Annotated in this window: 59 protein-coding genes and 1 tRNA gene (2 of these 60 cut by a window edge); 32 read left to right on the forward strand and 28 right to left on the reverse strand. The window is 65.2% G+C overall.

The genetic code is table 11. The annotated features are described in order from the left end of the window. Both CK218_RS07645 and CK218_RS07650 read right to left on the reverse strand, forming a co-directional pair. A protein-coding gene (locus CK218_RS07645; RefSeq protein WP_095827340.1) for a DMT family transporter crosses the window boundary here: on the reverse strand, window positions 1-185 show its 5' end (the start). It extends 745 nt beyond the left edge of the window; only the first 185 of its 930 coding nucleotides appear in the window; the start codon lies at window positions 183-185; the stop codon falls past the left edge of the window. Window positions 186-291: 106 nt separating this feature from the next. Beyond that, window positions 292-1,152: an ATP/GTP-binding protein gene (locus CK218_RS07650; RefSeq protein WP_095827341.1), complete on the reverse strand. Its 861-nt coding sequence runs from the start codon at window positions 1,150-1,152 to the stop codon at window positions 292-294. Window positions 1,153-1,262: 110 nt separating this feature from the next. Between CK218_RS07650 and CK218_RS07655 the strand changes: the two genes are divergently transcribed. Continuing rightward, on the forward strand, window positions 1,263-2,057 hold the full coding sequence (locus tag CK218_RS07655; protein WP_067003152.1) for a helix-turn-helix transcriptional regulator: 795 nt from the start codon (window positions 1,263-1,265) through the stop codon (window positions 2,055-2,057). Between the two features lie 3 nt (window positions 2,058-2,060). On the opposite strand, the gene CK218_RS07660 is transcribed toward CK218_RS07655, so the two are convergent. Together CK218_RS07660 and CK218_RS07665 are read right to left on the reverse strand one after the other, a co-directional pair. Then, window positions 2,061-2,999 (reverse strand): CHAD domain-containing protein, encoded by a 939-nt coding sequence (locus CK218_RS07660; RefSeq protein ID WP_095827342.1) that lies wholly within the window; start codon window positions 2,997-2,999, stop codon window positions 2,061-2,063. Then, a complete protein-coding gene (locus CK218_RS07665) occupies window positions 2,996-3,469 on the reverse strand; it encodes a CYTH domain-containing protein (protein ID WP_067323434.1) in 474 nt (157 codons plus the stop codon). The genes CK218_RS07660 and CK218_RS07665 overlap by 4 nt, the downstream gene beginning before the upstream one ends. Before the next feature lie 90 nt (window positions 3,470-3,559). Between CK218_RS07665 and CK218_RS07670 the strand changes: the two genes are divergently transcribed. The 4 genes from CK218_RS07670 to CK218_RS07685 are packed head-to-tail and all read left to right on the forward strand — an operon-like array spanning window position 3,560 to window position 7,276. Continuing rightward, the gene (locus CK218_RS07670) at window positions 3,560-4,264 is read left to right on the forward strand and encodes a DUF1956 domain-containing protein (RefSeq protein ID WP_067323437.1); all 705 of its coding nucleotides are present in this window, start codon (window positions 3,560-3,562) and stop codon (window positions 4,262-4,264) included. Continuing rightward, the gene (locus CK218_RS07675) at window positions 4,261-5,214 is read left to right on the forward strand and encodes an HlyD family efflux transporter periplasmic adaptor subunit (RefSeq protein ID WP_095827343.1); all 954 of its coding nucleotides are present in this window, start codon (window positions 4,261-4,263) and stop codon (window positions 5,212-5,214) included. The genes CK218_RS07670 and CK218_RS07675 overlap by 4 nt, the downstream gene beginning before the upstream one ends. Next, entirely contained in the window at window positions 5,211-6,131 is a 921-nt protein-coding gene (locus CK218_RS07680; protein WP_095827344.1) for an ABC transporter ATP-binding protein, read from the forward strand. The genes CK218_RS07675 and CK218_RS07680 overlap by 4 nt, the downstream gene beginning before the upstream one ends. Window positions 6,132-6,139: 8 nt before the next feature. Continuing rightward, complete coding sequence (locus tag CK218_RS07685; protein WP_095777075.1) at window positions 6,140-7,276, forward strand: ABC transporter permease; 1,137 nt, start codon at window positions 6,140-6,142, stop codon at window positions 7,274-7,276. Window positions 7,277-7,291: 15 nt separating this feature from the next. On the opposite strand, the gene CK218_RS07690 is transcribed toward CK218_RS07685, so the two are convergent. Further along, entirely contained in the window at window positions 7,292-8,269 is a 978-nt protein-coding gene (locus tag CK218_RS07690) for a threonine/serine dehydratase (RefSeq protein WP_095827552.1), read from the reverse strand. A 315-nt stretch (window positions 8,270-8,584) separates the two neighbouring features. Then, the gene (locus CK218_RS07695; protein WP_095827345.1) at window positions 8,585-8,908 is read right to left on the reverse strand and encodes a hypothetical protein; all 324 of its coding nucleotides are present in this window, start codon (window positions 8,906-8,908) and stop codon (window positions 8,585-8,587) included. A gap of 176 nt (window positions 8,909-9,084) precedes the next feature. Between CK218_RS07695 and mbfA the strand changes: the two genes are divergently transcribed. Then, window positions 9,085-10,068, forward strand: a complete 984-nt coding sequence (mbfA, locus tag CK218_RS07700; protein WP_067003167.1) for an iron exporter MbfA — start codon at window positions 9,085-9,087, stop codon at window positions 10,066-10,068. 70 nt (window positions 10,069-10,138) lie between these two features. On the opposite strand, the gene CK218_RS07705 is transcribed toward mbfA, so the two are convergent. Together CK218_RS07705 and CK218_RS07710 are read right to left on the reverse strand one after the other, a co-directional pair. After that, a complete protein-coding gene (locus CK218_RS07705) occupies window positions 10,139-10,483 on the reverse strand; it encodes an antibiotic biosynthesis monooxygenase (protein WP_067003170.1) in 345 nt (114 codons plus the stop codon). Further along, complete coding sequence (locus CK218_RS07710) at window positions 10,480-10,848, reverse strand: NIPSNAP family protein (RefSeq protein WP_067003171.1); 369 nt, start codon at window positions 10,846-10,848, stop codon at window positions 10,480-10,482. Before CK218_RS07710 ends, CK218_RS07705 begins: the two co-directional genes overlap by 4 nt. Window positions 10,849-11,034: 186 nt before the next feature. Between CK218_RS07710 and CK218_RS07715 the strand changes: the two genes are divergently transcribed. Further along, window positions 11,035-11,709 carry a winged helix-turn-helix domain-containing protein gene (locus CK218_RS07715; protein WP_067323441.1) on the forward strand — a complete coding sequence of 225 codons (675 nt, stop codon included), beginning with the start codon at window positions 11,035-11,037 and terminating at the stop codon, window positions 11,707-11,709. A 24-nt stretch (window positions 11,710-11,733) separates the two neighbouring features. Here the strand turns inward: CK218_RS07715 and ligD are convergent, their stop codons facing one another. Next, window positions 11,734-14,247 (reverse strand): DNA ligase D, encoded by a 2,514-nt coding sequence (ligD, locus tag CK218_RS07720; RefSeq protein ID WP_095782046.1) that lies wholly within the window; start codon window positions 14,245-14,247, stop codon window positions 11,734-11,736. Between the two features lie 154 nt (window positions 14,248-14,401). Continuing rightward, window positions 14,402-14,908, reverse strand: coding sequence for a ferritin-like domain-containing protein (locus tag CK218_RS07725; protein ID WP_067003177.1), 507 nt, complete (start codon window positions 14,906-14,908; stop codon window positions 14,402-14,404). Window positions 14,909-15,304: 396 nt separating this feature from the next. Here CK218_RS07725 and CK218_RS07730 point away from each other — a divergent pair, with 396 nt between their 5' ends. Continuing rightward, window positions 15,305-15,451 carry a hypothetical protein gene (locus tag CK218_RS07730; protein WP_082980733.1) on the forward strand — a complete coding sequence of 49 codons (147 nt, stop codon included), beginning with the start codon at window positions 15,305-15,307 and terminating at the stop codon, window positions 15,449-15,451. A gap of 195 nt (window positions 15,452-15,646) precedes the next feature. After that, a complete protein-coding gene (locus CK218_RS07735) occupies window positions 15,647-16,099 on the forward strand; it encodes a DCC1-like thiol-disulfide oxidoreductase family protein (protein WP_067003179.1) in 453 nt (150 codons plus the stop codon). 191 nt (window positions 16,100-16,290) lie between these two features. Here the strand turns inward: CK218_RS07735 and CK218_RS07740 are convergent, their stop codons facing one another. Genes CK218_RS07740 through CK218_RS07750 form a run of 3 tightly spaced genes read right to left on the reverse strand, consistent with a single transcriptional unit; the run spans window position 16,291 to window position 19,789 of the window. Further along, window positions 16,291-16,668: a DUF1850 domain-containing protein gene (locus CK218_RS07740; RefSeq protein WP_095827346.1), complete on the reverse strand. Its 378-nt coding sequence runs from the start codon at window positions 16,666-16,668 to the stop codon at window positions 16,291-16,293. Further along, window positions 16,665-18,791, reverse strand: coding sequence for a TRAP transporter permease (locus tag CK218_RS07745; RefSeq protein ID WP_095827347.1), 2,127 nt, complete (start codon window positions 18,789-18,791; stop codon window positions 16,665-16,667). The genes CK218_RS07740 and CK218_RS07745 overlap by 4 nt, the downstream gene beginning before the upstream one ends. Before the next feature lie 38 nt (window positions 18,792-18,829). Continuing rightward, window positions 18,830-19,789 (reverse strand): TAXI family TRAP transporter solute-binding subunit, encoded by a 960-nt coding sequence (locus tag CK218_RS07750; protein WP_067003186.1) that lies wholly within the window; start codon window positions 19,787-19,789, stop codon window positions 18,830-18,832. 252 nt (window positions 19,790-20,041) lie between these two features. On the opposite strand from CK218_RS07750, the gene CK218_RS07755 reads away from it, so the two are divergent. Together CK218_RS07755 and CK218_RS07760 are read left to right on the forward strand one after the other, a co-directional pair. Further along, window positions 20,042-20,404, forward strand: a complete 363-nt coding sequence (locus CK218_RS07755) for a YciI family protein (RefSeq protein ID WP_067003312.1) — start codon at window positions 20,042-20,044, stop codon at window positions 20,402-20,404. A 4-nt stretch (window positions 20,405-20,408) separates the two neighbouring features. After that, window positions 20,409-21,656 (forward strand): DUF6596 domain-containing protein, encoded by a 1,248-nt coding sequence (locus CK218_RS07760; RefSeq protein ID WP_095827348.1) that lies wholly within the window; start codon window positions 20,409-20,411, stop codon window positions 21,654-21,656. A 22-nt stretch (window positions 21,657-21,678) separates the two neighbouring features. On the opposite strand, the gene CK218_RS07765 is transcribed toward CK218_RS07760, so the two are convergent. The 6 genes from CK218_RS07765 to hrcA form a co-directional block, all read right to left on the reverse strand. After that, window positions 21,679-22,308: a glutathione S-transferase family protein gene (locus CK218_RS07765; protein ID WP_095827349.1), complete on the reverse strand. Its 630-nt coding sequence runs from the start codon at window positions 22,306-22,308 to the stop codon at window positions 21,679-21,681. Between the two features lie 447 nt (window positions 22,309-22,755). Next, window positions 22,756-23,736: a cysteine synthase A gene (cysK, locus tag CK218_RS07770; RefSeq protein ID WP_095776783.1), complete on the reverse strand. Its 981-nt coding sequence runs from the start codon at window positions 23,734-23,736 to the stop codon at window positions 22,756-22,758. A gap of 187 nt (window positions 23,737-23,923) precedes the next feature. Further along, a complete protein-coding gene (locus tag CK218_RS07775; protein WP_095776782.1) occupies window positions 23,924-24,541 on the reverse strand; it encodes a LysE family translocator in 618 nt (205 codons plus the stop codon). Window positions 24,542-24,653: 112 nt separating this feature from the next. Next, window positions 24,654-26,003 carry a sorbosone dehydrogenase family protein gene (locus CK218_RS07780; RefSeq protein WP_095827350.1) on the reverse strand — a complete coding sequence of 450 codons (1,350 nt, stop codon included), beginning with the start codon at window positions 26,001-26,003 and terminating at the stop codon, window positions 24,654-24,656. A 110-nt stretch (window positions 26,004-26,113) separates the two neighbouring features. After that, window positions 26,114-26,311, reverse strand: coding sequence for a hypothetical protein (locus CK218_RS07785; protein ID WP_067003314.1), 198 nt, complete (start codon window positions 26,309-26,311; stop codon window positions 26,114-26,116). Window positions 26,312-26,342: 31 nt separating this feature from the next. Then, window positions 26,343-27,425, reverse strand: coding sequence for a heat-inducible transcriptional repressor HrcA (hrcA, locus tag CK218_RS07790; RefSeq protein ID WP_095827351.1), 1,083 nt, complete (start codon window positions 27,423-27,425; stop codon window positions 26,343-26,345). Window positions 27,426-27,588: 163 nt separating this feature from the next. Here hrcA and rph point away from each other — a divergent pair, with 163 nt between their 5' ends. The 5 genes from rph (at window position 27,589) to CK218_RS07815 (ending at window position 30,964) form a co-directional block, all read left to right on the forward strand. After that, window positions 27,589-28,305 (forward strand): ribonuclease PH, encoded by a 717-nt coding sequence (gene rph, locus CK218_RS07795; protein ID WP_067003199.1) that lies wholly within the window; start codon window positions 27,589-27,591, stop codon window positions 28,303-28,305. Window positions 28,306-28,381: 76 nt separating this feature from the next. Then, window positions 28,382-28,792, forward strand: a complete 411-nt coding sequence (locus CK218_RS07800; protein ID WP_095827352.1) for a VOC family protein — start codon at window positions 28,382-28,384, stop codon at window positions 28,790-28,792. Beyond that, entirely contained in the window at window positions 28,792-29,469 is a 678-nt protein-coding gene (gene rdgB, locus CK218_RS07805; protein ID WP_095827353.1) for an RdgB/HAM1 family non-canonical purine NTP pyrophosphatase, read from the forward strand. The genes CK218_RS07800 and rdgB overlap by 1 nt, the downstream gene beginning before the upstream one ends. Then, the gene (gene hemW, locus CK218_RS07810; protein ID WP_067003205.1) at window positions 29,466-30,644 is read left to right on the forward strand and encodes a radical SAM family heme chaperone HemW; all 1,179 of its coding nucleotides are present in this window, start codon (window positions 29,466-29,468) and stop codon (window positions 30,642-30,644) included. Before rdgB ends, hemW begins: the two co-directional genes overlap by 4 nt. Next, entirely contained in the window at window positions 30,641-30,964 is a 324-nt protein-coding gene (locus tag CK218_RS07815) for a low molecular weight protein tyrosine phosphatase family protein (protein ID WP_067003207.1), read from the forward strand. The genes hemW and CK218_RS07815 overlap by 4 nt, the downstream gene beginning before the upstream one ends. A gap of 82 nt (window positions 30,965-31,046) precedes the next feature. Here CK218_RS07815 and CK218_RS07820 read toward each other — a convergent pair whose 3' ends face one another. Next, window positions 31,047-31,235 (reverse strand): hypothetical protein, encoded by a 189-nt coding sequence (locus CK218_RS07820; RefSeq protein WP_067003209.1) that lies wholly within the window; start codon window positions 31,233-31,235, stop codon window positions 31,047-31,049. 7 nt (window positions 31,236-31,242) lie between these two features. Further along, window positions 31,243-31,440 carry a hypothetical protein gene (locus CK218_RS07825; protein ID WP_095776777.1) on the reverse strand — a complete coding sequence of 66 codons (198 nt, stop codon included), beginning with the start codon at window positions 31,438-31,440 and terminating at the stop codon, window positions 31,243-31,245. A 153-nt stretch (window positions 31,441-31,593) separates the two neighbouring features. Here CK218_RS07825 and rsmI point away from each other — a divergent pair, with 153 nt between their 5' ends. Next, a complete protein-coding gene (gene rsmI, locus CK218_RS07830) occupies window positions 31,594-32,490 on the forward strand; it encodes a 16S rRNA (cytidine(1402)-2'-O)-methyltransferase (protein WP_095827354.1) in 897 nt (298 codons plus the stop codon). Beyond that, a complete protein-coding gene (locus CK218_RS07835; RefSeq protein ID WP_067003215.1) occupies window positions 32,483-32,860 on the forward strand; it encodes a YraN family protein in 378 nt (125 codons plus the stop codon). Before rsmI ends, CK218_RS07835 begins: the two co-directional genes overlap by 8 nt. Window positions 32,861-32,894: 34 nt before the next feature. Here the strand turns inward: CK218_RS07835 and CK218_RS07840 are convergent, their stop codons facing one another. Continuing rightward, window positions 32,895-33,701, reverse strand: coding sequence for an undecaprenyl-diphosphate phosphatase (locus CK218_RS07840; RefSeq protein WP_095827355.1), 807 nt, complete (start codon window positions 33,699-33,701; stop codon window positions 32,895-32,897). Between the two features lie 160 nt (window positions 33,702-33,861). Between CK218_RS07840 and CK218_RS07845 the strand changes: the two genes are divergently transcribed. From CK218_RS07845 to CK218_RS07905, 12 genes are all read left to right on the forward strand, one after another. Continuing rightward, a complete protein-coding gene (locus CK218_RS07845; RefSeq protein WP_067003220.1) occupies window positions 33,862-34,554 on the forward strand; it encodes a glutathione S-transferase family protein in 693 nt (230 codons plus the stop codon). Further along, window positions 34,535-35,692: a tRNA epoxyqueuosine(34) reductase QueG gene (queG, locus tag CK218_RS07850; protein ID WP_095827356.1), complete on the forward strand. Its 1,158-nt coding sequence runs from the start codon at window positions 34,535-34,537 to the stop codon at window positions 35,690-35,692. The genes CK218_RS07845 and queG overlap by 20 nt, the downstream gene beginning before the upstream one ends. Window positions 35,693-35,709: 17 nt before the next feature. Further along, window positions 35,710-36,615 (forward strand): SDR family oxidoreductase, encoded by a 906-nt coding sequence (locus CK218_RS07855; protein ID WP_095827357.1) that lies wholly within the window; start codon window positions 35,710-35,712, stop codon window positions 36,613-36,615. Window positions 36,616-36,778: 163 nt separating this feature from the next. Next, entirely contained in the window at window positions 36,779-37,861 is a 1,083-nt protein-coding gene (mepA, locus tag CK218_RS07860; protein WP_179294451.1) for a penicillin-insensitive murein endopeptidase, read from the forward strand. A 262-nt stretch (window positions 37,862-38,123) separates the two neighbouring features. Continuing rightward, complete coding sequence (locus CK218_RS07865; RefSeq protein ID WP_095827358.1) at window positions 38,124-39,143, forward strand: glucokinase; 1,020 nt, start codon at window positions 38,124-38,126, stop codon at window positions 39,141-39,143. Between the two features lie 131 nt (window positions 39,144-39,274). Further along, entirely contained in the window at window positions 39,275-41,134 is a 1,860-nt protein-coding gene (locus CK218_RS07870; protein WP_095776771.1) for an ABC transporter ATP-binding protein, read from the forward strand. Next, the gene (dapB, locus tag CK218_RS07875) at window positions 41,131-41,952 is read left to right on the forward strand and encodes a 4-hydroxy-tetrahydrodipicolinate reductase (RefSeq protein WP_067003228.1); all 822 of its coding nucleotides are present in this window, start codon (window positions 41,131-41,133) and stop codon (window positions 41,950-41,952) included. Before CK218_RS07870 ends, dapB begins: the two co-directional genes overlap by 4 nt. A 98-nt stretch (window positions 41,953-42,050) precedes the next feature. Beyond that, window positions 42,051-42,671 (forward strand): 2,3-bisphosphoglycerate-dependent phosphoglycerate mutase, encoded by a 621-nt coding sequence (locus tag CK218_RS07880; protein WP_067003230.1) that lies wholly within the window; start codon window positions 42,051-42,053, stop codon window positions 42,669-42,671. Between the two features lie 392 nt (window positions 42,672-43,063). Next, window positions 43,064-43,148, forward strand: a tRNA-Leu gene (locus CK218_RS07890). Window positions 43,149-43,271: 123 nt separating this feature from the next. Continuing rightward, on the forward strand, window positions 43,272-43,991 hold the full coding sequence (locus CK218_RS07895; RefSeq protein ID WP_067003231.1) for a hypothetical protein: 720 nt from the start codon (window positions 43,272-43,274) through the stop codon (window positions 43,989-43,991). Window positions 43,992-44,077: 86 nt separating this feature from the next. Beyond that, complete coding sequence (locus CK218_RS07900; RefSeq protein WP_095827359.1) at window positions 44,078-45,763, forward strand: cyclic nucleotide-binding domain-containing thioredoxin-disulfide reductase; 1,686 nt, start codon at window positions 44,078-44,080, stop codon at window positions 45,761-45,763. Further along, on the forward strand, window positions 45,763-46,068 hold the full coding sequence (locus CK218_RS07905; protein ID WP_067003235.1) for a UBP-type zinc finger domain-containing protein: 306 nt from the start codon (window positions 45,763-45,765) through the stop codon (window positions 46,066-46,068). Before CK218_RS07900 ends, CK218_RS07905 begins: the two co-directional genes overlap by 1 nt. Before the next feature lie 36 nt (window positions 46,069-46,104). Here CK218_RS07905 and CK218_RS07910 read toward each other — a convergent pair whose 3' ends face one another. The 6 genes from CK218_RS07910 to CK218_RS07940 form a co-directional block, all read right to left on the reverse strand. Beyond that, window positions 46,105-46,287, reverse strand: coding sequence for a hypothetical protein (locus tag CK218_RS07910; protein ID WP_143749609.1), 183 nt, complete (start codon window positions 46,285-46,287; stop codon window positions 46,105-46,107). Between the two features lie 103 nt (window positions 46,288-46,390). Next, window positions 46,391-47,227 (reverse strand): aspartate/glutamate racemase family protein, encoded by an 837-nt coding sequence (locus CK218_RS07915; protein ID WP_095827360.1) that lies wholly within the window; start codon window positions 47,225-47,227, stop codon window positions 46,391-46,393. A gap of 39 nt (window positions 47,228-47,266) precedes the next feature. Next, window positions 47,267-48,508, reverse strand: coding sequence for a D-amino acid dehydrogenase (locus tag CK218_RS07920; protein WP_095827361.1), 1,242 nt, complete (start codon window positions 48,506-48,508; stop codon window positions 47,267-47,269). Window positions 48,509-48,639: 131 nt separating this feature from the next. After that, a complete protein-coding gene (locus tag CK218_RS07925; RefSeq protein ID WP_095827362.1) occupies window positions 48,640-49,809 on the reverse strand; it encodes a PLP-dependent aspartate aminotransferase family protein in 1,170 nt (389 codons plus the stop codon). Beyond that, window positions 49,806-51,242, reverse strand: coding sequence for a pyridoxal-phosphate dependent enzyme (locus CK218_RS07930; RefSeq protein ID WP_095827554.1), 1,437 nt, complete (start codon window positions 51,240-51,242; stop codon window positions 49,806-49,808). Before CK218_RS07930 ends, CK218_RS07925 begins: the two co-directional genes overlap by 4 nt. A 568-nt stretch (window positions 51,243-51,810) precedes the next feature. Next, a complete protein-coding gene (locus tag CK218_RS07940) occupies window positions 51,811-51,996 on the reverse strand; it encodes a hypothetical protein (protein ID WP_095827363.1) in 186 nt (61 codons plus the stop codon). 307 nt (window positions 51,997-52,303) lie between these two features. Between CK218_RS07940 and CK218_RS07945 the strand changes: the two genes are divergently transcribed. Together CK218_RS07945 and CK218_RS07950 are read left to right on the forward strand one after the other, a co-directional pair. Further along, entirely contained in the window at window positions 52,304-52,666 is a 363-nt protein-coding gene (locus CK218_RS07945; RefSeq protein ID WP_066991454.1) for a septal ring lytic transglycosylase RlpA family protein, read from the forward strand. Between the two features lie 234 nt (window positions 52,667-52,900). Next, on the forward strand, window positions 52,901-53,750 hold the 5' portion of the coding sequence (locus tag CK218_RS07950) for a polyhydroxyalkanoate depolymerase (RefSeq protein WP_095827364.1). Its footprint extends 428 nt past the window's final position; only the first 850 of its 1,278 coding nucleotides appear in the window; its start codon is at window positions 52,901-52,903; its stop codon lies off the right edge, out of view.

Below are 53,750 nucleotides of genomic sequence, written 5' to 3' on the forward strand. Positions count from 1 at the left end.
GCGATCAAGGTCGAGACCAGGCTGCGCCACAGCACCGTGTTGTACACACCGACCGCGATGACCAGGGACTTCATCCCCGCGTCCATCCCGGACAAAAGGAAGATCGCCAGTGCGCATACGAGCACTGGGATCATTGGTGAAACGGCGGCGCCGGTCAGGCTGGATGTCTTCACGGCTTGGCCCATGTGACGGTTGCTGCCGGATATCCCGGAGCGAGCGGCTGAACCAGATGGCAGCCCCGTCGATATGGCGGTCCAGCCCCGATCGACCTCGTTCCCGCCGCAATCGTCCTCAGTCGAGCTTCAGCGCCGCGACCGCGCCTTCGTTCATCAGCGGAACATAGATGGTCGAGTTGCCGTCGGTGCCGATATCGGCGCTGCCCGGCTTGAAAGTGGCGATCGCTTCCGGCGCGGCGCCGCCCTTGTAGCGATAGAGCGTGCCGGTCATGTAGGCGGTGGCATAGATCGTGTCGCCGATGGTGACGACGCCGTCGAGGTCGGCAAAGTTTTGCGCGCCCGGCAGCGGCGTCACCTTCTTGCTGGCGAGGTCGACGGCCAGCAAGCCGCCCGGCGCCGCCGTGCTGAAATCGGGCTTGATGCCCTTGCCCCAGGACGCGACGATCAGCCGAGCGCCGTCGGCGAAGACGCCATTGGGCGAGGCGAGCAGCGCATCCTTGATGAACAGCTCCGGTTTGTCGCCGTCGATACGGTAGATCGTGTCGGCGAGCATATCCGTGAAATAGACCTTGCCCGAGGCATCGGCGGTCATGTCGTTGAGGAAGACGGCGCCGGGCACATCGATGGTAGAGACCAGCTTGCCGCTGGCAAGATCGACGACGCGGACCTTGGTGATGTCGGCGGCGTAAAGCTTGCCGCCGGCGATCGCCATGCCCTTGGGCGCGTCCATGCCGTCCACCCAATGGCGGCTGATGACCTTGCCGTCCAGCGACAGCAGCGACAAATAGCCGTTGCCGTCAGCTTCGCCCGGATTGCCGACGATGTTGGAGACGACGATGCGCTTGTTGGCGGCATCGACCAGCGCCGATTCCGGCTGCTCGAAGCCGCCGGCGCGCCAGATCTCGCCGGCCTCGGCGGTGGCAGCCGTTGCGATGCCGGCGATGGCGAGAAAGGTCGAAGCGATGAGGTTTTTCATGATGCTCTCCTGTGTACGGCCAAGAGCTAGGTTTTTCGATACTTTTCCGGAAGGCGGTTCGAGCGTAGTATCGAGGAGCGATACGAATTCGCGCAAACGAGGTGCATTCCATGAACGGGCCGATCTTCGAGGCGCTGAAACGGACATTGAAGGCCAAGGGCCTGACCTACCGGGCGCTGGCCGAGCGCATGGGCGTTTCCGAGCCGACAGTGAAGCGCATCTTCCATGAGCGCAACTGCAAGCTCGATCGGCTGATGCAAATCTGCGCCGCTGCGGACGTGGAACTGGAGAATGTGCTGGGCTCGATGAACCGGGGACCGGGACCGGCCAACCACGTCGCGCCGGAGATCGAGCGCAAGCTCGCCGCGCGGCCGGCGCTGCTCTTCGTCTTCATCATGCTGTCCGAAAAATTCACGCCCGAAGGCATCATGCGCTCACAGGGTCTCAGCGAAGCTTCGATGTTTCTTTATCTGCGCGACCTGGAAGAGCTTGGGCTGGTGGCGCTCGGGCGCGGCCTGTCGGCAAGATTGCTGGTCGAGACACCGATCCAGTGGGATTTCGAGGGGCCGCTGCGGCCGCATTTCGAGACCACCAACAAGAATTTTGTCGGCTGGGCGATAACCCATCTGGAACGGGAAGCGACCTTCGTCAGCTTCTCGCGGCGCATGCGGCCGGAAACGGCGGAGATGGTGCGGCGCGAGGCGGAGGAGCTGGCGGAGCGCGCCAGGCTGCTTGCCCATCACGACCAGCACACCACGCCGGAAGAGCAGCTCATCGGCTACAAATGGACCTTCGCCTTCGGCGCGACGCCGTTTCCGGCGATCATGCCGATCGGGCCGCATCCGCGCGATGCCGGCGCGCGGACGGATGCCGGGGCGAAAGCAAGGCGGCCGCTGCCGGCGTAGGCGTCAGGCCGCGGCCGAGCCGGCTTCCCCATGCGGCGGCGCGAGGTCGTCGCGCACCTTGCGCGCGAGCTTTCTGGCCGAGCGCTTGGGGCTGTCGCCGAACAATTCGGCGGCATCGGCAAGACAGGTCTTGCTGAGGCTTTTTTCCGCACGCTTCAAGAGCTTGCGCAGAAGCTTGGTGTCTTCGGGCGGACCGAGCGGCTCGCCAGCGGCGGCGAGCAGCGCGCGCATGACGAAGACGTCATGCAGCTCGCCCAGCCGTTCGCCAAGCTTGTCGACCGCCTTGCGGCGCGCCTTGATCGGCGCCGGCCACAGGCGGCCGAGCAGTGACAGATGCATCGAATGCGTCTTGGCCGCCTTGCGCAGGTTGTGAAAGTCATCGGCCTCGCCGCGCGAGCTCGCCTTATCCAGCGCCTTGTTCGCCCGCCGCAAGGCGGCGCGGGCGCCTTCGGCCAGTATGTCGGCCGCCTGCTCGGGCTGATCGGGGAGCGACAGCCGGTCGACACGCTCCAGCCCTTCCCGGCAGGCAGCGACCGCGGCGTTTATGGCAGCGTCGAGACCGGGGCCGGCATGGAGCTCATGCTGGCGCAGCACCAGCCGCTCGCGGACGGGATCGAGCCCGCCGGCCGCGGTTTCATCTGGAAAAGCGGAGGCCAGACGGTCGATGGTCTCGATGAGAGCGGTCGCCTCGCGCGGGCCGGCAAGCAGCGCCGACACCTGCTTGTAGCACTCGTTCTCGGTCTGGCAGAACGGTTCGTCTCCGGAACGAACCAGGCGCAGCAAGGCACGCACGCACTTAAGCCGCTTACGGCACTTGTGCAGTCCTTGCTCCGGCTTGTCGCGCGCCGTCTCGAGTTGGCCAAGCGCCTTGCCGATCTCGTCAGCCAATATGCGCCTGACCTCGCCGGTCAGCGGCAAGCGCGGATCGATGCGAAAGCTCATGCGGCTATCTCCGGAATCCCGCCGAGGGCCAGCGACGCGTTGTAAAACCTCGACTCACCGGTGACCTCGCGACCGAGCCAGTCGGGCAGCATTTCGTCAGGCACGTCCTCCGGCGTCTCCAACTCCGCGACCACCAGCCCCGAGAGCACTCCGCCGAACACATCGACTTCATAGAGATAGCCGCGGTGCCTAACATGGTGACGTGTCTTCTCGATGACACGCCCGATCGCGAAGGCCATCAATTCCTCGGCCTCGGCGAGCGGGATCGGATATTCGAATTCGTCGCGCTCGCGCGCCTTGTTGCCGAACTTCAGCGTCAGCGCGGCGGAGCCTCCGTCGCTGATGCGTACGCGAACCGTGCGTCCAGGCTGCGCGGCGACGTAGAACTGACGAATGCGGATATGCGCCTCGACCAGGCTGCGCCAGGCGGGATCAGCGACCAGGAACTTGCGCTCGACTTCCTTGCCCATGGCCGCGCACTAAAGCCCGCCCGCAGGAAGATGGCAAGCCGCGTTGGAATTCAATTTGACTTTAATCAATCGATTGATTAAATGGGTGGAATGAGCAAACAAACGAACGCCAAAGGGCCGCAACGCGAAGCCTCTCCCGCCGATCAAACGCGCGCGGCGCTGGTGCAGGCCGCGCTGAAGCTGTTCGGCCGGCAGGGCTTCGACGGCACCTCGACGCGCGAGATCGCGGCCGAGGCCAAGGCCAATATCGGCTCGATCGCCTATCATTTCGGCGGCAAGGAGGGGCTGCGCGCCGCCGCCGCCGACTTCATCGTCGAGACCATCCAGGGGATCGCCGGCCAGGCGCTCGGCGCACCCCAGCCGGCGGCCCCTTCGAGCCCGGAAGCCGCCCGGGCGCAGCTCTTTGCCGCGCTGGCGCGGATGGTCGGCTTTGTCGTGGCAAGTCCCCAGGCCGGCGAGATCGTACAATTCGTACTGCGCGAGCTCTCGCACCCGACGGCGGCGCTCGACCGCATTTATGCCGGCGTGTTCGAACCGACGCATCGCCGGCTGTGCCAGATCTGGGAGCAGGCGACCGGCGAACCGGCCGAGAGCGAGGCCACCAGGCTCACCGTGTTCACCATCATCGGGCAGGTCATCTATTTCCGCATCGGACGCGAGGCGGTGATGCGCAGGATGGGCTGGCGCGAGATCGGCGACAAGGAGGCCGCCAAGGTCGTGGCGGTCGCGACCGACAACCTCAGGGCAATGCTTGCGGCGCGCGACGCAGCCGCCGGCAGGAAGGTCAAATCATGAGCGTACTCTGTTCGCTGCCGCTCGCGGCCCAGCTGTTCGGCGCCTGCGCGCCGGCCGCCCCGCTTGCCGTCGGCTATGTCGAAGGCGAATATGTGCTGCTGGCGCCGATCGAAGTCGCGCAGGTCGAGACCGTGACGGTCAAGCGCGGCGACCGTGTCGAGCCGGGCGCGCCGGTGGTGACGCTGGAAAGCGCCGACGCCAAGATCGCCGTGGCGCAAGCCCAGGCCGCGCTCGCCCAAGCGCAGGCGCAGCTTGCCGACCTTAAGGTGGGCAAGCGGCCGGAAGAGATCGCCGTGCTCAAGGCGCAGGTGGACATGGCGAAGGCGCAGGCTGCCGACGCCAAACGCAAATATGACCGCGCCAGCGATCTCTACAAGCGCGGCACCGGCACCCAGGCCGATTACGACACGGCCTCGGCTTCGCTGGAGACCGCCAACGCGCAGGTCGGCCAGGCGGAGGCGAACCTTGCCGTCGGCGGCCTGCCGGCGCGGGCCGAAACGATCAGAGCTGCCGAGAACCAGGTCAAGCAGGCGCAATCGGAATTGGGGCAAGCCGAGTGGCGCCTGTCCAAGCGCGTGCTGGCGGCGCCTTCGCCCGGCCGCATCGACGACGTGATCCGCAATCCCGGCGATACGGCCGGACCGACCGCGCCGGTGATCTCGATGCTGCCCGACGGCGCGGTAAAACTCAGCGTCTATGTGCCGGAGACGGCCTTCTCCTCGGTCAAGGTCGGCACCCTGCTCAGCGTCCGTTGCGACGGCTGCGGGCCGGAGTTGAAGGCACGCGTCAGCTATGTGTCGCCCGATCCCGAGTTCACCCCGCCGGTGATCTACTCGCTCGAGAACCGGCAGAAGCTGGTCTATCTCGTCGAGGCGCGGCCGGAGGGCGATGCTCATCCCTTGCAGCCCGGCCAGATCGTCGATGTCGACCTGGCGGATATTGACAGATGAACGTCATCGACGTCCGTGGGTTGGTCAAGCGCTTCGGCGACAAGACCGTCGTCGACCATGTCACGATGGCGGTCGCCGAGGGCGAGATCGTCGGTTTCCTCGGGCCGAACGGCTCGGGCAAGACGACGACCATCCGCATCATGTGCGGGCTTTTGACGCCGGATGCGGGCGAGGGCACGGTGCTCGGCTTCGACATCCTTACCGACGCACTCAGGATCAAGCGCGAAGTCGGTTACATGACGCAGAAATTCTCGTTCTACGAGGATCTGACGATCGGCGAGAATCTCGAATTCGTGGCGCGGCTCTACCAGCTGAAGCCGGTCGAGGAGTATGTCTCGCAAACGCTGCAGGAACTCGGCCTGACGACGCGCCGCAACCAGCTCGCCGGCACGCTTTCCGGCGGCTGGAAGCAGCGGCTGGCACTCGCTGCCTGCATCATGCACAAGCCGAAGCTGCTGCTGCTCGACGAGCCGACGGCTGGCGTCGACCCGAAGGCACGGCGCGAGTTCTGGGACGAGATCCACCGCCTGGCCAGCGGCGGGCTCACCGTGCTGGTCTCCACCCATTACATGGACGAGGCCGAGCGCTGCCATCGCATCAGCTACATCTCCTACGGCAAGATGCTGGCCACCGGCACCGTTGACGAGGTGGTGAGGAATGCCGGCCTGACCACCTTCGTGTTGCAGGGACCGCGGCTCGACCGCGTGGCCGAGGCGCTGCAGGGGCGTCCGGGCGTCGACCAGGTGGCGCCGTTCGGCGCCACGCTGCATGTCGTCGGCTCCGACAAGGCAGCCCTCGAAAAGGCGCTCGCCGATGTCGAGAAGGAGCACAAAGGGGTGACGGTGGCGCCGGGCGAGACCAGCCTGGAAGATGTCTTCATCCAGTTCATGTCCGGCTCGAAGGACAACATGGCATGAGAGATGGCGTGAGAGCGATCTTTTCCTTCGCGAGACTCGGCGCGCTGCTGATCAAGGAATTCATCCAGATGCGGCGCGACCGCATCACCTTCGCCATGATGCTGGGCGTGCCGCTGATACAGCTGGTGCTGTTCGGCTATGCCATCAACAACGACCCGAAGAGCCTGCCGGCAGCACTCGTCGCGACCAGCAGCGATCCCTACACGCGGGCGATGGTCTCGGCGCTGCAGACCACCGGCTACTATCGCTTCGACCATGTGGCGCAAAGTGCGTCGCAAGCCGAGTTCCTGATGTCGCGCGGCGATGTCGCCTTCGTCGTCACCATCCCGGCCGATTTCGCGCGACGGGTGGAGCGCGGCGACAATCCGCAGATCCTGATCGAGGCGGACGCCACCGATCCGGCGGTGGCGAGCGGCGCCATCTCGACGCTGAGCACCGTCGCCGGCCAGGCGCTGCTGAGAGCGCAAGGCATGCAGGAAGCGGCCAAGGAGGCGGCGCGCGGCCAGCTCGATGTCGTCGTGCACCGGCGCTACAATCCGGAAGGCATCTCGCAATACAACATCGTTCCCGGCCTGCTCGGCGTCATCCTGCAGATGACCATGGTGATGATGACCTCGATCGCGCTGACGCGCGAGACCGAGCGCGGCACGATGGAAAACCTTTTGGCCATGCCGTCCAGCCCGCTCGAGATCATGCTGGGCAAGGTGCTGCCTTACCTGGTGGTCGGCGCGGTGCAGGTGGTGGTGGTGCTGGCGGCGGCGAAGCTCCTGTTTTCCATTCCCTTCATGGGATCGCTGTCGCTCCTGCTCTCGGCGGTGCTGGTGTTCGTGCTGGCGCTGGTGCTGCTTGGCTACACGATTTCGACGATCGCGCGCACGCAGATGCAGGCGCTGCAGCTCACCTTCTTCTTTTTCCTGCCCTCGATCATGCTGTCGGGCTTCATGTTCCCCTATCGCGGCATGCCGGGCTGGGCGCAGATCCTTGGCGAGATCTTTCCGCTGACGCATTTTTTGCGCATCACCCGCGCCGTCATGCTGAAGAGCGCGGAACTGCCGGCTGTGGCGACCGAGATCGGCTGGCTGGTGGTGTTCGTGGCGTTGTTTGCCGGCGTTGCGCTGGTGCGGTTCCGGCGGACGCTGGATTGAGCGGCGACTGGCCGATCAGGCCGCCGCCATGATCTCCGCGTAGGTGCCGAAATCGACATTGCCGCCGGAAAGCACCACCGCCACGCATTTGCCGGCGAGATCGATCTCGCCGGACGCGAGCGCCGCGAGCGCGACGCAGCCGCCGGGCTCGACCACCAGCTTCAAGCACGCCATGGCGTCGCGCATGGCTTGCGCCGTGGCCTTGTCCGAGACGGCGATGGCGCCGGCGAGGTTTTTGCGGTTGATCTCGAAGGTGATGGCACCGGGCTCGGCGGTCAGGATCGCATCGCAAATAGAGGCGTGGCCGGGTCGATTCGAGACCCGCTCACCCTTGGCGAGCGAGCGGCGCGTGTCGTCGAAATGCTCCGGCTCGACCGCCCAGATTTGCGTCTGTGCCGAGGCGTCCTTCACCGCGACGGAAATGCCGCTCGACAGACCCCCGCCGCCGCAGGGCACGACAACTGCGTCCAGGCTGACGCCCAGCGCCTTCACCTGGCGCACCAGCTCCAGCCCGATCGTGCCCTGGCCGGCAATGATGGCTGGATCGTCGAAGGGCGGCACCAGCGCCATGCCGTTCTCGATATAGGGGCGAACGATCGTCATGCGGTCGTCCTTGAAGCGGTCGAACGGCACCACCTCGGCGCCCATCTTGCGCACATTGCCGACCTTGAGCGCCGGCGCGTCCGCGGGCATGGCAATGACCGCCCTGACGCCGAACATGGCGGCCGAAGCGGCGACACCCTGCGCGTGATTGCCGGACGAAAAGGCGACGACGCCGCGGCTGCGCTCTTCTTCGCTTAAGCACGACAATTTGTTGTAGGCGCCGCGGATCTTGAAGGAACCGGTGCGCTGCAGCGTCTCCGGCTTGAACAGGATGCGGCCGCCATAGCGCTTGTTGAGCTCCGGCGATTCGATCAGCGGCGTTTCGACGATCAGCCCGGAAAGCCTGGCGGCAGCGGCGTGGATGTCGGAGATGCCGGGGAGGGCGGTCATGGTGGGCCTCGTGAGAATGATGCACATATGCTGCACGGAAAACGCCGCGGCGCGCCAACGAAAAAATGTGATGGAGACAATATTGGCGATGATAGCGTCGACGGCCGTCACCTTCGTCAGTCTCAGGCGGAGCAAGGAGCGAAGCGACGCGGGAATCCATGTCGGCACCTTCGCGATGCGAGCAGCCGAAGCAGAATGGACACTCTTCGCAGGTACTTCCAGAGCGCGCTCTCGCTTCTGCATTCCGTAATAAGGGGTCGCGGCATGGATCCTCGGGTCAGGCCCGAGGATGACGAAGCGAAGGGCGGCCGCTGCTCACCCCAGCAGCGCGCGCGTCCGCTTCTTGCCGCCGAGCTTGCGCCAGCTGTTGAAACGATGCGTGGCGGCAGCAAAAGAGATCTTCATCTGCTGGGCGACCGTGTAGCGCGACTTGCCGTCGTCGAACATGCGGTAGCAGCATTCGACGCCTTCCTCGGTCAGCTTGCCGTCCAGCGTCTTGTTGTGCGGATTGGCGGGGTCGAATTTTTCGGCCTGCTGCTCGACCAGGCCTCTGAGCCGCTGCAGGTCGGCCTCGATGCTGGCGATGAGATCGAGAACCGGCTTTGGATCGAATGCGTGCGGGGGCTTCTTGTCCGTCATCCCGTGTTTCCTTCGTTTTTGGCTAATGCGTTCCATATAGGTGAACATTCGGCAATAATGAAGGGTGCGAGCGGAAAGCTGGATCGACGAATTCTGCCTGTCCCGCGGCGTTCCCGATTGACCCTCGGCAAACGATTCCCTAGTTTAGAATCGTTCTAAACTAGGGTGATTTTCTCATGCTTTCCCGTGTTTTCGGCTTTGGCCGCCGCTCCTTCGATTCTCTGTCGGAGCAGGAAATCCTGGCGCTGGCGATTTCGTCGGAGGAGGACGACGGACGCATCTACCGGGCCTATGCCGACGGGCTGGCACAAGAGTTTCCACAATCGGCCAAGGTGTTCGAGGCCATGGCGGAGGAGGAAGACGGCCACCGCGATTCCCTCATCGAGCTTCACCGCAAGCGCTTCGGCGAGCGCATCCCGCTGATCCGGCGCGAGCATGTGCGAGGCTACTACGAACGCAAGCCCGACTGGCTGGTGCGGCCGCTCGGCATCGAGCATGTGCGCCGTCAGGCCGAGGACATGGAGCGGCAGGCTTATCGCTTCTATGTCGAGGCGGCCAAGCGCACCACCGATGCGTCGACCCGGAAGCTGCTCGACGAGCTGGCGGCGGCGGAACTCGGCCACGAGAACTCCGCGCATGAACTCGAACAGGAGCACGTCCCGGGCGAGGTGAAGGAGGAGGAAGCGACAACCGAGCAGCGCCAGTTCATCCTCACCTATGTGCAGCCGGGGCTGGCCGGGCTGATGGACGGGTCGGTGTCGACCCTGGCGCCGATCTTCGCCGCCGCCTTCGCCACCCATGCAACCTTCCAGACCTTCCTCGTCGGCCTCGCCGCCTCGATCGGCGCCGGCATCTCGATGGGCTTCACCGAGGTGGCTTCCGACGACGGCAAACTTTCGGGGCGCGGCTCGCCGGTGAAGCGGGGGCTCACCGTCGGCATCATGACGACGCTGGGGGGACTCGGCCACGCGCTGCCCTATCTCATTCCCTATTTCTGGACGGCAACGATCGTTGCCGCGATCGTCGTGTTCTTCGAACTGTGGGCGATCGCCTTCATCCAGAACCGCTATATGCAGACGCCGTTCTGGCGCGCCGCCTTCCAGGTGGTGCTGGGCGGCGCGCTGGTGTTCGGAGCGGGTGTGCTGATCGGCAATGCGTGAGGGCCGACCCTCCTTCTCCCCTTGCGGGCCAATTACGCATCAGGCCCACAGGGGAAGGGAGAGCCTCGTTTCACCCATTCACTATGCGGCTGTCTTCGGGCGCTTCAGCCCTTTCATTTAGCCCGTAATCGCGCACCACATGGGCGATGCGCAGACGATAGCCGGCAAAGATGCCGCCACGGCCGGCCTTCTGCGCCTGCCGGTGCTCCTCGGTGTTGCGCCAGGCCTTGACGGCTTCCTCGTCGCGCCAGAAGGACAGCGAGAGCACGCGCCTCGGATCGGTCAGGCTCTGGAAGCGCTCGACCGAGATGAAGCCATCGATGCCGTCGAGCAGGGGCTTGAGCTCGGCGGCGATGCCAAGATAGGCGTCACGTTTTCCCTCCGCCGGCTCGACTTCGAAGATGACGGCGATCATGCCTCTATCCCTTCTTTGACCGTTACGTCGGTGCGAAAGACCTGCCTCGGGCCATGCGGTGCCGAGACCAGTTTCAGGAAGATCCGGTCTTCCTTGAGAATGAATTTCTCGCGCCGCGCGAACTCATAGTTTGCCTTGCCGGCCGGGTCGGCGGCAAGCCGCGCGCGATAGGCTTCGTAGGCCGCGAGGTTCTCGATGTTGTAGGCCGCGTAAGCCGTGGTGGCCGAACCCTCATGCGGCGCGAAATAGCCGATCAGCTCGGCGCCGCAGCGCGGAATGGCCTGACCCCAGGCGCGCGCATATTGCTCGAACGCGGCCTTGCCGAAAGGGTCGATCTCGTAGCGGATGAAGCAGGTGACGGTCATTTCGGTCTCCTCGTCGATTGGCTTACTGGGTCGGTGGGCTTGCTGGCGGCGACGGTTCGACCACGGTCGAAACATCGCTTCACCGGCTGTGCTAGACGTTCTGGTGTCAGCAGCGTTTGCCGCGCTCCTTGAGCTCGCCCGAGAATAGTGCTTCCCTCACGGGGATGCTTCGATGAGGATCGAACTATGCGTGAAGGACCCGATATCGCCCGCATCGCCAGCCTGGTCGGCGACCCGGCCCGCGCCAACATGCTCAACGCGCTGATGGGCGGCACGGCGCTGACCGCGTCGGAGCTGGCGCTTGAAGCCGGCGTGTCGCTGCCCACCGCGTCCTCGCATCTGTCCAAGCTGATGGACGGCGGGTTGCTGACGCTGGCGAGCCAGGGCCGGCATCGCTACTACGGCCTTGCCGGCCCGCAGGTGGCGGGCATGCTCGAGGCGATCATCGGCGTCGCCGAGGCGGTCGGCCCGAAGCGGGTGCGGCCCGGCCCGCGCGACGCGGCCATGCGCGTGGCGCGGGTGTGCTACGACCATCTTGCCGGCGAGCAGGCGGTGGCGATGCTCGACCGTCTGGTCGACCGGAAGCTGCTGCTGCGCCAGGAGAACGAGATCAGGCTGTCGCCGTCAGCCATTTCGCATTTCGCCGCGCTCGGCATCGAGATCGACAGCAAAGCGAAGCGGCCGATCTGCCGCGCCTGCCTCGACTGGAGCGTGCGGCGCTCGCATCTGGCCGGCGCGCTGGGCGCCGCCATCCTCGACAAGGTCATCGTCGAAAAATGGGCGCGGCGCGACAAGGACAGCCGCGCCGTGGTGTTCTCGCCGAAGGGCAAGCAGGAGTTCGAGAGGGTATTTCTGGCGTGACGGACTGGCCGGCTCGGCTGCTGGCTAAGCCCGCTTGAGCGGTTTGCCCAACTTGAAGAAATCCGCCCACGGATCGGCCTTCTTCAGCTGCTTTAGCGTCGTGGCGTCGCCGAGCGGAAACGCATTGGGCGGCAGGCCCTTTTCGATCTCCGGCCAGGTCACCGGCATCGACACCGTCGCGCCCTTCTTGGCGCGCGAGGAATAGGGCGCGACCGTGGTCGCGCCGCGGCCGTTGCGCAGGTAGTCGACGAAGATCTTGCCGGTGCGCGCCTTCTTCGACAGCGTCGCCGTGTAGCGGTCGGGCGCGGCCTGCTCCAGGGCGCGGGCGAAATCATGGGCGAAGTCCTTCACCTCGTCCCATTCGGCGGAGGGCTTGAGCGGCACCAGCACGTGATAGCCCTTGCCGCCAGACGTCTTGACCAGGGTCGGCAGCGACAGGTCGTTCAGCTTGGCTCGGATGTCGAGGGCGGCGGCACGCACCGCCTCGACCCCGATGCCCTCGTCCGGATCGAGATCGAAGATGATCTGGTCCGGCTTTTCCAGTTCGTCGACAGTCGAGCCCCAGATATGAACCTCGACGACGCCGTATTGGACAAGGGCTGCAAGCCCGTCGAAATCCCTGATGAACAAGATCTCCTCGCCGTCGGTCGGATCGTTCATCCTGGCGATCTTGTCGCTCATGCCCGGTGAGGCATGCTTTTGGAAGAAGCGCTGGCCATGGATGCCATCCGGCGCCCGCACAAGGCTGAGCGGCCGGTTGACGACGAATGGCTCAATTCGCGGCCAGACCAAGGCGTAGTGATCGAGGAGATCCTGCTTGGAGACCTTTTCGTCGGGCCACAGCAGCTTGTCGGGATGCGACAGCTTCACCGAGGTCTTCGCCGTTCCGGCCGAGGTTTTTGTCTCGGTCCTGCCGCTGCTCGCCTTTGCTCCGCTTTTTGTCTTGCCGTCGGCTTGCTTCGGCTTTTCCTGCACCACGTCCTCCGCCGGCTTGTCCTCGCGCAGCCCCTGGAACGAGGCGTGGCGGATTATATGGTCGGATGTCCAGCTGCGGAACTCCACTTCGCCGACAAGCTCGGGCTTGACCCAGACGAGGCCCTTGCCCTTCGGCACGGCGGCAGAAAAAGGCGACTTCGTCGTCTTGAGGCTGTCGAGTTTTTTCTTAAGGTCCGCAGCCACCTTGCCGGAAAAGCCGGTGCCGACGCGGCCGGCATAGTTGAGCCTGCCGCTTTCATGATAGCCGACCAGCAGCGAGCGCAGGCCGCGCCCGGTCTTGTCCGACGGCAAGTAACCGCCGATGACGAATTCCTGGCGCAGCGTGCATTTCGATTTGATCCAGGCGAGGCCGCGGCCGCTGCGATAGGGCGCGTCGGCGCGTTTCGACACCACGCCTTCGAGACCCATGCGGCAGACATGCTGCAGCATGACGCTGCCGGGTTCCGCAAAATGATCGCTGAAGCGGACGGCGGATTGCTCCGACCGCTCGCCGAGCAGTTCGGCCAGCGCCTGCTTGCGCTCGACCAGCGGCTCGCGGCGAAGGTCCTCGCCATTGAGCCGCATCAGGTCGAAGACGTAGTAGATGAAGCGGTCGGTGCGGCCGGCCGAGAGATCCGCCTGCAGCATGGCGAAGGAGGACACGCCGCTGTCGGCCAACACGACGATCTCGCCGTCGATGATGGCGTCGCGGCATTTCAGTCCGGCAAGCTCGGCCACGACCGGACCTTCGAACTTCTTCGTCCAGTCAAGGCCGGTGCGGGTCAGCAGCCGGACATCGCTGCCGGCGATCTGCGCCTGCATGCGGTAGCCGTCGAACTTCACCTCATGCACCCATTCCTCGCCGGAAGGCGCATTCTTTTCGAGCGTCGCCAGCTGCGGCTCGACGAATTCGAGGCGTGGGGATTTTGCCTTGCCTGCAGCCGGCTTGTTGGAATGCCAGACCCTTGGTTTGGCGCCCTTGGCCGTCTTGCCTTCGCCGATCTCCTCGATGGTCAAGCCCGACTTTACCGATTGCGGCGCCTCTACAAGTATGTCTTCACCAGGGCGGGCGGCGGCGTCATTGGATTTGATCAGCAGCCAGTTGTCGCGCTTTTCGCGCGGGCGCGGCTTCAGCCTGACCAGATGCCAGCGACCGTTGAGCTTCTGGCCTTCGAGCTCGAAGTCGATATGGCCCTTCTTCATGCCCTTGGCCGGGTCGCCGTCGGGGATCCACCGGCCTTCGTCCCAGACGAGGACGGAACCGCCGCCATATTCGCCCTTCGGAATGGTGCCCTCGAAAGACGCATAGTCGATCGGGTGGTCCTCGACATGCACCGCCAGCCGCCTCTCGTGCGGGTCGAGACTCGGTCCGCGCGTGACCGCCCAGCTCCACAACACGCCATCATGCTCGAGCCGAAAGTCATAGTGGAGCCGCGTCGCGGCATGCTTCTGGACAACGAAGATGCCGCCGGCGTCGGTCTTCTTGCTGGGCGCGAGCTGGCCGGCCGGCTCCGAGGTTTTCCGGAAATCGCGCTTGGCGTGGTATTGCTCGAGGCCGGCCATGACATCGTGCTCCTATGCGGATCTGCGCCTGGACGTAGACGCCACGGCGACCTCCCTGGCAGGCGGGTGCCATCGCAACGGCCAAGGCTCCGCTTCGGTTCCGGGCAGGCGAAAGGCCGGCGGCTGTCCGCCGGCCTTTCGGGCTCACAATTAGTTATTCGGCAGCCTGCAGATTGACCTTGCTTTCCGCGATCTCGGTGAGCTTGCGGTCGGTCGCCTCTTCTTCCTTGAGGTTCTTGGCCAGCACATTGGCGCAGTCGCTGCGGCCGAGCTGCTTGGCCCAGGCGATCAGCGTGCCGTAGCGCGTTATCTCGTAATGCTCGACGGCCTGAGCCGAGGCGATCAGCGCGGCATCGAGGACCTCCTTGTCCTCCACGTCGCCGCTCACGTCGTCAGCCTCCTCGAGGATGCCGTCGATGGCGGGGCAGTTGACGGTCTTGGCCTTGACGCCATGCAGCTCGAATACCTGCTCGACCCGTTCGATGTGGCCCTTGGTCTGCGCGAGATGCTTCTCGAAACCGGCTTTCAATTGCGAATCCGTCGCCTTGTCGATCATCTTCGGCAGCGATTTCTCGATCTGTTTTTCGGCATAATAGATGTCGCGCAGCGTGTGGACGAACAGGTCGTCCAGCGTCTTGATGTCCTTCGAAAAGAAACCCATGGCGGTTGCCTTCCATGTCTGGTGTTGTCCGGAAGTTGCGCGGCCGGTCCGCCGCCAACGCGGCCGGGTTCGGCCCCGGCCTTGATCGATCAACGTCACCGCGCAGGGCAGGTTCCTGCCGGCGGACGACGCCGCACGGAGATTTCAAGCCACCTCGATGCGTGAAACAGAAGCGCGCCCAAGCGACATCGAGACGAAACATATGTGATGCAAAAGTCACACAAGCCGGAAACGCGACAAAAGGCGTGGAAAGACCGCGAATCAGCCGCATTCCAGCCACGATGCAACGCGTTTCGGACCAGAAATTAACATGGCGTTCACCGACTATTCACGCCTCAAGGCTATGATCCTCGCAATTCGGAAGGGACATCCGAAAACGGGACAGGGACAGGGAAAATGAACTTCTGGAACCACATCGCCGGCTATGCCGCCGCCATCCGCGAATTCGTCGCGCCGACCTATCGGCCCGAGCGCTATTACATGCGCGGCCCGGGCCCGGCCTGCGCACGCCGCGGCAACTCGCTCGGCATCGGCACGCACTGATCACTATGCTCGACAGCCGCCACAACAGCCGGATCTGCAAGCCGGTCGCCGACACCCGCGCCACGACCTATCGTGACGAGCGCCCCGCCGTCGTCGACGGCAGGCGTGCGACAACGCCGCGACTTTGACGCCGCCGCCGGCTGGCTTAGTGTCCCCCTAGCTTAGTGCCTAGGGGCACAAGCAGCCGGGGCCAACATGACCGACCTGTCCGAACAGAAACGTCCCCTTCTCCCAGGCCAAGCTTACGATGCCCGCCAGCCGCTGCTCGTGTTCGACGGCGTCTGTGTGTTCTGCTCGGGCTTCGTCCAGATCGTCCTCAAGATCGACCGGAACAAACGCTTCCGCTTCGCCACCGCGCAATCGCCGCTCGGCGAGGCGCTGTTTCGTGAGCACGGCCTGCCGACCGAGGATTACGACAGCAACCTCGCCATCATCGACGGCGCCGCCTTCACGAAGCTCGACAGTTTCGTCGCCGTCATGGCGGCGCTCGGCTGGCCGTGGCGCGCCGCGAGATTGCTGCTCGTCCTGCCGCGGCCGCTGCGCGACTGGCTGTACGACCGCATCGCCAAGAACCGCTATGCGCTGTTCGGCCGCAAACACAGCTGCGAGATCCCCTCCGCCGAGCTGCGGCAGCGGCTGATCAGTTGAGATCGGAGGGTCGGATGAAGCTTCTGATTGTCCGCGGTTACGGCACCTTCGGCGGACGCATCGTGCAGTTGCTGGAGAGCGAGCCGCGTCTGACCTTGCTCGTCGCCGGCCGCTCGCTCGCCAAGGCCGAGGCCTATTGCAAAGGACGAGGCGGCACCAAGTCCAGGCTCGTGCCGATCGCGACGCGGATTTTATCGCGGCTGGCTCGAACCCGCGCAGGCTTCGAGCACGACCGAATCCCCGGCCGTCCCGCTAAGTTCCAGGCAACTCGTGACCGTGCACAAGGTCCAGCCTTCCCCGGTTGCGCCGGAGGCCGCGAGCACCAGACGCGGCTGTGACCGGACCCTGGGAGCATAGACCCACCAGCCGTCCCGCAGCACCGAACCATCCGGCGGCTCCATGCCGGCGCCGGAGCCCTTGACGCGCGCTTCGACGACGCGCAGACCTGCCGGCGTCACCTTCCAGTCCTCCTGCCAGCGCGTCCGTTCCACCGAATGCGTCCAGGACAAGGTAAAGGCGGCAACGACAAGCGTCACCGTCTTGCCGGCTGCGAGGATGCACAGGCTCATGCAGGGCCGGCCGCGGATGCCTGGCGCGCGCGCCAGCAGTGCCAGCCGATCCAGAGCAGCGCCAGCGCCCAGCCGGTTTCGTCGGTGAGCGGCAGCGCCGCCACCAGCAGCACGCCGGCGGCGAAGGCGACAAGGCGCTCCCACCAGGCCATGCGGCGGGCGAGGAAGCCGACGGCGGCGGCGCCCCAGAGCACGATGCCCATGCAGGCTTTGGCGACGATGTAGGCGACCTCGACCGGATAGCCGAACGAAGCCGCGATCGGGCCTGCATCCTGCAGCATCAGCGCCGGCGTGTAGACGGCCATGAACGGCACGACGAAACCGGCGATGGCGAGCTTGGTCGCCTGGATGCCGATCTTCAGCCCGCTTTCCTTGGCCATGGGCGCCGCGGCGAAAGCGGCGAGCGCCACCGGTGGGGTGAGATCAGCCATGATGCCGAAATAGAAGACGAACATGTGGCTGACGATGAGCGGCACGCCGAGCGACAGCAGCGCCGGGCCGGCGAGCGAGGAGGTGATGATGTAGTTGGGGATGGTGGGGATGCCCATGCCGAGCACCAGGCAGGTGAGCATGGTGAGCAGCAGCGACAGGAACAGATTGTTCTCGCCGATGGAGATGATCCAACCGATGAAGGTCGAAGCGATGCCGGTCAGCGTCAGCGTGCCGATGACGATGCCGACGATGGCGCAGGCGATGCCGACAGGCAGCGCGTTCTTCGCCCCTTCGGCAAGCGAGTCGACGCAGATGCGCAGCGTCTCGCGACCGCCCTTGAAAGTGACGCAGGCGACAATGAGCGCCGCGATGACGAGGCCGAGGATGTTGACGCCGAAGCGCATGAAGGAGGCGGCGGCAAGGCCGAGCGCCAGCCAGAAGACGACGCGGAAGGCGAACGGTCCGATCAGCGCCGCCAGCGGCGTGCCGAGGATCAGCACGATGGTCAGCGCCAGGCCCATGGTGCCGGCGAAGATCGGCGTATAGCCGGCGAAGAGCAGGTAAACCAGCACGGCAAGCGGCAGCACCAGCGGCCAGTGCTGCCGCACCGCATCCCAGGGATTGGGCAGCTCAGCCTTGGCCATTCCGTGCAGGCCGGCCTTGCCCGCCTCCAGATGCACCTGCCAGAAACAGGCGCCGAAATAGAGCAGCGCCGGAATGATCGCCGCCTTCACCACCTCGGCGTAGGGGACGTTCAGCGTCTCGGCCATGATGAAGGCGACCGCGCCCATCACCGGCGGCATGATCTGGCCGCCCATCGAGGACGTTGCCTCGACAGCGCCGGCGAAGGCCGAGCGGAAGCCGAAGCGCTTCATCAGCGGAATGGTGAACTGGCCGCTCGCCACGACATTGGCGACGCCCGAACCGGAGATGGTGCCCATCAGCGCCGAGGAGAGCACGCAGACCTGGGCCGGACCGCCACGCCAGGAGCCGACCAGGCCAAGCGCGAAATCGTTGAACAGCGCGATCATGCCGGCGCGTTCGAGGAAGGCGGCGAAGACGACGAAGATGAAGATGTAAGCCGCCGAGACATAGACCGGCGTGCCGTATATGCCTTCGGTGCCGAAGGCGAAGGTGTCGACGAGCTGGGCGAAATCGTAGCCGCGATGGATGAAGGGCGGCGGCAGGTGATTGCCGACGAAGCAATAGGCGAGGAAGATGAAGGCGATCACCGCGAGCGGCAGCCCCATCAGCCGCCTTGCCGCTTCGAAGACGAGCACCACCAGCAGCGTGCCGACGATCAGGTCCGGCGTGGTGAGGAAGCCGGAGCGGCGGATGAGGTCGGCGTAGAAGACCCAGTTGTAGAGGCCGGTGCCGAAGCCGAGCGCGCCGAGCGTCCAGAACGCGGCCTTCGCCGCTACGCCGGTGGCGCGCAGGTTGGCGATCAGGCCGAAGCCGAGCAGCAGCAGGAAGCCGACATGCATGGCGCGCACCACCTGGCTGGGCAGGCTGCCATAGGCGGCGATGTAGATCTGGAAAACGGAGAAGGCGACGGCAATCAGGAAGGCCGCCTTGCCGGCGATGCCGCCGCCGAAGCCCGGCGGCAGGCCTTCGACCTGTTCTTCGGCGACGGGGAGATGAAAAGTGGTCGAATTGCCGTCGGTAGTTGTTCCAGGCGTTGCTTTGCTCATCCGACGCGCTCCAAAGCAGATTGCCGCGCCATCCTCGCTTACTTGATCAGCCCTTTTTCCTTGTAATATTTCTCCGCGCCGGGATGCAGCGGCACCGGCATGCCGTCCAGCGCCTTGGCCGGATCGATCGCCTTGGCGGCGGCATGGGCGGCGGCGAGCTGGTCGAGATGCTCGAACATCAGCTTGGTCATCTGATAGGCGGTCTCGTCGGAAACATCGGCCCGGGTGACAAGGAAATTGCCGACCGCGGCGGTGGCGACATCCTCGGTCTGGCCCTCATAGGTGCCCTTGGGAATGATCACCGAAAGATAGGGCGAGCCGATCTTGGCGACGTCCTCGGCCGGCACGGCGACGACGTTGATTGGCACCGAAGTGGCGAGATCGCGGATCGAGGCGACGCCGAGGCCCGCCGATTGCAGCGTGGCGTCGAGCTGCCGGTTCTTGATCAACTCGACCGACTCGGCGAATGGCAGGTACTCGACCCGTCCAAGATCCTCATATTTCAGCCCGGCGGCGGCGAAGATGGCGCGGGCGTTGAGCTCGGTGCCGGAGGCGGGCGCGCCGACCGACAGGCTCTTGCCCTTGAGGTCGGCGAGGGTCTTGATGCCGGACTCCTTGCTGGCGACGATCTGGATATAGTTCGGATAGATGGCGGCGATGCCGCGCAGCTTGTCGAGCTTGCCGGGGAAGCCGGCTTCGGTGTTGCCTTCGGCGGCGAGCTTGACGGAATCGCCGAGCGCGAAGGCGATCTCGCCCTTGCCCTGCTGCAGCAGGTTGAGGTTCTCGACCGATGCCTTGGTTGCCTGCACCTGGGTGCGGGCGCCTTCGATGCCCTTGCCGTAGATTTCCGACAGCGCGACGCCGAGGGGATAGTAGACGCCCGACGTGCCGCCGGTCAGCACGGTGATGAATTCCTGTGCCCCGGCCGACATCGCGCCGAGGCCGAGCGACAATGCCAAAGCGCCGGCGGCAACAAATTTCGTCCTGAAATCGAGCATTTGGTTTCCTCCTCCTGATGGTCGCGCCGCGCCGCCTCTGCCGGCGCGAAGCTGGGAGTTTAGACAGGAGACGCCAAATGCCAACCCGCAATTGCAGCCATTAGACGAACGATCGAGGGGTGGCGAAAGCGCCGGCTTGCGCTCGATTGCTTTGGAGGCGAAAGATTTCCGCGGCGCCTGTCGAAATCGGCCGTGGCCGCACGACATAGGTCGGCCCGCGACGACGCGGCCTTCGAGAAAACGGAGAAGACGATGCGATACATGCTTTTGATCTACAATGACGAAGCGGCAATGGCGAATGCGCCGCGCGACAAGACCGAACAGACGCTTGCCGCCTACGGTGCCTATACCGAAGCCTTGAAGAAATCCGGCGCGTACCTCGCCGGCGAAAGGCTGCGTCCGACCCAGGCGGCCACTTCGATACGGCTCGCCGACGGCAAGACCAATGTGCTCGACGGTCCCTATGCCGACACAAAGGAACAGCTTGCCGGCTTCTACATGATCGAAGCGACCGACATCGACACCGCGATGGAATGGGGCGCGCGCTGCCCGGCAGCCAGCACCGGCACGGTCGAGGTGCGGCCGATCTGGGAAATGACCGACTACCGGTCCTAGCAATATGGACAAGCGCCCGGAGACGGCGCGGGCGGCGGCTGAGGCGGCCGCCCGGCAGAGCTACGGCAAGCTGGTTGCCTATCTCGCTGCTCGCATGCGCGACGTTGCCAGCGCCGAGGACGCGCTGGCCGACGCGTTCGCCGCCGCACTGGAGCGCTGGCCGAAGAGCGGCGTGCCCGAAAAGCCGGAGGCCTGGCTGCTGGCGGTGGCGCGCCGCCGCGACGTCGACGCCGTGCGGCGGCGGCTGACCGGCGAGGCGGCCCGCGGCCACCTGCAACTGATTGCCGAAGAGGCGGAGGCGCGCATGACGCACGAGGATTTGCCCGACGAGCGGCTGAGGCTGATGTTTGCCTGCGCGCATCCGGCGATCGAGGCCAGCGTACGCGCGCCGCTGATCCTGCAGACCGTGCTTGGCTTCGACGCCGCAACCATCGCCTCGGCCTTTCTGGTCTCGCCGACGACGATGGGCCAGCGCCTGGTGCGCGCCAAGAGCCGCATCCGCGAGGCCGGCATCCCCTTCCGGGTACCGGAGCGGGCCGAGCTCGGCGAGCGGCTCGAGGCGGTGCTGGAAGCGATTTACGCCACCTTCGCCGAGGGCTGGTCGGATCCGGCCGGCACCGAGACGCGCCGACGCAACCTGGCCACGGAAGGCATCTGGCTCGGCCGGCTGGTCGCGTCGCTGATCCCGGACGAGCCGGAAACGCTCGGGCTCCTGGCGATGATGCTTTTCGCCGAAGCGCGGCGCACGGCACGCCGCGACCCCGACGGCGACTTCGTGCCGCTGGCGAAGCAGGACGTGGCGCTTTGGGACGACAAGCTGATCGACGAGGCGGAAGCGCTGCTCAGGCGCGCCGCGATCAGGGGAACCATCGGCCGCTACCAATTGGAGGCTGCGGTCCAGTCGGCGCACACGGCAAGGCGGCGGAGCGGCCGCACCGACTGGGCCGCGATCCGCCAGCTTTACGACGCGCTGATGGCGATTGCCGGTTCGCCGGTGGTGGCGATCAACCGCGCCGTGGCGATCGCTGAAGCCGAGGGCGCAGCCGAGGGTCTTGCCGCGCTCGACGAGATCGGCGGCGATAAGCGGGTTGGCGAGTACCAGCCCTATTGGGCGGCGCGGGCCGAGCTCTTAGCCAGGCTCGGCAGGACGGCCGAGGCCGCCGAGGCTTACGACCGGGCGATCGGCCTCGAGCGCGATCCGGCCTTGCGCCATTTCCTGCAGGCCGAGCGGGGGAAGCTAGTCCGCAACTGAGGCGAGACACCAGTTCTCGCAACTAGTCCTGCGGCCACATCTCATGAGAAAGGTTCAGTTTCCGCATGATCGCATGCTGGCGCAACTTGCCCCACAGCCGTTCGATGTTCGGCCAGGCCACGCGAGCGCTCGTGGTGTCGGGATGCCAGGCCACCAGCATCACGAGATAGATGTCGACAAGCGAAAGTTCCTCACCGGCCAGCCACTCACGGCCGGCGAGCACGCTGTCGACAATGGCAAAGCCGCGATCCATTTCCGCGATAGCCGCCTCCTTGACCACCTGCACGCTATCGGCGTCGGCCGTGTACCGGTGGGGGTAATAGAGCCTCAGGATCGCGGGATAGAGCGCCGACGACATGAAGGCCATCCAGCGCAGGAAATCGGCGCGCGCCGGCGAGCCCGCTTGCGGCGCCAGATGCGCTTCTGGATGACGCTCGGCGAGCAGGATGCAGATCGCGGCCGATTCGGTCATCGACCGACCGTCGGGCAATGTCAGCGCCGGCACCTGGTTCAACGGGCTGATGGCGAGGAAAGCCGGATCGGGCGGATCCTTTTTCGGCACGTCGATCTGCCGGAAAGGCGCGCCGGCCATGGCCAGGGCCGCCTCGACGACGAAGCCGCCGCTGCCGGGACGCGTGTAAAGCTTGTACATAAAATCCTCCCGCCGGCCGATTCGAGGCCGGCGGCGATTTGAACCGGAAGCGGCGCCTTCCTCAAGCCGGGCTCCGCTTGCCACAGACGCTTTTTGAGCGATCCAGCTTGCATCATCCCGGGAGCGCCGCTGGCCGCAAGCTCTTGAGATTGGCCGTGGCGTTCCCGACTTCGTCATCCGCGGGCGGAGCAAGGAGCGAAGCGACGCGCGCAGACCCGAGGATCAATCCCGTGACGTCTCCACGTCACAAGCGTTGCGGTTCATTCTGCGGAGGAACAGCGGCTCCGTTAATCTCTGATAAGACAGATGGTATCCACTCTGAACCGTGGCATTTCCTGGCCACCGTCACGGCATGACTCCCAGGGTCGACGCGACGGAGCTTCGCTCCTGCTTCGCCCTGGGATGACGACCGCGAGGGGCTGAAGCCATTCTTAGAGGTATGAGCGCCTAGGCCCCCAGCCCGTCGAACAGGATCGTCGAGAGATAGCGCTCGGCGAAGGACGGAATGACGACGACGAGGTTCTTGTCCTTGTTTTCCGGCCGCGAGCCGACGACGATCGCCGCCTGCAGCGCGGCACCCGACGATATGCCGACCGGCACGCCTTCGAGGCGGGCGACGAGGCGCGCATTGGCGACCGAATCCTCGTTCGAGACCCTGACGATCTCGTCATAGATCGTGGTGTCGAGGATCTTGGGCGCGAAGCCGGCGCCGATGCCTTGAATCTTGTGCGGGCCGGGCTGGCCGCCGGAGAGCACCGGCGAGGCTTCCGGCTCGACTGCCACCACATGCAGCGAAGGCTTGCGCTTCTTCAGCACCTGGCCGACGCCGGTGATCGTGCCGCCGGTGCCGATGCCGGCGACGAAGATGTCGACCTCGCCATTGGTGTCGTTCCAGACCTCCTCCGCCGTGGTGCGGCGGTGGATTTCCGGATTGGCCGGATTCTCGAACTGCTGCGGTATGATGGCGTTGGGCAGCGTCGCGGCAAGCTCGTCGGCCTTGGCGATGGCGCCCTTCATGCCTTTCGGCCCTTCGGTGAGCACCAATTCGGCGCCGAGCAGCGCCAGCATCTTGCGACGTTCGACCGACATTGTCTCCGGCATGGTGAGGATCAGCTTGTAACCCTTGGCGGCGGCGGCGAAGGCCAGCGCGATGCCGGTGTTGCCGGAGGTCGGTTCGATCAGCGTGGTCTTGCCCGGCGCAATCTTGCCGGCCTCCTCCAGAGCCTCGATCATCGAGACCCCGATGCGGTCCTTGACCGAGGCGATCGGGTTGAAGAATTCGAGCTTGGCCAGCAGGTTGGCGACGATGCCCTTCTCCTTGGCGAATTTATCCAGCCGCACCAGCGGCGTGTCTCCAATCGTCTCGGTGATCGAGTTGAAGATGCGGCCGCGGCCGGGGACACGCGCGGAGGTGACGGGCTTGTTCATTGGTTTCGCTCCCAAGGCAAAGGCATAGGCAAACAGAATAAGGCTTTCAGCCGCGCAAGATAGGCTGCCCGCCGAAAATATCCGAGTGGGGCGGCTGCTGAAAACCTCCCCGCGCCGGAATGCATTTTCCGGATCGGCCCGTTTTGGGGATGCTTTCCCCGAAATGGGGGCCGGTTGAGAATGCAGCCTATTGACGGGCCGCGATGGCGGCTGCCGCTCCCATCATGAAGCCGGCGGCGGTGCGGTTCAGCACCTTGAGCGCGCGCGGCGACTTCAGGAACCAGCGCGCCTTGGCAGCCAGCGCCAGATAGGGGACCAGCACCACGAACAGGACGACGACGGTCAGCGCGACGAGTATGCCGTAGTCGGCCGGCGTGATCGTCTTCAGATTGACGATGGTCGGCGTGATGGCGAGATAGAAGATCATCGTCTTCGGGTTGCCGAGCGTCACCGTCAGCCCGGCGATGAAGCTCGACGCCAGGCCGCTCTTGCTCTTCCGCGCCTCGACCGTTTCGGGCGAGATGCCGCTCGTCCAGAAGCGCCAGGCAAGGAAGGCGAGATAAGCGACGCCCGCCCATTTGATGGCGAGAAACACCATGCCGAAGGTCTGGGCGACGAAGGCGAGGCCAAGCACGACGGCGGTGAGGTAGGTAATGTCGCCGAGCATGAGACCGAACGACATAGCCAGCGACGAACGGAAGCCGGAGCCGAGCGCGCGGGCAACAAGCGCAGTCACGCCGGGGCCCGGAATGGCGGCGGCGACGCCGAGGGCGGCGCTGTAGGCGAGAAATCCTGTCAGTGTCATGGCTTGAACCCAGCGCTATCCCGAGATCGCGATCCAGAGCGGCGGCCTCTTACCACGGCGTCGGGGCGGCGTTAATTGCCTTGCGGCCGGATTCGGTTGCACCAGCGCCGCTTCAGGACCGGCCGTCGCCGTAGGTGACGCGCCATATCGTGCCGTTGCCGTCCTCGGTCAGGATCAGCGATCCATCCTTCGCCACCGCGACACCGACCGGCCGGCCCCAGACCGCATCGTCCGCGATGACGAAGCCGGTGGCGAAATCCTCATACTCGCCGGTCGGCTTGCCGTCCTTGAACTTCAGCCGCACCACCTTGTAGCCGGTGCGGACATTGCGGTTCCACGAGCCGTGCAGGGTGACGAAGGCGTCGCTCTTATAGTCGGCCGGGAAGTTGCCGCCCTCGTAAAAGGCGATGTTGAGCGGCGCCGAATGTGCCTGGATCAGCACGTCCGGCACCGTGACCTTGCCGGCGAGATCGGGCCGCGCGCCTTTGTGGCGCGGATCCTCGTTGTCGCCGATATAGTACCAGGGCCAGCCATAGAAGGCTCCCTCCTTGACGGCGGTCGCATATTCGAAAGGCACGTTGTCGCCGAGCTCGTCGCGTTCGTTGACGACGCACCAGAGCGCGCCCGTGGCCGGCTGCACCGTCATGCCCGAGCAGTTGCGCAGGCCGGTGGCGACCATCCTGCGGTTCTTGCCGTCAGGATCGAAAGCGAGCACATCCGCTCGGCCTTCCTCCGCGCCCCAGGTAGCGCCGAGCGGTGCCGATCTCGCCCATTCTTCGACGCCGCCCTTCGGCCTCGCTCCCATGCCCTCTGCGGTATTCGAGCCCGAGCCGACCGAGAGATAGAGCGTCTTGCCGTCGGGCGAAAAAGCGATGTCGCGCGTCCAGTGATGGCTCGACGGGATGTCCGAGACGATCGTTTCGGGCTTGCCCGAAGCTTTGAGGTCGCCGTCGCGATAGGCAAAGCGGACGACGCTGTTGCTGTTGGCGACATAGACCCATTGCGGCTTGTCGCCCGGCGGATAGAAGGCGATGCCGTAGGGCCGGGTCAGGCCTTTGGCAAAGACCGACTTCTCGGCGGGCTTGGCGCTGCCTTCGGCCAGTCGATAGACGCGGACCTGGTTCGCCCTGCTGTCGGCGACGAAGAGATCGCCGTTCGGCGCCGTGCGCACGACACGCGGGCTGCTGATGCCCGAAGCCACCAGCTCGGCCGAAAAGCCGGGTGGAAGGGCTGGCTTGGCATCCTCGGGGCGATCGGTGACACCGCCGCCGTTCGAGGCGGATTCGGCGACATTCGGCTTCGGGAGATCGTCGGGCCTGATGAGGCGCCGCACGCCGGGCCGGTCGGCCTTCCAGTCACCGAAGGCCTTTTTGCCGGTGAGCAGGGGCTGGTCGGCCTGCTGCGCGACGGCGCCGGAGACCAGGAGCAAGGCGAGGGCGGCAAGGCCGGCAATGCGTATCATGCTGTTCTCCGTTATTCGCCATCGTGCATCAGCAACCAGACAGCGAATATCGGGCAGGCTCTCCAAAAGAGAAGCCGGGCATGCAAATTTTGACGGGAAGCGCCGGCAGTTCAGCTCTCTTCGATATCCAGATCGTCGTCGAGCTGCTTTTCCAGCGCGACCAGATCGGCCGGCAGCGGCAGGCCCATGGCGCGCATTTCCCTGAGCTTCTCGCGCAGTAGCTCCTGGATCTCGTGATCGTCTTCCGGCTGGTTCACCATCTCCTCGAGCAGCAGGCTGATCTGGGCCTTGAACGATTCCAGCGCCATTTCCACCCTCCTTGCGACGTTTCCCGCTCGCCTACCTCAACATGCGCGAAATCAACTGGGCCGTATAGTCGACCATCGGGACGATGCGGGCATAGTTCAATCGCGTCGGGCCGATGACGCCGAGCGCGCCGACGACGCGTGCATCCTTGTCGCGATAGGGCGCGACCACGAGCGAGGAACCGGACAGCGAGAACAACTTGTTCTCCGAGCCGATGAAGATGCGCACGCCCGGACCGTCCTCGGCGAGATCGAGGAGCTGCAGCAGTCCGTCCTGCGTTTCCAGATCCTCGAACAGATGGCGCAGCAATTCGAGATCGGCCTGGGCGGTGACGTTTTCCAGAAGATTGGCGCGGCCGCGCACGATGAGGCGCGCCGGCAGGCCGCTTTCGGCGCCGGCCCAGACCGCGAGGCCCTTCTCGACCAGTTCCTGCGACAGCGTGTCGAGAGCCGCCCTGGTCTCGTCCTTGATGCGCGCGATCTCGACCCGGGCCTCGGCCAGCGTGCGGCCGCGGATATGGGCGTTGAGGAAGTTCGAGGCCTCGTGCAGCTGCGAGACGGTGATACCGGCAGGCAGGTCGACAACGCGGTTCTCGACATCGCCGCTCTGCGACACGAGGACGGCGAGCGCCTTGGTGGGTTCCAACTGGATGAACTCGATGTGCTTCAGAGCCACCTCGTTCTTGGCGGCGAGCACCAGGCCGGCGCCGCGCGACATGCCGGAGAGCATCTGGCTGGCCTCTGTCAGCATATGCTCCAGCGTCGCGCCCGAGCCCGAGGCACGCACCTGCGCCTCGATGACGCGGCGCTCGTCGTCCGACAGATCGCCGAGCTCCATGAAGGCATCGACGAAGAAGCGCAGGCCGGTCTGGGTCGGCAGGCGCCCGGCCGAGATATGCGGCGCGTAGATCAGCCCCAGATGCTCAAGGTCGCTCATCACGTTGCGGATGGTGGCCGGTGACAGCGACGACGGCAGGATGCGCGACAGGCTGCGCGAGCCGACCGGCTCGCCGTCGCGCAGATAGGAATCGACAATCCGCCGGAAGATGTCGCGCGAGCGCATGTCGAGCGACTGAAACACGGGCGGCTGCGATGCGGGATCGACTGCCTTGTTCATTCCAGCGAAAAACCTCCTATCGAAAGATATAGACTTAAGCCTCCCTGGCGCAACCCGGGCCATTTTCGCTTGCGCCGTTTCCTTGGCGCCCTTTTCCTTTGCGCCATCCGTCGCATGCGTCTACAAGCCGCCGACGAATCCAAAACCAAGGAAAGAAGGCCGAATGCGCCCCTCCAAACGCCAGCCCGACGAAATGCGCGCCATCTCCTTCGAGCGCGGCGTCTCCAAGCATGCCGAAGGCTCGTGCCTGGTGAAGTTCGGCGACACGCATGTGCTGTGCACGGCGAGCCTGGAGGAAAAGGTGCCGGCCTGGATGCGCAATTCCGGCAAGGGCTGGGTTACGGCCGAATACGGCATGCTGCCGCGCTCGACGGGCGAGCGGATGCGCCGCGAGGCTTCCGCCGGCAAGCAGGGCGGCCGCACGCTGGAGATCCAGCGGCTGATCGGTCGTTCGTTGCGCGCCGTTGTCGACCTGCAGGCCCTGGGCGAACAGCAGATCACCGTCGACTGCGACGTTATCCAGGCCGACGGCGGCACCCGCACCGCCTCGATCACCGGCGGCTGGGTGGCGCTATACGATTGCCTGCGCTGGATGGAAGCGCGCCAGATGGCCAGCGTTTCCAAGGTGCTCAAGGACCATGTCGCGGCGATCTCCTGCGGCATCCATGACGGACAGCCGGTCATCGATCTCGATTATCTCGAGGATTCCTCGGCCGGCACCGACGCCAATTTCGTCATGACCGGCAAGGGCGGCATCGTCGAGATCCAAGGCACGGCGGAAGGCGAGCCCTTCTCCGAAGAGCAGTTTTCGGCACTGATGGGACTGGCCAAGAAGGGTATTTCTCGGCTGGTCAGCCTGCAGCAGATGGCGGTGGCGTAGGTTTTCGAATGCCGAGCCTAGGCACCCCCCTCTGGCCTGCCGGCCATCTGCTCGACAGGGCAGAGGGGGGCGCCTCGTGACTCCCTCCGCGATTCTGGAATCAGCGCTCTACGTCACAGATCTAACCGCTGCCGAAGCCTTCTACCGCGACATCCTCGGCCTGGATCCGCTGGGCAAGGTCGAAGGCCGCCACGTCTTCTTCCGCTGCGGCAACGGCGTGCTGCTCATCTTCAATGCCGAGGCGACGAAAATTCCGCCGGCGCCCGACGCCAAGCTGAAGGTGCCGCCGCACGGCACGGTCGGCGAAGGGCATCTTTGCTTCACCGCGACTGCGGCCGAGATCGCCGAATGGCGCAAGCATCTGGCGGCCAAGAACATCGCCATCGAAAGCGATTTCGAATGGCCGCAAGGCGGACATTCGATCTATATCCGCGACCCTTCGGGCAATTCGATCGAGTTCGCCGAACCAAGGATCTGGGGTCTCTGATGCATTCTTTGAACGGACAAAAGATCGTCGTCGCCAGCCACAATGAAGGCAAGCTGCGCGAATTCGCCGACTTGATGGCCCCGTTCGGCTTCGAGGCGAAGTCGGCCAAGGAATACGGCCTGCCGGAACCGGACGAGACCGGCACGACCTTCGAGGAGAATGCCTATATCAAGGCCTATGCCGCGGCCAAGGCCACCGGCCTGCCGGCGCTGTCGGACGATTCGGGGCTCTGCGTCGACGCGCTCGACGGGGCGCCCGGCGTCTACACAGCCAACTGGGCCGAGACGGCGGACGGCACACGCGATTTTGGCATGGCCATGCAGCGCACCGAAGTGGCGTTGCAGGAGGTCGGCGCGACCGAGCCGGCGCAGCGCACCGGCCGTTTCGTCGCCGTCATTTGCCTCGCCTTTCCCGATGGCGAGGCCGAATATTACCGCGGCGAGGCCGAAGGCACGCTGGTCTGGCCGCCGCGCGGCACGCTCGGCTTCGGCTACGATCCGGTGTTCCTGCCCAACGGCTTCGCCAAGACTTTTGGCGAGATGAGCGCCGAGCAAAAGCATGGCTGGAAGCCCGGCCAGGCAACAGCCCTGTCGCACCGCGCCCGCGCCTTCCAGAAGTTTGCCCAGGCCCGCTTGGATTTGGCGCGGCTGGATCTGGCGCGGCTCAGGTCAAAATGATTGGGACAGGCCAGACCATGCCGCTCGACCGCAGCCCCGGCTTCGGCGTCTATATTCATTGGCCGTTCTGCGCGGCCAAATGCCCTTACTGCGACTTCAACAGCCACGTTCGCCACCAGCCGGTCGACCAGGAGCGTTTTGCGCGGGCCTTCGAGACGGAGCTGAAGACCATGCGCGCCCGCACCGGGCCGCGCGAGGTGACCAGCGTCTTCCTCGGCGGCGGCACGCCGTCGCTGATGAAGCCGGAAACGGTGTCAGCGGTTCTGGAAGCCGTAGCGAAGAACTGGACGGTGCCTGCCGGGATCGAGGTGACGCTGGAGGCCAATCCGTCCTCGGTCGAGGCGGAGCGCTTCCGCGGTTATCGGGCGGCCGGCGTCAACCGTGTCTCGCTCGGCGTGCAGGCGCTGAACGACAAGGACCTGCGCTTCCTCGGCCGGCTGCACAATGTCGAGGAGGCGCTGCACGCCATCGGGCTGGCGCGGGAAATCTTTCCGCGGCTCTCCTTCGACCTGATCTATGCGCGGCCCGGCCAGACGCCCGAGGCTTGGGCTTCAGAGCTTGAGGAAGCGATCGGCCACGCCGCCGACCACCTGTCGCTCTATCAGCTCACGATCGAGGAGGGCACGCCGTTCCATGCACTCCACTCAGCGCGAAAATTCGTCCTGCCCGACAACGACCATGCCGCCGACCTCTACGCGCTGACGCAGGAGGTGACCGCGGCGCACGGGCTTCCGGCCTACGAAATCTCCAACCACGCGCGGCCGGGCGCGGAAAGCCGGCACAACCTGACTTATTGGCGCTACGGCGAATATGTCGGCGTCGGACCCGGCGCGCATGGCCGCTTCGTCGAGAACGGCCGCCGTACCGTGACGGTCGCGGAAAAGATGCCTGAGACCTGGGCCAACCTGGTCGAAGCCAGGAGCCATGGCGTCACCGGCGGCGAGGTGCTGACGCGCGCCGAAGAAGCCGACGAGTTCCTATTGATGGGGCTGCGGCTGGCCGAGGGCATCGACCTCCAGCGCTACGAGACGCTTGCCGGGCGTAGTCTGGCGAGCGACCGATTGTCGGTGCTGCAGGAAGAGGGGCTGGTGGCGCCGGTCGGCAACGCCCGCCTCCGCGCCACGACCGCCGGCATGATCGTGCTCGATGCGGTGGTGGCAGACCTCGCGCGGTGAAAAAGGTTCTCTTCGTCTGCAGCCAGAACCGCCTGCGCAGCCCCACCGCCGAGCAGGTGTTTTCCAGGCGCCGCGACCTCGAGGTCGAATCGGCCGGCACCAATCACGACGCGGACAACCCGCTGACGCATGAGCTGGTCGCGTGGGCCGAGATCATCTTCGTCATGGAGAAGGCGCATCGCGTCAAGCTGCAGAAGAAGTTCCGGTCAAGCTTGATGCGGGCACGGGTGATCTGCCTCGACATCCCGGACAACTATGCGTTCATGGATCCGGAACTGGTGCGGCTGCTCGAGGCGAAGGTCACTAAATATCTGGGCTGAATGGCGTCAGGCGCCAAGCATGGCGCTTCGTTCCTCGCTCCGCCTGGGATGAGGCGAGAGATCGCGAAGCGTCGCAGCTGCTCTAGGCGTCGTGCTTCTGACGCTGCTTCCCGCGATCCTTTTCCGCATGCGCGTCGCCGGAGCGGCCTTGCTTCAGGTCGGTCTTGTCGCGGCGGTTCCCGTGCTGGGCGGCGATCGGATGGGAAGGAATGCCCTCGCGGGCGGTCTTGCTTTCGAGTCGTGTGATGAAAATGTCGAAGCGATTGGGCATCGTCCGGTCAGTGCTCCGTCGTGCTTTCGGTTTCGGTCGAGGCGTCTTGAACCGCGGGGCTTGGAAGCGGCTTCATCGCTTCCTTGTCCTTTGTCCTGGCGGAGGGTTCCCGATTCTCCGAACCGGCAACCTTCTCCGATCCGGCAAAGCGCTTGCAGCCCGAATAATAGGGCGTGAAAGCGTCTTGAATGATCAGGCTGTCCATCCTGTCCTCCTCCTCGGGAATCAGGGGTAAAATCCGCCTTGTGCGGTTTGGTTCCGCATCGTGGCAAAGGCATGGCGATTCCCTTGCATCGCCATCACGTTTTGCAACCGCAGATCAGCCGTGGCAAACAGTGGCGCGTGGGGAGGGCCTCAATTGACCGGCGACAAACGCAGCTATGTAATCGGGCAGACCGAAATTGCGGCGCGGCCGCTGGAGCCGGCGCTCTATCTGGTGGCGACGCCGATTGGCAATCTCGCCGATGTCACGCTGCGAGCGCTGGAGACGCTGGCCGGCGCCGACATCGTTGCCTGCGAGGACACCCGCGTCTCGCGCGTGCTGCTCGAACGCTACGGCATTCGCCGGCGCACCACGGCCTATCACGAGCACAATGCGGCCGAGGCCGGGCCGAGGCTGATCGAGTCGCTCGCTGCCGAACAAAGCGTGGCGCTGATCTCGGATGCCGGCACGCCGCTGGTTTCCGATCCGGGCTACCGGCTGGTCGGCGAGGCGCTGGAGCGCGGCATACGCGTTATTCCGGTGCCCGGACCGTCGGCGGCGCTTGCCGCGCTGACCGCTTCCGGCCTGCCTTCCGACGCCTTTCTGTTCGCCGGCTTCTTGCCGGCCAAGGCGGGCCAGAGGCTCACCAAGCTCGAAAGCTTCAGGCAGGTGCCGGCGACGCTCATCTTCTATGAATCGCCGCGCCGGCTGGCCGAGACGCTTGCTGCGATGGTGCAAGTGCTTGGCGGAGCGCGCAAAGCGGCGATCGGCCGCGAGCTGACCAAGGCGTTCGAGGAGATGCGAACGGGGACGCTCGGAGAGCTTGCCGATCACTACGCGGCGGCCGAGACGCCCAAAGGCGAAATCGTGGTCTGCGTCGGCCCGCCGGAGGCGGCCGAGGACCAGCCGGCCGACATCGACCGGCTGCTGTTGTCTTTAGCCGCCGAAATGCCGGCCTCCAAAGCGGCGGCGGAAGCGGCGAAAATGACCGGTGGCCAGAAACAGGCGCTCTACCGCCGGCTGATCGAGCTGAAGGCGGACGGCGGTGGCTGAGCGCACCGTCGTTTATCGGCGAAAAGCCTATCGGCGCGGCCATCGCGGCGAATGGCTGGCGGCGCTGGCGCTAATGCTGAAGGGTTATCGCATCCTTGCGCGCCGCCATCGCACAAAGCTCGGCGAGATCGACCTGATCGCCAGGCGCGGCGACCTTGTACTGTTCGTCGAGGTCAAGGCGCGGCGGACACTGATGGAGGCGATGGAAGCGATCGCCCACGCCTCGGAACGGCGCATCGAGGGTGCCGCCGACCTCTGGCTGTCGCGACAGCCGGACTATGGCCGGCTGTCGGTACGCTTCGACATGGTGGCGGTGCTGCCCTGGCGCTGGCCGGTGCATGTCGAGAATGCGTTTTACGGGCGGAATTGAGAGGCTTACCTTCCCAACTCATGGGAGGGTAAGCTCACCCCCAGATCATCAGCGCCACCAGTCCGAGCCCGCCAACCACCAGCCGCCACCAGCCGAACAGCGAATAGCCCCTGCGCGAGACGTAATCGAGCAGGAAGCGCACCACGAAGAGCGCGGTGACGAAGGCGGCGATGAAGCCGACGGCAATGATCGGCAGGTCGGCCGAGGTCAGCACGTTGCGGTTCTTGAACAGATCGAAGGCGAAGGCGCCGACCATGGTCGGCATGGCGAGGAAGAAGGAAAACTCCGCCGCCGCGCGCTTGTCGACGCCCAAGAGCAGCGCGCCGACGATGGTCGAGCCGGAGCGCGAGGTGCCGGGTATCAGCGACAGACACTGGAACAGGCCGATCTGCAGATAAAGCCTGGTCGGGAAGCGCTCGACATCGCGGTAGACGGGCTTCAGGTTCATGCGGTCGACGGCGAGCAGCACCACGCCGCCGATGACCAGCATGATGCAGATCAGGCGCGGCGATTCGAACAGGAAGGTCTTGATGAAGTCATGCGCCAGCGCGCCGATGAGCGCGGCCGGCAGGAAGGCGATGAGGATGCCGATGGCGAAATGCCTTGTCAGACGGTCATGCGGCAGTTCGAGCAGCATCTTCCAGAGGCGGCGGAAGTAGACGCTCAAGATCGCGAGGATCGCGCCGAGCTGGATCAGAATCTCGAAGGCCTTGCCGGTCGAATGGAAGCCGAGGAAATGGCCGGCGAGCAGGATGTGACCGGTCGACGAGACCGGGATGAATTCGGTCAGGCCCTCGATCAGCCCAAGCAGCAGTGCTTCGACGATGGTCTGGCTTTCCATGGCAACCTCTGCTTCGAGTGACGGCTAAGGGGAAGGGCTTGCTTGTCATGGCGCGGAAGTGCCCCTATAGGTCGCAACACATGACAGTCCCTGGAATCGGGCCGCCAAGACTTACCGGCGCTCACACCAATTTGCCAGTGCGCCCTATCATCGCGGAACCATGCTGACGCTTTTTCACCACCCGATGTTCGCCACCTGCCGGTTCGTCCGCCTCGCCTTCGGCGAGTATGGCGAGGAGCTGGCCTTGATCGAGGAGAAACCCTGGACCCGGCGCAAGGAGTTTCTGGCGCTCAATCCGGCCGGCACGCTGCCGATCCTGCTGGCCGAAGGCGATGTGCCAATCGTCGGCGCCATGGTCATTGCCGAATATCTTGACGAGACACGCGGGGTGCTGAAGCGCGACAGGCGGCTGTTTGCCGAGGACCCGATGCAGCGCGCCGAAATCCGGCGACTGACCGACTGGTATCTCAGCAAGGCCGAAAGCGAGGTCACCCGCCATCTGGTGCGCGAGCGGGTGCTGAAGCCGGTGATGCCGGAGACGGCGGGCGGCGGCTCACCCGATTCGGGCGCGATCCGCGCCGCGCGCGCCAACATCCGCCAGCACATGAAATACACCAACTGGCTGGCGGGCACGCGTCATTGGCTGGCCGGCAACAAGGTGACCTATGCCGACCTCGCCGCGGCCGCGACGCTTTCCGTGCTCGACTATCTCGGCGAGATCGACTGGCGCGAGCACGCGGCGGCGCGCGAATGGTATACTCGCGTGAAATCACGGCCGTCGTTCCGGCCGCTGCTCACCGATCGCGTGCGCGGCCTGTCGCCGGTATCGCATTATGCGGACCTCGATTTCTGACACGACGAAGCTGCGCGCGCTGATCGACGCGGAGGCGCGCCGCGCCGGCTTCGACGCCGTTGCCGTCACCCGGCCGGACGCGATCCCGCTGGCTCCCGCGCGCCTGGCCGAGTTTGTCGCCGAGGGATTTCACGGCTCGATGGACTGGATCGCCGAGACGATCGGTCGGCGCGCCGAGCCTTCGACGCTGTGGCCGGAAGTGCGTTCGATCATAGTGCTCGCCATGAACTACGGTCCGGACCGGGATCCGCGCAATGTCCTCGACAAACACGATCGCGGCGCGATCTCGGTCTACGCGCAAAATCGCGACTATCACGATGTGATGAAAGGTCGGCTGAAGGAAATCGCGGGCAAGATCGTCGCGCGCGCCGGCGGCGACGTGAAGGTCTTCGTCGACACGGCGCCGGTGATGGAAAAGCCGCTTGCCGAAGCCGCGGGGCTGGGCTGGCAGGGCAAGCACACCAACCTGGTGAGCCGCGAGCATGGCTCATGGCTGTTCCTCGGCACCATCTTCACCACGGCCGAGCTTGAGCCGGACAAAGCCGAGATCGACCATTGCGGCTCCTGCCGCGCCTGCCTCGACATCTGCCCGACCGATGCCTTCCCGGCGCCCTACCGGCTCGATGCGCGGCGTTGCATCTCCTACCTCACCATCGAGAACAAGGGGCCGATCCCGCGCGAATTTCGCGAGGCGATCGGCAACCGCATCTATGGCTGCGACGACTGCCTCGCCGTGTGTCCGTGGAATAAATTCGCCAGCGTCGCCGCCGAGGCCAAGCTTGCCGCTCGCGAAGATCTGCGCGAGCCGCGGCTGTCGGACCTGCTGTTGCTCGACGATGCGACGTTCCGCTCCTTTTTCTCGGGCTCGCCAATCAAGCGCATCGGCCGCGACCGTTTCATCCGCAACGCGCTGATCGCCGCCGGCAATTCGGGCGATGCTTCGCTGACGCCGGTCGCGCGCGGCCTAATCGACGACGGCTCGCCCCTGGTGCGGGGTGCGGCAGTATGGGCGCTATCGCGACTGATGGAGCGGCGCGATTTTGCGGAGCTCGCCGCATCGGCCTTGCAGGCCGAAGGCGATGCAACGGTGCGCGAGGAATGGCTGTCAGCGCTGCCGGTTCCCGCAAAGGACCATTGAAGAAGAGGATTTAATTGATGGGCGAGAGACGCTTCTTCATTTTCGGCGCCGGCTATTCCGGCAAGGCTTTTGCGAAAGCCAATGAAGATGGCGCGCCGATCCTTGGGACGACGCGATCGCCGGGAAAGTTCGAGGCCTTGCGAGAGGCGGGCATCGAGCCGTCAAGCTTCGACGGTTCGTTGACGGCGGAAATCAGCGAGGCGCTTCGGCAAACAACACATCTCATCATCTCGGTCGCCCCGGACGAAGCGGGCGATCCGGTGCTCAATGCGGCCGGCGAGGCGATCCGGGACAAGACGCCGGCGCTAAAATGGATCGGCTATCTTTCAACCGTCGGCGTCTACGGCGACCATGGCGGCGCCTGGGTGGACGAGAGCGCCGAGTGCAGGCCGGTTTCGAAGCGCTCGGCAATGCGGGTGGCGGCCGAACAGGAATGGCTGGCTCTTGGGCGGGAAATCGGCAAGCCGATAGCGATCCTGCGGCTTTCCGGCATTTACGGCCCGGGCCGCAACGCACTGGTTAATCTCGAGGACGGCACCGCGAGGCGCCTGGTCAAGCCCGGCCAGGTCTTCAACCGCATCCATTGCGACGACATCGCCGGCGCCCTGTGGCACCTGGCCGATAGCAATCGCGGCGGCATCTTCAATGTCACCGACGACGAGCCGGCGCCGCCGCAGGATGTCGTCGCCTACGCCGCCGGGCTGATGGGCGTGGAGGCGCCGCCGGAAATCCCCTTCGAAACCGCGCAACTTTCGCCCATGGCGCGGTCCTTCTACGGCGAGAACAAGCGCGTCGCCAACGCAGCGATCAAAGCGGCCGGCTACAGCTTTCGTTTGCCGAATTATCGGGTGGCGCTGGAGCGGATGTGGGCCGACGGCAACTGGCGGGACGGAGAGCCGCGCAGCCCGATGAAACGCTCGTGAGCGAAGCGACGTGCATTGGCGTGATATGATTCGCGCCTGAACTGCGTCGCCAAGGTTTGATTTATGCATGTCTTTGTCCCGAAACCGGGTCCCACTTTCGGGAGACATGTTTTAGCATGCCGCCTGAGATTGCGTCGTGCCACTGGAGAGGGGACCCGACCTGATGACGTTGCGACCGCTGCCCGACAGGAAGCCGTTCCTGACCGCCGCGCTTGCCCTGGTGACCTCAGCCGGGCTGGCGGCGGCCGCGATCTCGGCCGAACCGCGCGCAAAAGACCTGTTCGGCGCCAAGAAGCTGCCGGCGGTGGCGCAAGCGCAATCCTTCGGCTTTTACTCAAGAGGCTGCTTCGCCGGCGGCGTCGCCTTGCCGGTGGACGGGCCGAGCTGGGAGGTGATGCGCCCCTCGCGAAACCGCCGCTGGGGCCATCCGGCGATGATTGCGCTGATCGAGAAGCTCGCGCGAGACGCCCAGGCGGATGGCTGGCCGGGGCTGCTGGTCGGCGATGTCTCGCAGCCCCGCGGCGGCCCGATGACGACCGGCCACGCCTCGCACCAGATCGGCCTCGATGCCGACATCTGGCTGACGCCGATGCCGCGGCGCCCGCTGACCATGGCGCAGCGCGAGAGCATGAGCGCGACGCTGATGGTCGACGAGAAGACGCATCTGGTGAAGGACGCGCTGTGGACGCCAGCGCATACGCGACTTTTGAAGCGCGCGGCGAGCTACCCGGAGGTCGAGCGCATCCTGGTCAATCCGGGCATCAAGAAGAAACTTTGCGACACGGTCATCGGCGATCGCTCCTGGCTGCGCAAGATCCGGCCGTTCTGGGGCCATGACTATCATTTCCACATGCGCATCGGCTGCCAGGCGGGCTCGTCCGGCTGCAAGGGGCAGGAGGCGACGCCGGCCGATGACGGCTGCGGCAAACCGCTTGCCTGGTGGTTCACCGAGGAGCCGTGGCGGCCCAACAAGAACCCGGATGCGCCGAAAGCGCGCGATCTGATGACGATGGCCAATTTGCCGAAGGAGTGCCAGGCGGTGCTTGCAGCGCCGGACGCGCCTTCTCTGGAAGCCGTTACCTATCAGGGCGGCGGCGCGGCAGCGGTGGCGGCGGCCAAATCGAAAGCGACCGAGACGGCGGAGACGATCTCCAGCGATGCGGCGACGCTGCCGGCGGCGGCGAGTTCCTTTGCGCCGACGCCCAAAATCGGCATTCCAGTGCCACGGCCAAGGCCGGGGAACTGAGGGCCGCGCCACGGCGTCCAGATTGTCGAGGCCGGCGGCGTCCCTCATCCGCCTGGCTGCCGCAATGCGGGCTTTCTTCTTGCGAGGCTGGCGATTGGCGAAACCATTGGCGACAGTGCCCCTCTCCCCGTCACTGACGGGGAGAGGATGCCGACAGGCAGGTGAGGAGCGGCGACGCTCGAGATAGGGACCGAAGCCGCTTTCCCTTTGCAGGACCATGCGCTAGTCAGCGACGGAGCGGGAACGAACGGGACAAAAAAGCATGGTTGGCGAAGACGATACAGCGCTGCGGTTTCCGGTCCTGATCGGTGATATCGGCGGCACCAATGCGCGTTTCTCGATCGTGCTCGACGCCAATTCGGAAGCGACCGAGCCGCAAATCGTCCAGACGGCCAATTTCAAGACCATCGACGAGGCGATCCAGGCGGCGGTGCTCGACCGCTCGTCGATCCAGCCGCATTCGGCGGTGCTGGCGGTGGCCGGGCCGGTCGACGGCGACGAGATCCGACTGACCAACTGCCCCTGGGTGGTTAAGCCGCACCAGATGTTTGCCAATCTGGGCTTGAGCGAGATCGTCGTGCTCAACGATTTCGAGGCGCAGGCGCTGGCGGTGGTGGCGCTGGGCGAAGAGCATATGGAAAAGATCGGCGGCGGGACGCCGGAGCCGAATGCCGGCCGGGTCGTGCTCGGCCCGGGGACGGGGCTCGGCGTCGCGGGGCTGATCTACGCGCTTCGCCGCTGGATACCGGTGCCGGGCGAGGGCGGGCATATGGATATCGGCCCGCGCACGCCGCGCGACTTCGAAGTGTTTCCGCATATCGAAAAGCTCGACGGTCGCATCTCCGGCGAGCAGATCCTGTGCGGCCGCGGACTGGTCAATGTCTATCGCGCGGTGGCCAGGGCCGACGAAAAGCCGACGCCTTTCACGACGCCGGCGGAAGTTACGGCGGCCGCGCTCGCCAAATCCGATCCGGTGGCACAGGAAGCGCTGGAACTGTTCGTTACCTGCCTCGGCCGCACCGCGGGCGATCTCGCGCTGGTGTTCATGAGTCGTGGCGGCGTGTTCCTGACCGGCGGCATCGCGCAAAAAATCGTGCCGGCATTGAAAGCCGGCAATTTCCGCGCCGCATTCGAGGACAAGGCGCCGCACAGCGCGCTGATGCGCACGATGCCGGTCTATGTCATCACCCACCCGCTGGCGGCGCTTCTCGGGCTGGCCGCCTATGCCAGAACTCCGTCGCTGTTCGGCGTTCAGACCGCCGGACGGCACTGGCGGGCATGAGCGCGCCCGGGTGCGGGATGGCAATCGGCCACCGCGACGAAGTTTCGCCATAGGCAAGCCGTAGCCGGAGCGATAAGAGGGTGCCGAAATGCTCCCTGACCTTTGACGAGAACCCACGAAGCGCTGCCGATTTGACATTTCAAAATCCAAACAAGCTAAAGGCCCGGCCCGGCGAGGTCACGGCGGTACTGCGCCGTATCATCGCCGAGAACGGCTATGACCATCGCTGGTCCTACGCGATCGTCATCGTCTGCTCGTTATTGGTTTCCGGCGCGACCGCCTTCTCGGCCTGGGTCATGGCGCCGATGGTCAATCAGATATTCTACGAGCGGAGCAGCGACGCCGTCTGGTGGATTTGCGCCGGCTTCATGGGCGCCTTCCTCGTGCGCGGCTTCGCCGGCTACGGCCAGGCGGTGATGCTGGCCACGATCGGCAACAATCTGGTCGCCCGCTACCAGAAGCGCAGCTTCGACCAACTGATGAAGCTCGGCGTCAATTTCTTCAACGACACGCGCTCGGGTCGACTGGCGGCGCAGCTGGACGAGAATATCGGCGGCATCCGCGACCTGCTGTCGCTGACATTGATTTCGATCACTCGCGACGCAGTGACGCTCGTCGGCCTGGTCGGCCTCATGGTCTACCAGGATCCGGTGTTGTCGCTGAGCTCGCTGCTGATCGGGCCGCCGCTGATCTGGGCCGTCGTCTACATCACGCGCCGGGTGCGCAAGATCAATCGGGAATCCGTGCTGATCAATTCTCGGCTGAGCGGGTCGGTGCAGGAGGCCACCCAAGGCATCGCCATCGTCAAGGCCTTCACCCTGGAGGACGAGCTGGCGCGCCGCATCGGCATCATGGCCGACACGGCCGAACAGCGCAGCAACAAGATTGCCCGCGTCTCGGAACGGCTGTCGCCGATTTCGGACATGCTGGCCGGCCTCGCCGTGACCGCCGTCATCGCTTATTCCGGCTATCGGGCATTGTATCTCGGTCAGCCGCCGGGCGCGGTGTTTTCCTTCATCACCGCGCTGATCTTGGCCTATGATCCGGCGCGGCGGCTGGCGCGCATGCAGGTGGCGATGGAACGCGCGCTGGTCAACGCGCGCATGATCTATGAATTGCTCGACCTCGAGCCGAAACAAAGCGACGCGCCCGACGCTGCCGAAGCGAAGATCATTTCCGGCGAAGTGACCTTCAACAATGTGACGTTCGGCTATAGCGCCGACATGCCGGTGCTGAGGGATCTGAGCTTTACCGCCGCCGCCGGCAAGGTGACGGCGATCGTCGGCGCTTCGGGCGCCGGCAAGTCGACGCTGGTGGCGCTCTTGCAGCGCTTCTATGACGTCGACGAGGGCAGCATCGAGGTGGACGGCCAGGACATCTCGAAGGTGACGAAGCGGTCGCTGCGCCAATCGATCGCCTATGTCTCGCAGGCGCCGTATCTCTTCGAAGGCACGATCCGCGACAACATTCGCTACGGCCGGCTCTCGGCCACCGACGCGGAGATCGAGCAGGCGGCGAAACAGGCCGCCGCCGACGAGTTCATCCGCCAGCAGCCGCAAGGCTACGACACGCCGGTCGGCGAAGGCGGCTCGACGCTGTCCGGCGGCCAGCGCCAGCGCGTCTCGATCGCCCGCGCAATCGTGCGCCAAGCGCCGATCCTGCTGCTCGACGAGGCGACCTCGGCGCTCGACAACGAGGCCGAAGCGCGCGTCCAGGAAGCGCTCACCCATGTCATGGAAGGCCGCACCACCATCGTCATCGCGCATCGGCTGTCGACCGTGGTCAATGCCGACCGCATCATCGTGCTGGAAGAGGGGCGGCTGGTCGAGGAAGGCACACACGCCTCGTTGATGGCCGACCCCCACAGCGTCTATGCCCGCTTCCACCGGGTGCAGGGCAAGAAGGGGCTGGGGCTTGTCGATGACGCCAAGCCGACCCAAACTCCTCTGCCGCGCACGCGCGCGAAGAAGACCGTCGGGAGAAGCGCATGAGCGAAACGGGCGATATGGGCCTGGTGGTGGTGGGCGCCGCCGGCCGGATGGGTCAGACGCTGATCCGTGCCATCCACTCCATTCCCGGCGCGCGGGTTGCCGGTGCCGTCGAGCGGCCGGACTCGCCGCATCTCGGCAAGGATGCCGGCGAGCTCGCCGGCATCGGCACCATCAATGTGCCGATCGCCGACGACCCGCTGCCGGCCTTCGCCAAGGCCGACGGCGTGCTCGATTTCACGGCCCCCGGCGCAACCGTCGAATTCGCCGGCTATGCCGCGCAGGCGCGCATCGTCCATGTCATCGGCACGACCGGCTGTTCGGCCGATGACGATGCGAAGATCGCCGCGGCGGCGCGCCACGCGACCATCATCAAATCCGGCAATATGAGCCTCGGCGTCAATCTTTTGGCGGTGCTGGTGGAGCAGGCGGCGCGCGCGCTCGATGCGCAGGATTTCGACATCGAGATCCTGGAGATGCACCACAGGCACAAGGTCGACGCGCCGTCCGGTACGGCGCTGCTGCTCGGCGAAGCGGCGGCCAAAGGCCGAGAGATCGCGCTCAATGTCAACAGCGTGCGTGTGCGCGACGGCCATACCGGCGTCCGCAAACCCGGCACGATCGGCTTCGCCAGCTTGCGCGGCGGGTCGGTGGTCGGCGAGCACAGCGTGATCCTGGCCGGCACCGGCGAGCGCATCACGCTCGCCCACCAGGCCGAGGACCGGGCGATCTTTGCCCGCGGCGCGGTCAAGGCGGCGCTCTGGGGCCGAGGCAAGAAGCCGGGCCTCTATTCCATGCGGGACGTGCTCGGCCTGGGCTGAGGCGGTTTTTTTCTGCTTTTCTTCCGCAATTCCGGACGGAAAACCGCTACACACTTTTCCTGGAATCGCTCAAATCCAACCACGTATCAGGAGCAAACATGTCGGGAACTCTCGTGCTCGTGCGCCACGGCCAGAGCGAATGGAACCTGAAGAACCTGTTCACCGGCTGGCGCGATGTCGACCTCACCGACCAGGGCAATGCGGAGGCGCTTGCCGCCGGCGAGAAGCTCAAGGCGCGCGGGCTGAAATTCGACATCGCTTACACCTCGGCGCTGAAGCGGGCGCAGAAGACCTGCCAGCACATTCTCGACGTGGTCGGCCAAAGCAAGCTCGAGACCGTCCGCGACCAGGCGCTCAACGAACGCGACTATGGCGATCTCTCCGGCCTCAACAAGGACGACGCGCGCAAGAAGTGGGGCGAGGAGCAGGTGCATATCTGGCGCCGCTCCTACGACGTATCGCCTCCCGGCGGCGAAAGCCTGAAGGACACCGGCGCGCGTGTCTGGCCCTATTACCTGCACGACGTGCAGCCGCATGTGCTGCGCGGCGAGACGGTGCTGGTCGCCGCGCACGGCAATTCGCTGCGGGCGCTGATCATGGCGCTGGACGGCAAGTCGGGCGAAGAGATCGTCAAGCTGGAGCTCGGCACCGGCGTGCCGGTGATCTACAAGCTCAACGCCGATTCCACCGTGGCAAAGAAGGAAGTGCTGGAGGGGTGAGGGATTCCATTGTTCCGGCCCCGCTCGGAACGGGTGGCCGTCTCGGGACAACCGCTTCAGCTCGGAATTCCGTCTCGTCGTTAACTGACCAGCGTCGGCGCGCCCCTCACCTGCCTGCCGGCATCCTCTCCCCCGTATAGTGACGGGGAGAGGGAAGCTCCGGCCGCCGATTTCGCCAATCGCCAGCGTCTCAAGAGGACGCCAACGCCGCGGCCAGCCCCTTCTCCCCGTCCTATACGGGGAGAAGTGCCCGGCAGGGCGATGAGGGGGGCGACGCCGACAATTGCCGTCCGTGCCTGAAATGAACCCAAGCTGCCCTCTGGTCAGTCTTGAGCTCCTCGAAAAAACCGCGTTGACACGCTTCGTTTGCCCGCTTACATGAGCGCCCACCAGCCCAGATGGCGGAATTGGTAGACGCGCACGGTTCAGGTCCGTGTTCCGCAAGGAGTGGAGGTTCGAGTCCTCTTCTGGGCACCAAATTCCCGTTTCAGACGATCTGACGCGATGAGCAAAAAGCCCGGATTTTCCGGGCTTTTTTGTGCCTGCAACTCGTCTCGGGTTAAACCGTTCCTATCTTGTCTGTTAAGCCGAGGTTCCGTGATGCCCGCGCCGTTCAAGGAGTGGAAGGTTCTGCCGCATGGCAGGCTCTCTCCTGTCGACGACGATATTCTGACGGTGACCGGCGACATACCGATGCCGGTCGGCAACCTGAAACGGCGCATGACCGTGGTGCGATTGCGCGACCGACGGCTCGTCATCTTCAGCGCCATCGCGCTCGACGACGAACAGATGCGCGCGATCGAGGCCTTCGGCCAACCGGCCTTCCTGATCGTCCCTAACGACCATCACCGGCTCGATGCAAAGCCATGGAAAGATCGCTATCCCACCCTGCAGGTGATTGCACCGGCGGGCGCGCGCAACAGCGTCGAGAAGGCGGTGCATGTCGATGCGGCCCGCGGCGACTTTGGCGATCCCGACGTCAAGCTCGTCACCGTCCCCGGAACCCGTGATCGCGAAGCGGCGCTGCAAATCGACGGACCGAACGGCATGACGCTCGTTCTCAATGATATCGTCGGCAACATCCGCGGCGCATCCGGTTTTGCCGGCTGGGCATTGCGCATGATGGGATTTGCCGGTGATGAGCCGCGTATACCCTGGCCGGTCAAGCTGACGATGGTCGGCGACAAGGCGGCACTCGCAGCGCAATTGAGACGATGGGCTGACCTGCCGGCGCTCAAGCGCATCCTCGTCTCGCATGGCTCCGTCATCACCGATGATCCGCAGGGGGCGCTGCGCAAGCTGGCGAGGTCGCTCGGATAGCTGACAGCGTAGCGGCCACCTGCCCTTCCGGCCAGTCCCTGAACAAACCGCTTCAAACCCGCTGCCGCGGACGCTACGGTCCGGTCATGGCCCCCTCCGTCAGCCCTACGATCGCCGCCCGCCGCGACCAGATGTTCCCCGTGCTCGCCGATGCGGACATCGAGCGCATGCGCCGCTTCGGCGTGCCAAGAGCCTACGGCGCCGGCGAGCATATCGTGACGGCCGGCACGGTCTCGCCCGGATTGGTCGTCATCCTGTCGGGCAAGGTCGACATCACGCAGGCCAGCGGTCTTGGCCCGCGCGAGGCGATCATCACCTATGGTCCGGGCAATTTCATCGGCGAACTGGCGCAGCTTTCGAGCCGGCCGTCGCTCGTCAATGCCGAGGCGACCGAGCCGGTCGAAGCCATCGTCATCCCGTCGCAGCGGCTGCGCGATCTGATGGTGCAAGAGGCGAATCTCGGCGAGCGCGTCATGCGCGCGCTGATCCTGCGCCGTGTCGGCCTGCTCGAGAGCGGCACCAGCGGGCCGATCGTCATCGGCCGTCCCGGCAATGGCGATGTGCTGCGGCTGCAGGGTTTCCTCACCCGCAGCGGCCTGCCGCACCGCGCGCTCGATTCCGACACCGATCCCTGCGCCAAGACGCTGATCGAGCGTTTTCATGTCGATCCGCACCATCTGCCGATCGTGCTCTGTCCCAACGGCAAGCTGCTGCACAATCCCGGCGAAAGCGATCTCGCCCGCTGCGTCGGGCTGCTGCGGCCGCTCGACGCCGGCAAGATCTACGACGTGGCCATCGTCGGCGCCGGGCCGGCAGGATTGGCGGCCGCGGTCTATGCGGCCTCCGAGGGGCTGTCGACGATCGTGCTCGACTGCCGCGCCTTCGGCGGGCAGGCGGGGGCATCCTCGCGCATCGAGAACTATCTCGGCTTTCCGACCGGCATTACAGGCATGGCGCTGATGGCGCGCGCCTACAACCAGGCGCAGAAGTTCGGGGTCGAGATGGTGATCCCCGATGAAGCCAAATTGCTCGGCGCCGCCGACAACATGGCCGGCTACCGGCTGGACGTTGGCGACGGCGAGACCTTGCGCGCGCGCACGGTGGTGATCGCCAGCGGCGCGCGCTACCGTCGCCTCGACATCGCCAATATCGCGCAGTTCGAGGGCACGTCGGTGCATTACTGGGCCTCGCCGATCGAAGCACGGCTCTGCCGGGACCAGGAAGTGGCGCTGGTCGGCGCCGGCAACTCGGCCGGCCAGGCGGCCGTCTTTCTCGCCAGCCAAGTGCGCAAGGTGACGTTGTTGGCGCGGCGCGACAGCCTCGATGCCACCATGTCGCGCTATCTGGTCGAGCGGATCGTGGCGCAGCCGAACATCGAGGTGCTGACGGAAACCGAGGTCGAGGCGCTCGACGGCCATGACGGCAACCTCGAGCGGCTGTGCTGGCGCAACCGGGTCACCGGCGTGGCGACGACGCGGACCATCCACCACCTCTTCCTGTTCATCGGCGCCGACCCGAACACCGACTGGCTGGCGCGTTGCGACGTGGCGCTCGACGCCAGGGGCTTCGTGCGCACCGGACCGGATGTGGCGCCGGGACACGGCCCGATGGAGACGAGCCGCAGCGGCGTGTTCGCCATCGGCGATGTGCGCTGCGGCTCGACCAAGCGTGTCGCGGCCGCCGTCGGCGAAGGCGCTCAGGTGGTGGCGGCGCTGCATGCCTATCTTGCGCGCAACGGCGGGCGTGCTGCTCAGCCCGAAAGGAGACCGTGATGGACGAATGCAGGCATACGGACGACATCAAGGATGTGGTGCCGAGCGCCCTCGGCTGCGAGGAATGCCTGAAGAGCGGCTCCTGGTGGGTGCATCTCAGGCTCTGCCGCACCTGCGGCCATGTCGGTTGCTGCGACGACTCGCCCAACCGCCACGCCACCAAGCATTTCCACGCCACTCAGCATCCGGTCATCGAAGGCTACGATCCGCCCGAAGGCTGGGGCTGGTGCTATGTCGACGAGGTGTTCATCGACCTCGGCGACCGCACGACGGCGCAGAACGGCCCGATCCCGCGCTTTGTCTAGCGTGCACGGAATACCGTGAGCCTCTTGCCGGGTCGCCTACTTCACCGAGCTGGTGATGGTCCTGTCGATGGCGTCGTGATCGCGGTCGTTGCCGGCAAGCGCGCCGATGATCAGCAGGCTGACGATGATCGGGACGAACAGGATCGCCACACGCGCCTGCACGTAGAAGATGGCGCGCCATTCATTGCGCTTTTCGGGGCTGTCGTTCATCGCGCTCACTCTGTCCTGCCTCCCGAGGGCAGGACATAGTAGCGAAGCGTTAAGCAACCTTTTCCGCAAACGTTAACCGGCGGATTTCGAACAGGCCAATCTGCCAATTGGATCAGGCAATCGGCAACGCGAACAGCCGGCCGCCGGCCGGCACGACGTCATCGATGCCGGCGAGCCGCAGGCAGTGCCAGGCCATGGCGTGGTTGGACGAGGTGACGGGAATGCCGATGCGCCGTTCGAGATCCGCCACCGCCTCGGCGACGCGCAGGCTGGTGCAGGAAATGAAGATCGCGTCCACGCCGGGCGCCGCCGCCATGCGCTCGGCCGCGGCCTCGATCGAGGCGAGCGATATGCGGGCCGCCTCGCGGTCGTCGCGCCGGTCGAAAGTAGCGACGGCGGCGATATCGAGGCCCCGTCCGGTGAAATAGGTGACGAGACCCTGGTTGATCTCGGGGGCATAAGGCGTCAGCAGGCCGATGCCCTTGGCGCCGAGCGCCTTGAAGGCGGCAAGCGCGCCCGTCACCGGCGTGGTGCAGGCGACGCCCGGCCGCGCCTTCCTGATCTCGGCGAAGACGGCTTCCTCGCCGAGCGTCATGGTGGCCGAGGTGCAGCCGAAGCCGACGACGTCGAGCGGAATGCTGGGCAGGATGAGGTCGACGGTCGGCGCGATGCGCGGGCCGATGGCGCGCAGCGTGTCGGGGGTGATGTCGTTGTCGTTGAAGAGGCGGGCCTCGTAGAAGGCGACGCCCGGAATGCGCACCAACGCGCGGAACTCATGCTCCAGCGTCTGGTCGGTGGCGAGGATCGCAAGCCCGATCGCCGCGCGCGAGGCAAGGCCGCCGTCGAGTTCGGACGGAAGCACGCCCAGATCGACCGGCTTGGGATCGACGGGCTTGGGATCGACCGGTCCCGAAGATTGAGGGCGGGTAGCAGCCGCGCTGATGGACATGGCATTCCCTTTCTTGGCCGATCCCCCGGGATCATGCTCTCAATTCAAAAGACCGTCCATCGAGATGGCCGGCTTGCGGCCGGCGATCAGGTCGGCGGTGATGCGCGCCGAGCCATGCGACATGGTCCAGCCGATATGGCCGTGCCCGGTGTTGAGATAGAGATTGCCGAGGCGGGGGCGCCCGAATTCGGGCAGATTGTTCGGCGTCATCGGCCTCAAGCCCGCCCACATCTCGGCGCGGTCATAGTCGGCGCCCTCGGGATAAAGCTCCTGCGTCACGCCCTTCATGAAGGCGAAATCGGCCGGCCTGTGGCTGATGTCGTAGCCGGCGAATTCGGCCGTGGCGGTGACGCGCAGCCGGTCGCCGAAGCGCGACACGGCGACCAGATTGTGCTCGTCGATCGCCGCGATGGCCGGCGGCCGAGGCCGGTTGCCGATCGGAATGGTCAGCGAATAACCCTTGATCGGGTAGATCGGCAGGTTGATCCCGACGGTCTTCGCGATCAGCGGGCTGTAGGAGCCGAGCGCCAGCACATAGGCGTCGCCCTTGACGCTGCCCTTGTCGGTCAGCACCTGGGTGACGCCATCGCCCGAGGTCTCGATGCCGATGATGGTCGTGCCGGTGCGGATTTCGCCGCCGCGCTCGACGATCTTCGCGGCAAGCGCCCGGGTGAACTTCGCCGGGTCGCCGGTCTCGTCGGTCGGGCAATGGATGCCGCCGGCGATCTTTTCCCGCGCGGAAGCCAGCGACGGGTCGAGCGCGACGATGGCGTCGCGGTCGAGCACCTTGATCAGCTGGCCGTCCGATTCCAGCAGCCGCATGTGCTCGACGCCTTTATCAAGCGCCTGCTGGCTGCGATAGAAATAGAGGATGCCGCGATCGTTGCGGTCGTAGTCGATCTGCTCGTGGGCAATCACCTCGTGCAGCACGCTCTGCGAATAGACGGCAAGCCGATGCTTGAGCAGCGTGTTGCGCCTGGCCTTCTCGGCCGTGCATTCCATCAGGAACAGCCACGACCAGCTGTAGAGCGTCGGATCGGCCGAGAGCTTGAAGCGCAGCGCCTGATCCTTGAGCACCAGCGATTTCAACAGGATTAATGGCGCCCTGGGCGACGACCAGACGAAGGAATGTCCCGGCGCAATCATGCCGGCATTGCCCCAGCTGGTCTCGGCGGCGACTTGGCTCTGGCGCTCGAGGACGACCACCTCGTGCCCGTCCTTCTGCAGCTGATAGGCAGTGGTGACGCCGACAACGCCGCCACCCAACACGATCACGCGCATCACGCCTCCGGAGATCGCATGTTGTTAGGCAGTTTAGTCGGTGGATTGCGGTCTGCAATGGCACAGGCACCGAGATGTCGGCGGGACAGAGGGAGGCGCGAAGGATCACAACGATTGATCCTCGAAGGCACTCACCCCCGCAACGCCTGCTCCAGATCCGCGATCAGATCATCGCCATCCTCGATACCGGCCGACAGGCGCACCAGCGAATCCGATATACCGATCGCCCCGCGCTTCTCCGCCGGGATCGATCCGTGCGTCATCAGCGCCGGATGCTCGATCAGGCTTTCGACGCCGCCGAGGCTTTCGGCGAGCGTGAACAGCTGCGTGCGTTCGAGGAAGCGTTTTGTCCCGGCAAGGTCGCGGTCGAGATCGACCGAGATCATGCCGCCGAAGGCGTGCATCTGGCGCTTGGCGATCTCGTATTGCGGGTGGCTGGCGAGGCCGGGATAGATGACGCGGCGTACGTCCTTCCGCGCTGCCAGCCATTGCGCGATCTTGAGGCCGTTGGCGGAATGGCGCTCCATCCGCAACGCCAAAGTCTTGATGCCGCGCAGCGCCAGAAAACTGTCGAACGGACCGGAGATGGCACCGACGGCGTTCTGCAGGAATTTCAATTGCGCCGCGAGGTCCTTGTTGTCGCCGACGACCGCCACGCCGCCGACCATGTCGGAATGGCCGTTCAAGTATTTCGTCGTCGAGTGGACGACGATGTCGATGCCGAGCTCCAGCGGCCGCTGGATGTAGGGGCTGGCAAAAGTGTTGTCGGCGACAGTCAGCAGGCCTTTGCGCTTGGCCAGCGCCGCCAGGCCTTCGAGGTCGACGACACGCAGCAGCGGGTTGGTCGGCGTCTCGACCCAGAGCAGGTTTGTCTCAGGGCGGATCGCTCTCTCGACCGCGGCGAGATCGGTGAAATCGGCAAAGCTGACCTGCAGGCCGGCGGAACGCTTGCGCACCCGCTCCATGAGCCGGAACGAGCCGCCATAGATGTCGTCGGTGGCCACCACATGGGCGCCGGCGTCGAAAAGCTCCAGCACAGTGGCTATCGCGGCCAGGCCTGAGGCGAAGGCGAAGGCCGCGGTGCCGCTTTCGAGGTCGGCGACGGCCCGTTCGAAGGCGAAGCGCGTCGGGTTCTGGCTGCGAGCATACTCAAAACCCTTGTGCACGCCGGGCGACTGCTGGCCATAGGTGGAGGTGGCGTAGATCGGCACCATCACCGCGCCGGTCAGCGGATCGTGGCTCTGGCCGCCATGGATGGTGCGAGTGGAAAAGGCCAGGCGGTTCTTGCCGTTCGAAGTCATTTTGCGCGACGCCTCAGATGGTTGATCAGGTCGATACGGGTTATCAGGCCGATGAATTCGTCGCCGTCGAAGACGATGGCGACCTCGTTGCGGTCGAAAACGGGCAGCAGTGCATCGAGCGCCTGGCTGGCCTGCAGCGTGTGCAGGTTGGAGGTCATGGCCGTGCGCACCGGCGCATTGAAGCGATCCCAGCGGCCGTCATAGGGGCCGTCGACCTTGGCCAGGATATCGCTCTCGTCGACGATGCCGACGAGCTTGCCGTCATCCAGCACCGGGAGCTGCGAGACATCGGAGCGGCGCATGCGGCCATAGGCGTTGAGCAGGGTTTCCTCGGGGCCCACGGTCACGATGTCACCAGTGCGCGGCGAGCGCATGACGAGGTCGCGCAGGTCGCCGTGCTGCTCCTGGTCGGCCAAGCCCTGCTCGGCGAGCCAGATGTCGTCGAAGACCTTCGACAGATATTTGTTGCCGCTGTCGCAGACCAGGGTGACCACGCGTTTGGACGTCGTCTGATCGCGGCAGTAGCGCAGTGCCGCCGACAGAAGCGTGCCGGACGACGAGCCGGCCAGGATGCCTTCCTTGGACAGCAGGTCGCGCACCGCCAGCATGCTCTGCTTGTCGGGAATGGAATAGGCCTTCTTGACCAGCGACAGATCGGCATTGGGCGGCACGAAATCCTCGCCGATGCCTTCGACGGTCCAGCTGCCGGCCTCTGTCATCTTGCCGGTCTTGATCAACGGCGCCAGCACCGAGCCGACCGGATCGGCAAGCACCATCTCGGTCTTCGGCGAATGCTTCGCGAAAAAGCGGCCGACACCGGTGAGCGTGCCGCCGGAACCGACGCCGACCACCACCGCGTCGACATCGCCTTCGAGTTGCGAAAAGATTTCCGGGCCGGTGGTGCTTTCGTGCGCCAGCGGATTGGCGGGATTGGCGAACTGGTTGGCATAGAAGGCGCCGGGAATTTCGGCGGCGATCTTCTCGGCCATGTCCTGGTAATATTCGGGATGGCCCTTGCCGACATCGGAGCGGGTCATGCGCACCTCGGCGCCTAAAGCGCGCAGATGCTGGATCTTCTCGCGCGACATCTTGTCGGGCACGACGAGGATGATGCGGTAGCCCTTGGGAATGCCGACCTGGGCGAGGCCGAGGCCGGTGTTGCCGGCGGTGGCCTCGACGATGGTGCCGCCGCGCTTCAGCCTGCCATCCTTCTCGGCGGCCGCGATCATCGACAGCGCGATGCGGTCCTTGATCGAGCCGCCGGGGTTCTGGCTCTCGAGCTTGATGAACAGCCGGCACTTGCCGGTATCGAATTTGGTGAGCTCGACCACCGGCGTCTGGCCGATCAGGTCGAGCACGGAGGCGTAAGGCGGACGCAACCGCGACAAAGCGCTTTCCGCGCCGTCCGGCGCCGCTTTCCTGTGCACGCTCATCTCGGACCCTCCATGGGAAGCAGTTTCGACGGGATCGGCCGTCACCAGTCTGCGCATGATGCCGCCGAACGCCATGCCGGGTGCGCAGATCACACGCCTTTGTCTTTTCCAGCCCTTTTCATCCGGAAAGAAGATAGATCGTGCCATTCCGGCGACGAGTGGCGGAATGGGATTTCGCGGGCGGCGCAGCACCGCCTCTCAATGTCGAAAGCCGGCGGGACAGCGCCCCCCTCTGTCCTGCCGGACATCTCCCCCACAAGGGGGGAGATTGGAGCTCGACCCTTGGCGCCCTTGCTTGCAAATGTTGGCGATTGGCGAAAGCCGACGCGACATCTGATCTCCCCACCTGTGGGGGAGATGGCCGGCAGGCCAGAGGGGGGCGCCGTAGAGCGCCGACCTCAGCAGAAATTTCACCCCAGCAACTGCTTGCTGAGCTTCGCGCGTTGCGCGCGGATGTCGGGATGGCGTCGATCTCGAAGAGGCCCGGCGTCAGCGGTCCGACGGCGGGAGTCTGCGCGCGTCGCTTCGACCGTCCAACCGGACGCGCGGCGCCATCTTGCCGGTCGGATCAAACGCGCGGGCGGTTTGCCCAACGGAGGCCGAGCAGGCCGAGCAGCGTGGTGACGAGCCCGATATAGAGCCATTCCCTCTGGCCGGTCATGAAGCTGCCCTGGACCAGCCCAAGCCCTTGCAGCGACCACAGCACGCCGATCGCCAGCACGATCAGCGCCAGTAAATTCCTGATCAGTCGCATCGGCGAAATCCCCGCGCAAAGTCGATCCTTCACCGGAACGCGCGCGCAGTAAAGGAGCAGAAGGAAGCGAAGCAATCGCTTCCTCTTTTACTTGCGCCCCGAGGGCCGCTCCTACTCGGGACTTCCTGCAAAACCGGGTCGGTCTCCATGAAGAATACGCTGGCGCTCGCGGAAGATGTCATGACAAACTGTTTCGCGGCGACTCCAAACGTGTGCCTTTGCCATGGAACCGCCAGACGCTTGCCGCATTTCATGCCTCATTCGGCACTTAGGGCGGGTTGTCTATAACGGAGCCCACCCCTAAAAGATGAATAAAACCAACCGCACCGCGCTTGTCGCGGCAACGATCGCGGCTGGCCTGATGGCTGGCGCCTCTTCCGCCTCTTCAGCCGCCGCACAATGCGGCCGCGCTTCCTGGTACGCGCTGCATTCCAGAACCGCCTCCGGCGAGCGCATGAACCCCGCCGCGCTGACTGCAGCGCACCGCAGCTTGCCGTTCGGCACCAAGCTCAGGGTCACCAACAAGAACAACGGCCGCAGCGTCGTCGTGCGCATCAACGATCGCGGCCCATTCGTCCGGGGCCGCGTGCTCGACCTCTCCCGCGGCGCCGCCACCCAGCTCGGCTTCATCGGCTCGGGCCACACCGCAGTCTGCATGGCGCGCGTTTAAGATGTCGGTGTCCGGCAAGAGGGAGCCGGACATATTTCCTACACATTGCGGCAGCGCACAGTGAGCCGGCTCCGCCATACGTGGCGAGTTTTCAACAGTTTGGACCAAAGCAGCATTCGTCACTCCAATTGACGTATTGCATCGCAACAATATCTTGTTAACCTCACTGCGAGACATTCAAGGCTCGGCGCTGCTCGTCGGCCCTTTGGTCGTCAGGCAGCAGCGGGGTTCTTGATGTTCTACCAGCTCTACGAACTGAACCATGCGGCGCTGCAGCCCGCCCGCCTTTACGCAGATGCAGTGCGGTTCTTCTATTCCAACCCGCTCAATCCGGTTTCGCATACGGCGCTCGGCCGTTCCGTCGCGGCAGCCGCGGAACTCTTCGAGCGCACGACGCGCCGCTACGGCAAGCCTGAATTCGGCCTGACCAAGGCGGTGGTCGACTGGAAGAGCGTCGACGTCGCCGAACGAACCGTGTGGTCGAAGCCGTTCTGCAACCTCGTCCGCTTCGAGCGCCAGCTTCCCGCGGGCCGCAAGCCAGATCCGAAGCTCCTGATCGTGGCGCCGATGTCCGGCCATTATGCAACGCTGCTGCGCGGCACGGTCGAGGCGATGCTTCCGCACGCCGACGTGCACATCACCGACTGGGTCGACGCCCGCATGGTGCCGCTGTCGCAGGGCAGCTTCGATCTCGACGACTATATCGACTATGTCATCGAGATGTTCCACGCGCTGGGTCCCGATACCCATGTGATGGCAGTCTGCCAGCCCTCGGTGCCGGTGCTGGCGGCGGTGGCGCTGATGGAAAAGCGCGGCGACCCCTTCGTGCCGTCGACCATGACGCTGATGGGCGGGCCGATCGACACCCGCCGCAATCCGACCGCGGTCAATCTGCTCGCCGGGGAAAAGGGCACCGACTGGTTCCGCGAGAACGTCATCATGCAGGCGCCTTGGCCGGTGCCCGGATTCGGCCGCGATGTCTATCCCGGTTTCCTGCAGCTTTCGGGCTTCATGAGCATGAATCTCGATCGCCACATCATCGCCCACAAGGACTTTTTCATGCACCTTGTGAAAAACGACGGCG

Source organism: Mesorhizobium sp. WSM3879 (genome assembly GCF_002294915.1).
In the GTDB taxonomy this organism is placed as follows: Bacteria; Pseudomonadota; Alphaproteobacteria; order Rhizobiales; family Rhizobiaceae; genus Mesorhizobium.

What these genes read in the sequence shown, in the direction of transcription:
- CK218_RS07650 (WP_095827341.1), bottom strand. Translation starts at nt 1,152, where the DNA reads ATGAAAAACCTCATCGCTTCGACCTTTCTCGCCATCGCCGGCATCGCA.
- CK218_RS07655 (WP_067003152.1), top strand. Translation starts at nt 1,263, where the DNA reads ATGAACGGGCCGATCTTCGAGGCGCTGAAACGGACATTGAAGGCCAAG.
- CK218_RS07660 (WP_095827342.1), bottom strand. Translation starts at nt 2,999, where the DNA reads ATGAGCTTTCGCATCGATCCGCGCTTGCCGCTGACCGGCGAGGTCAGG.
- CK218_RS07665 (WP_067323434.1), bottom strand. Translation starts at nt 3,469, where the DNA reads ATGGGCAAGGAAGTCGAGCGCAAGTTCCTGGTCGCTGATCCCGCCTGG.
- CK218_RS07670 (WP_067323437.1), top strand. Translation starts at nt 3,560, where the DNA reads ATGAGCAAACAAACGAACGCCAAAGGGCCGCAACGCGAAGCCTCTCCC.
- CK218_RS07675 (WP_095827343.1), top strand. Translation starts at nt 4,261, where the DNA reads ATGAGCGTACTCTGTTCGCTGCCGCTCGCGGCCCAGCTGTTCGGCGCC.
- CK218_RS07680 (WP_095827344.1), top strand. Translation starts at nt 5,211, where the DNA reads ATGAACGTCATCGACGTCCGTGGGTTGGTCAAGCGCTTCGGCGACAAG.
- CK218_RS07690 (WP_095827552.1), bottom strand. Translation starts at nt 8,269, where the DNA reads ATGACCGCCCTCCCCGGCATCTCCGACATCCACGCCGCTGCCGCCAGG.
- CK218_RS07695 (WP_095827345.1), bottom strand. Translation starts at nt 8,908, where the DNA reads ATGACGGACAAGAAGCCCCCGCACGCATTCGATCCAAAGCCGGTTCTC.
- mbfA (WP_067003167.1), top strand. Translation starts at nt 9,085, where the DNA reads ATGCTTTCCCGTGTTTTCGGCTTTGGCCGCCGCTCCTTCGATTCTCTG.
- CK218_RS07705 (WP_067003170.1), bottom strand. Translation starts at nt 10,483, where the DNA reads ATGATCGCCGTCATCTTCGAAGTCGAGCCGGCGGAGGGAAAACGTGAC.
- CK218_RS07710 (WP_067003171.1), bottom strand. Translation starts at nt 10,848, where the DNA reads ATGACCGTCACCTGCTTCATCCGCTACGAGATCGACCCTTTCGGCAAG.
- CK218_RS07715 (WP_067323441.1), top strand. Translation starts at nt 11,035, where the DNA reads ATGCGTGAAGGACCCGATATCGCCCGCATCGCCAGCCTGGTCGGCGAC.
- ligD (WP_095782046.1), bottom strand. Translation starts at nt 14,247, where the DNA reads ATGGCCGGCCTCGAGCAATACCACGCCAAGCGCGATTTCCGGAAAACC.
- CK218_RS07725 (WP_067003177.1), bottom strand. Translation starts at nt 14,908, where the DNA reads ATGGGTTTCTTTTCGAAGGACATCAAGACGCTGGACGACCTGTTCGTC.
- CK218_RS07730 (WP_082980733.1), top strand. Translation starts at nt 15,305, where the DNA reads ATGAACTTCTGGAACCACATCGCCGGCTATGCCGCCGCCATCCGCGAA.
- CK218_RS07735 (WP_067003179.1), top strand. Translation starts at nt 15,647, where the DNA reads ATGACCGACCTGTCCGAACAGAAACGTCCCCTTCTCCCAGGCCAAGCT.
- CK218_RS07740 (WP_095827346.1), bottom strand. Translation starts at nt 16,668, where the DNA reads ATGAGCCTGTGCATCCTCGCAGCCGGCAAGACGGTGACGCTTGTCGTT.
- CK218_RS07745 (WP_095827347.1), bottom strand. Translation starts at nt 18,791, where the DNA reads ATGAGCAAAGCAACGCCTGGAACAACTACCGACGGCAATTCGACCACT.
- CK218_RS07750 (WP_067003186.1), bottom strand. Translation starts at nt 19,789, where the DNA reads ATGCTCGATTTCAGGACGAAATTTGTTGCCGCCGGCGCTTTGGCATTG.
- CK218_RS07755 (WP_067003312.1), top strand. Translation starts at nt 20,042, where the DNA reads ATGCGATACATGCTTTTGATCTACAATGACGAAGCGGCAATGGCGAAT.
- CK218_RS07760 (WP_095827348.1), top strand. Translation starts at nt 20,409, where the DNA reads ATGGACAAGCGCCCGGAGACGGCGCGGGCGGCGGCTGAGGCGGCCGCC.
- CK218_RS07765 (WP_095827349.1), bottom strand. Translation starts at nt 22,308, where the DNA reads ATGTACAAGCTTTACACGCGTCCCGGCAGCGGCGGCTTCGTCGTCGAG.
- cysK (WP_095776783.1), bottom strand. Translation starts at nt 23,736, where the DNA reads ATGAACAAGCCCGTCACCTCCGCGCGTGTCCCCGGCCGCGGCCGCATC.
- CK218_RS07775 (WP_095776782.1), bottom strand. Translation starts at nt 24,541, where the DNA reads ATGACACTGACAGGATTTCTCGCCTACAGCGCCGCCCTCGGCGTCGCC.
- CK218_RS07780 (WP_095827350.1), bottom strand. Translation starts at nt 26,003, where the DNA reads ATGATACGCATTGCCGGCCTTGCCGCCCTCGCCTTGCTCCTGGTCTCC.
- CK218_RS07785 (WP_067003314.1), bottom strand. Translation starts at nt 26,311, where the DNA reads ATGGCGCTGGAATCGTTCAAGGCCCAGATCAGCCTGCTGCTCGAGGAG.
- hrcA (WP_095827351.1), bottom strand. Translation starts at nt 27,425, where the DNA reads ATGAACAAGGCAGTCGATCCCGCATCGCAGCCGCCCGTGTTTCAGTCG.
- rph (WP_067003199.1), top strand. Translation starts at nt 27,589, where the DNA reads ATGCGCCCCTCCAAACGCCAGCCCGACGAAATGCGCGCCATCTCCTTC.
- rdgB (WP_095827353.1), top strand. Translation starts at nt 28,792, where the DNA reads ATGCATTCTTTGAACGGACAAAAGATCGTCGTCGCCAGCCACAATGAA.
- hemW (WP_067003205.1), top strand. Translation starts at nt 29,466, where the DNA reads ATGATTGGGACAGGCCAGACCATGCCGCTCGACCGCAGCCCCGGCTTC.
- CK218_RS07820 (WP_067003209.1), bottom strand. Translation starts at nt 31,235, where the DNA reads ATGCCCAATCGCTTCGACATTTTCATCACACGACTCGAAAGCAAGACC.
- CK218_RS07825 (WP_095776777.1), bottom strand. Translation starts at nt 31,440, where the DNA reads ATGGACAGCCTGATCATTCAAGACGCTTTCACGCCCTATTATTCGGGC.
- CK218_RS07840 (WP_095827355.1), bottom strand. Translation starts at nt 33,701, where the DNA reads ATGGAAAGCCAGACCATCGTCGAAGCACTGCTGCTTGGGCTGATCGAG.
- CK218_RS07845 (WP_067003220.1), top strand. Translation starts at nt 33,862, where the DNA reads ATGCTGACGCTTTTTCACCACCCGATGTTCGCCACCTGCCGGTTCGTC.
- queG (WP_095827356.1), top strand. Translation starts at nt 34,535, where the DNA reads ATGCGGACCTCGATTTCTGACACGACGAAGCTGCGCGCGCTGATCGAC.
- CK218_RS07855 (WP_095827357.1), top strand. Translation starts at nt 35,710, where the DNA reads ATGGGCGAGAGACGCTTCTTCATTTTCGGCGCCGGCTATTCCGGCAAG.
- mepA (WP_179294451.1), top strand. Translation starts at nt 36,779, where the DNA reads ATGACGTTGCGACCGCTGCCCGACAGGAAGCCGTTCCTGACCGCCGCG.
- CK218_RS07865 (WP_095827358.1), top strand. Translation starts at nt 38,124, where the DNA reads ATGGTTGGCGAAGACGATACAGCGCTGCGGTTTCCGGTCCTGATCGGT.
- dapB (WP_067003228.1), top strand. Translation starts at nt 41,131, where the DNA reads ATGAGCGAAACGGGCGATATGGGCCTGGTGGTGGTGGGCGCCGCCGGC.
- CK218_RS07880 (WP_067003230.1), top strand. Translation starts at nt 42,051, where the DNA reads ATGTCGGGAACTCTCGTGCTCGTGCGCCACGGCCAGAGCGAATGGAAC.
- CK218_RS07895 (WP_067003231.1), top strand. Translation starts at nt 43,272, where the DNA reads ATGCCCGCGCCGTTCAAGGAGTGGAAGGTTCTGCCGCATGGCAGGCTC.
- CK218_RS07900 (WP_095827359.1), top strand. Translation starts at nt 44,078, where the DNA reads ATGGCCCCCTCCGTCAGCCCTACGATCGCCGCCCGCCGCGACCAGATG.
- CK218_RS07905 (WP_067003235.1), top strand. Translation starts at nt 45,763, where the DNA reads ATGGACGAATGCAGGCATACGGACGACATCAAGGATGTGGTGCCGAGC.
- CK218_RS07915 (WP_095827360.1), bottom strand. Translation starts at nt 47,227, where the DNA reads ATGTCCATCAGCGCGGCTGCTACCCGCCCTCAATCTTCGGGACCGGTC.
- CK218_RS07920 (WP_095827361.1), bottom strand. Translation starts at nt 48,508, where the DNA reads ATGCGCGTGATCGTGTTGGGTGGCGGCGTTGTCGGCGTCACCACTGCC.
- CK218_RS07925 (WP_095827362.1), bottom strand. Translation starts at nt 49,809, where the DNA reads ATGACTTCGAACGGCAAGAACCGCCTGGCCTTTTCCACTCGCACCATC.
- CK218_RS07930 (WP_095827554.1), bottom strand. Translation starts at nt 51,242, where the DNA reads ATGAGCGTGCACAGGAAAGCGGCGCCGGACGGCGCGGAAAGCGCTTTG.
- CK218_RS07940 (WP_095827363.1), bottom strand. Translation starts at nt 51,996, where the DNA reads ATGCGACTGATCAGGAATTTACTGGCGCTGATCGTGCTGGCGATCGGC.
- CK218_RS07945 (WP_066991454.1), top strand. Translation starts at nt 52,304, where the DNA reads ATGAATAAAACCAACCGCACCGCGCTTGTCGCGGCAACGATCGCGGCT.